This is a genomic window from Streptomyces sp. NPDC044002 (assembly GCF_056434525.1).
In genome coordinates this window covers 200047-257717 of record NZ_JBWKEZ010000004.1, presented here as the reverse complement: position 1 = coordinate 257717, position 57671 = coordinate 200047, and the positions used below count along the sequence as shown (strand labels likewise).

36 protein-coding genes, 1 tRNA gene and 1 pseudogene (2 of these 38 only partly in view) are annotated in these 57671 nt (G+C 73.8%); 16 read left to right on the top strand and 22 right to left on the bottom strand.

Going from position 1 to position 57671, the window contains the following annotated elements:
- Positions 1-163, top strand: partial view of a DUF3027 domain-containing protein gene (locus AC07A6_RS04955; protein WP_478776100.1) — the 3' portion only. It extends 122 nt beyond the left edge of the window; the window shows 163 of its 285 coding nt (coding positions 123-285); its start codon lies beyond the left edge, outside the window; the stop codon is at positions 161-163.
- Between the two features lie 184 nt (positions 164-347).
- On the opposite strand, the gene AC07A6_RS04950 is transcribed toward AC07A6_RS04955, so the two are convergent.
- Entirely contained in the window at positions 348-881 is a 534-nt protein-coding gene (locus AC07A6_RS04950; protein ID WP_478776099.1) for a hypothetical protein, read from the bottom strand.
- 190 nt (positions 882-1071) lie between these two features.
- Between AC07A6_RS04950 and AC07A6_RS04945 the strand changes: the two genes are divergently transcribed.
- Positions 1072-1503: a DUF5958 family protein gene (locus tag AC07A6_RS04945; protein WP_478776098.1), complete on the top strand. Its 432-nt coding sequence runs from the start codon at positions 1072-1074 to the stop codon at positions 1501-1503.
- 323 nt (positions 1504-1826) lie between these two features.
- Here the strand turns inward: AC07A6_RS04945 and AC07A6_RS04940 are convergent, their stop codons facing one another.
- Positions 1827-2759: a lysostaphin resistance A-like protein gene (locus AC07A6_RS04940; protein WP_478776097.1), complete on the bottom strand. Its 933-nt coding sequence runs from the start codon at positions 2757-2759 to the stop codon at positions 1827-1829.
- 283 nt (positions 2760-3042) lie between these two features.
- The gene (locus AC07A6_RS04935; protein ID WP_478776117.1) at positions 3043-3555 is read right to left on the bottom strand and encodes a transposase; all 513 of its coding nucleotides are present in this window, start codon (positions 3553-3555) and stop codon (positions 3043-3045) included.
- Positions 3556-3801: 246 nt separating this feature from the next.
- Between AC07A6_RS04935 and AC07A6_RS04930 the strand changes: the two genes are divergently transcribed.
- Positions 3802-3875, top strand: a tRNA-Asp gene (locus tag AC07A6_RS04930).
- 466 nt (positions 3876-4341) lie between these two features.
- Here AC07A6_RS04930 and AC07A6_RS04925 read toward each other — a convergent pair.
- Complete coding sequence (locus AC07A6_RS04925; RefSeq protein ID WP_478776096.1) at positions 4342-5217, bottom strand: hypothetical protein; 876 nt, start codon at positions 5215-5217, stop codon at positions 4342-4344.
- Positions 5218-5777: 560 nt separating this feature from the next.
- Entirely contained in the window at positions 5778-6134 is a 357-nt protein-coding gene (locus AC07A6_RS04920) for a DIP1984 family protein (RefSeq protein WP_478776095.1), read from the bottom strand.
- Position 6135: 1 nt separating this feature from the next.
- Here AC07A6_RS04920 and AC07A6_RS04915 point away from each other — a divergent pair, with 1 nt between their 5' ends.
- The gene (locus AC07A6_RS04915; RefSeq protein WP_478776094.1) at positions 6136-6576 is read left to right on the top strand and encodes an SDR family NAD(P)-dependent oxidoreductase; all 441 of its coding nucleotides are present in this window, start codon (positions 6136-6138) and stop codon (positions 6574-6576) included.
- Between the two features lies 1 nt (position 6577).
- Here AC07A6_RS04915 and AC07A6_RS04910 read toward each other — a convergent pair whose 3' ends face one another.
- Together AC07A6_RS04910 and AC07A6_RS04905 are read right to left on the bottom strand one after the other, a co-directional pair.
- The gene (locus tag AC07A6_RS04910; RefSeq protein WP_478776093.1) at positions 6578-7843 is read right to left on the bottom strand and encodes a transglycosylase family protein; all 1266 of its coding nucleotides are present in this window, start codon (positions 7841-7843) and stop codon (positions 6578-6580) included.
- 352 nt (positions 7844-8195) lie between these two features.
- Complete coding sequence (locus AC07A6_RS04905) at positions 8196-8501, bottom strand: hypothetical protein (protein ID WP_362472794.1); 306 nt, start codon at positions 8499-8501, stop codon at positions 8196-8198.
- A 276-nt stretch (positions 8502-8777) separates the two neighbouring features.
- Between AC07A6_RS04905 and AC07A6_RS04900 the strand changes: the two genes are divergently transcribed.
- The 3 genes from AC07A6_RS04900 to AC07A6_RS04890 all read left to right on the top strand — a co-directional run bounded on the left by AC07A6_RS04900 (position 8778) and on the right by AC07A6_RS04890 (position 13171).
- Complete coding sequence (locus AC07A6_RS04900; RefSeq protein ID WP_478776092.1) at positions 8778-9776, top strand: LuxR C-terminal-related transcriptional regulator; 999 nt, start codon at positions 8778-8780, stop codon at positions 9774-9776.
- A 192-nt stretch (positions 9777-9968) separates the two neighbouring features.
- The gene (locus tag AC07A6_RS04895) at positions 9969-11450 is read left to right on the top strand and encodes a CHAP domain-containing protein (protein WP_478776091.1); all 1482 of its coding nucleotides are present in this window, start codon (positions 9969-9971) and stop codon (positions 11448-11450) included.
- 77 nt (positions 11451-11527) lie between these two features.
- Positions 11528-13171, top strand: a complete 1644-nt coding sequence (locus tag AC07A6_RS04890; protein WP_478776090.1) for a GDSL-type esterase/lipase family protein — start codon at positions 11528-11530, stop codon at positions 13169-13171.
- A 102-nt stretch (positions 13172-13273) separates the two neighbouring features.
- Here AC07A6_RS04890 and AC07A6_RS04885 read toward each other — a convergent pair whose 3' ends face one another.
- The 3 genes from AC07A6_RS04885 to AC07A6_RS04875 are packed head-to-tail and all read right to left on the bottom strand — an operon-like array spanning position 13274 to position 14798.
- Entirely contained in the window at positions 13274-13687 is a 414-nt protein-coding gene (locus AC07A6_RS04885; protein ID WP_007269182.1) for a VOC family protein, read from the bottom strand.
- 57 nt (positions 13688-13744) lie between these two features.
- The gene (locus tag AC07A6_RS04880; RefSeq protein ID WP_478776089.1) at positions 13745-14386 is read right to left on the bottom strand and encodes a glyoxalase; all 642 of its coding nucleotides are present in this window, start codon (positions 14384-14386) and stop codon (positions 13745-13747) included.
- Positions 14387-14441: 55 nt separating this feature from the next.
- The gene (locus tag AC07A6_RS04875; protein WP_478776116.1) at positions 14442-14798 is read right to left on the bottom strand and encodes a VOC family protein; all 357 of its coding nucleotides are present in this window, start codon (positions 14796-14798) and stop codon (positions 14442-14444) included.
- Positions 14799-15285: 487 nt separating this feature from the next.
- Here AC07A6_RS04875 and AC07A6_RS04870 point away from each other — a divergent pair, with 487 nt between their 5' ends.
- Complete coding sequence (locus tag AC07A6_RS04870; protein WP_478776088.1) at positions 15286-15918, top strand: class I SAM-dependent methyltransferase; 633 nt, start codon at positions 15286-15288, stop codon at positions 15916-15918.
- Here AC07A6_RS04870 and AC07A6_RS04865 read toward each other — a convergent pair.
- A complete protein-coding gene (locus AC07A6_RS04865; protein WP_478776087.1) occupies positions 15911-16807 on the bottom strand; it encodes a Vgb family protein in 897 nt (298 codons plus the stop codon). The genes AC07A6_RS04870 and AC07A6_RS04865 overlap by 8 nt on opposite strands.
- A gap of 32 nt (positions 16808-16839) precedes the next feature.
- Positions 16840-18474, bottom strand: a complete 1635-nt coding sequence (gene abc-f, locus AC07A6_RS04860) for a ribosomal protection-like ABC-F family protein (protein WP_478776086.1) — start codon at positions 18472-18474, stop codon at positions 16840-16842.
- Between the two features lie 170 nt (positions 18475-18644).
- Between abc-f and AC07A6_RS04855 the strand changes: the two genes are divergently transcribed.
- Positions 18645-19244 (top strand): TetR/AcrR family transcriptional regulator, encoded by a 600-nt coding sequence (locus AC07A6_RS04855; protein WP_478776085.1) that lies wholly within the window; start codon positions 18645-18647, stop codon positions 19242-19244.
- Positions 19245-19259: 15 nt separating this feature from the next.
- Here the strand turns inward: AC07A6_RS04855 and AC07A6_RS04850 are convergent, their stop codons facing one another.
- Positions 19260-20525: an alpha/beta fold hydrolase gene (locus AC07A6_RS04850; RefSeq protein WP_478776084.1), complete on the bottom strand. Its 1266-nt coding sequence runs from the start codon at positions 20523-20525 to the stop codon at positions 19260-19262.
- 161 nt (positions 20526-20686) lie between these two features.
- Here AC07A6_RS04850 and AC07A6_RS04845 point away from each other — a divergent pair, with 161 nt between their 5' ends.
- Positions 20687-21277, top strand: coding sequence for a TetR/AcrR family transcriptional regulator (locus AC07A6_RS04845; RefSeq protein ID WP_362472826.1), 591 nt, complete (start codon positions 20687-20689; stop codon positions 21275-21277).
- A gap of 139 nt (positions 21278-21416) precedes the next feature.
- Here AC07A6_RS04845 and AC07A6_RS04840 read toward each other — a convergent pair whose 3' ends face one another.
- The gene (locus tag AC07A6_RS04840; protein WP_478776083.1) at positions 21417-22712 is read right to left on the bottom strand and encodes an LCP family protein; all 1296 of its coding nucleotides are present in this window, start codon (positions 22710-22712) and stop codon (positions 21417-21419) included.
- Between the two features lie 233 nt (positions 22713-22945).
- On the opposite strand from AC07A6_RS04840, the gene AC07A6_RS04835 reads away from it, so the two are divergent.
- From AC07A6_RS04835 to AC07A6_RS04820, 4 genes are all read left to right on the top strand, one after another.
- On the top strand, positions 22946-23452 hold the full coding sequence (locus tag AC07A6_RS04835; RefSeq protein ID WP_128637686.1) for a RidA family protein: 507 nt from the start codon (positions 22946-22948) through the stop codon (positions 23450-23452).
- Positions 23453-23626: 174 nt separating this feature from the next.
- Positions 23627-24064 carry an apotyrosinase chaperone MelC1 gene (melC1, locus tag AC07A6_RS04830; RefSeq protein ID WP_386274775.1) on the top strand — a complete coding sequence of 146 codons (438 nt, stop codon included), beginning with the start codon at positions 23627-23629 and terminating at the stop codon, positions 24062-24064.
- Entirely contained in the window at positions 24061-24885 is an 825-nt protein-coding gene (gene melC2, locus AC07A6_RS04825) for a tyrosinase MelC2 (RefSeq protein ID WP_478776082.1), read from the top strand. The genes melC1 and melC2 overlap by 4 nt, the downstream gene beginning before the upstream one ends.
- On the top strand, positions 24882-25109 hold the full coding sequence (locus AC07A6_RS04820) for a hypothetical protein (protein ID WP_362474973.1): 228 nt from the start codon (positions 24882-24884) through the stop codon (positions 25107-25109). Before melC2 ends, AC07A6_RS04820 begins: the two co-directional genes overlap by 4 nt.
- A gap of 30 nt (positions 25110-25139) precedes the next feature.
- On the opposite strand, the gene AC07A6_RS04815 is transcribed toward AC07A6_RS04820, so the two are convergent.
- Entirely contained in the window at positions 25140-26396 is a 1257-nt protein-coding gene (locus tag AC07A6_RS04815; RefSeq protein WP_478776081.1) for a helix-turn-helix domain-containing protein, read from the bottom strand.
- Between the two features lie 166 nt (positions 26397-26562).
- Here AC07A6_RS04815 and AC07A6_RS04810 point away from each other — a divergent pair, with 166 nt between their 5' ends.
- Complete coding sequence (locus tag AC07A6_RS04810; RefSeq protein ID WP_478776080.1) at positions 26563-27459, top strand: aminoglycoside phosphotransferase family protein; 897 nt, start codon at positions 26563-26565, stop codon at positions 27457-27459.
- Positions 27460-27814: 355 nt separating this feature from the next.
- Here the strand turns inward: AC07A6_RS04810 and AC07A6_RS04805 are convergent, their stop codons facing one another.
- A complete protein-coding gene (locus AC07A6_RS04805) occupies positions 27815-29314 on the bottom strand; it encodes an MFS transporter (protein WP_478776079.1) in 1500 nt (499 codons plus the stop codon).
- A 141-nt stretch (positions 29315-29455) separates the two neighbouring features.
- Between AC07A6_RS04805 and AC07A6_RS04800 the strand changes: the two genes are divergently transcribed.
- Entirely contained in the window at positions 29456-30238 is a 783-nt protein-coding gene (locus tag AC07A6_RS04800; protein WP_478776078.1) for an aminotransferase class IV, read from the top strand.
- Here AC07A6_RS04800 and AC07A6_RS04795 read toward each other — a convergent pair.
- The 6 genes and pseudogenes from AC07A6_RS04795 to AC07A6_RS04770 all read right to left on the bottom strand — a co-directional run.
- Positions 30187-30516, bottom strand: coding sequence for a chorismate mutase (locus tag AC07A6_RS04795; protein WP_478776077.1), 330 nt, complete (start codon positions 30514-30516; stop codon positions 30187-30189). The genes AC07A6_RS04800 and AC07A6_RS04795 overlap by 52 nt on opposite strands.
- An 11-nt stretch (positions 30517-30527) precedes the next feature.
- A complete protein-coding gene (locus tag AC07A6_RS04790; protein WP_478776076.1) occupies positions 30528-31952 on the bottom strand; it encodes a DHA2 family efflux MFS transporter permease subunit in 1425 nt (474 codons plus the stop codon).
- 44 nt (positions 31953-31996) lie between these two features.
- Positions 31997-43018, bottom strand: a pseudogene (locus tag AC07A6_RS04785) (SDR family NAD(P)-dependent oxidoreductase); the annotation flags it as partial.
- Positions 43019-43022: 4 nt separating this feature from the next.
- A complete protein-coding gene (locus tag AC07A6_RS04780) occupies positions 43023-47750 on the bottom strand; it encodes a type I polyketide synthase (RefSeq protein WP_478776115.1) in 4728 nt (1575 codons plus the stop codon).
- A gap of 68 nt (positions 47751-47818) precedes the next feature.
- Positions 47819-52558 (bottom strand): type I polyketide synthase, encoded by a 4740-nt coding sequence (locus tag AC07A6_RS04775; protein WP_478776114.1) that lies wholly within the window; start codon positions 52556-52558, stop codon positions 47819-47821.
- Between the two features lie 89 nt (positions 52559-52647).
- Positions 52648-57671, bottom strand: partial view of an SDR family NAD(P)-dependent oxidoreductase gene (locus AC07A6_RS04770; RefSeq protein WP_478776075.1) — the 3' end only. 7555 nt of this gene lie beyond the right edge of the window; the window shows 5024 of its 12579 coding nt (coding positions 7556-12579); the start codon falls outside the window, past its right edge; its stop codon occupies positions 52648-52650.

The following is a 57671-nucleotide window of genomic DNA, read 5'->3' as shown; positions in this document are numbered from 1 at the left end:
GGAGCAATGCGGTGGGTGCCGTTTCTGGATCGCGCTCAATGGAGAGCTCGGTCAGGACTGGGGCGCATGCACCAACGCCAGGTCAGCCTTCGACGGGCGGCTACGTTTCGAACACGACGGTTGTAAGTCCTTCACCGCCCGCGAGGACGGAACGTTCGGCTGACCACTGCTTCTGAGGCAATGGTCCCGGTCGCGTGAGACCACCCGTCGCAAGGTAACGCTGCACCTCACAAGCCCTGCACTATGGACGTGCACGTCGCAACCTCCGCCCTCAAACGACAGTGACGGCCCAGCAAGCCAAGCAAAGACAGGCCCTCCCCCAAGCCCACACACACAACAGCAAACCTTCAGCAGAAAAACGACACCCCACAACCCACCCACCAGGCAAAACCACCCTGAAAGGCATGTCGCCAACCACTCCAACTCACACATCGCGCATCAGCTGGGACTCCCGGATCAGCGTCCACCACCGGCAGGCCCTCACCCGGCCGCTCCAGCTTCAGCTCGGCCAGCACCCGGTCATAGCGGCTGGCTTCGACCCGGCCTCGCCCCACCGAGGCGACCTCCAAGACCCGGCCCTCCTGCACGTCCCGCTTCACCGCACGCTGCACCGTCGCCAGCGACGGCACAGGAAAGTCCGCCTTCTCCTCGCCCTCGGTCATCCGCCAGTACACCGCCGAGACGTTCCCGCCCTCTTCCGCCAGCCGTGTCCACCACACATCCGGCAACGAGAACGACGACTTCGGCACCCGCTCCAACCGGCCCGCACGCGCCGCGGCAAGCCCATTCCACACCGTCCGCGGCGATACCCCCGCCGCCTCAGCCACCGTCAACAACCAACGCACCACCACGCCCCGCGCCAGCCGCAACTCCTCACCCATACCCACCAGCACACCCGGCGACCAAAGCCACGAACACAGGAATGGGCAACCCCATGACAGCCACCCACCCAGCTGCGATGCAGCCCATGGCAGCAGCCTGGTCACCACATGGCAGCCACTGCGAATCAGGACATCGCGGTGTACCAGGGACCGCCCTTGTCCTGAACCGACAACATGGAATGATCACCAGATGACCACAACGAGCCGTGCGGACGTCCGCTCCCAAACCGAGCTGGTCGTCAACCAGATCGCCCAGGAGCGCCGAACCCTGGACGACGGAGTGGCCTGGTTCTCTCGTCTCCCTCTGGAGAGCCGGCGGGAGGTACTGCAGCAAGTCGGCGGCTACGCGATGCAGGCGCACATCACAGCCGCGGACGGCCGCGCGGGCGTGGCACGGTCCGGGGTGAAACCCACCGCCAACCCCTCAGTCATGATCTGCATGGACCCACCCCGCTACGGGTTCTACGGTCTCCCCGCCGACGAACACGTGAAAGCGTTCCGAGTCCTCGTCTCCGTGTTCGCCGTCGCCGACACCCGCCGCCGACAGACGTACTGCAAGGGCACCTGCGGACACCCATGGCACAACCTGCCCACAACCCCAGCGGGAGCCCAGCAGCCGTAATCCGCTGTACGCGAGCGCGGTCACCCGCTGACAACCAACCGTTGCCACCACACTGCCCATTCATACGACGCACCGGGCAGCCGGTTCGCGCGGTGCGCTACGCCGAACGCTGGGAGCGGGTCTGCGGGCAACACGGCCGCTGATTGCTGAACGTCAACGCCGACGAGCAGTTGGAGAACCTCGACCTGCGGACGGTCCCGGAAGTCGTCAGGGCACAGCGGCGATGATGTGGGATGTCCTGCTGGACCGGCTTCCGAAGAACTGGCGTGGACCGACAGCGGTAGGGCGGGGCTGCCCCCCTAAGGAAAGGGGGTCGGCGGTGATCAGAGCGTGGGCTGTGGTGTGCGGACGGCGATCGCGTGGCGGTCGGCGAGCCGGGCGGTCAGCAGGCAGAACACGGGTGTGAAGACCAGCTCGACCACGAGGGCCTCCCACGGGGCGTCGGCGGCCGTGCTCTGTTCGGAGAGGTCCCCGAACACGGCCGCCAAGGAGAAGGCGATCAGGTTGTTGACCGTGTGCCCGGCGATGACGGCCTCCAGACCGCCCGTCCGGATGGTGAGCCAGCCCCACCAGATCGCCGAGTAGCACAGCAGCAGGAACCCGGAGAGTTGTCCGTAGCCGTGCGCGAGGGAGAACAGGAGCGAGGCCACCACGACGCCGGGCCAGGGCGACCGTGCGAACCCGCCGAAGAACTGGGTCAGCCAGCCGCGGAAAACGAACTCCTCGGCCCCCGCCTGGAAGGGCACCAGAACCCACAGGACGACCAGGCTCAACCCGAGCGAGGACCAGCCGGGGAACTCGCCGGCCACCGCTGCGGACCCCTCCTGCCACAGACTCCACACGAACAGCACGAGGTTCTGGAGGACCAGTACGGCCCCGGCCAGGACGAAGCACCGCCCCAGCCACCCCCACCTCAGCCGGCCGGTGACGGATGCCAGGGTCCCGGCGGGCCGTCCGCCACACGCACGAACGGCGATCAGCACGGCCGGCGTCCACAGCGCGATGGCCCCGAGCATGACGGCATTGTCGAGCAGCGGGTCAGCGAAGACCCCTGCGCTCCCCTCCGCCGCGGACTCCAGCCCGAACGCGGCACCCACGACGGCGCACCCGGCGAACACGAGGAGCAGCCCGACGACCACCAGCGCGAGCGCGAGGAAGAACTCCCCCACCCGCGCCCCACCGCGCTGCCGCCCGTTGCGCCCCTGCTCGTGGTACGCGGCCCCTGGCGGCGCGGGCACCGGCCCGGGCGCGGGCACCGGCGCCTCCGGCCGCCACCCGTGCCGGGCGCCACCGTACGCGCCATGGTGGGGGACGTCGTACCGGCCGGGCCTCGGATCGAGATCGTGCCCCGACTCCTGGGGCTCAGGCTCCCCTCGAACGTGTGCCTGCTGCCGGGGATGGCCCGGTATCGGGTCGTACATCATCTGCTGCTTTCTCAAGTCGGCCGGAATCACGGGATGGTCTGTCCACTGAGTCGACCTTCGTTGACCAGAGTATGGTCCACCGGGCGGACATCGGCGGGACACCCTCCAGTCGACCTCAATGCGCCCCGCCGGCCGACGGGGTCTCAAGGAACGTCACGGTGTGCTCGCCCCCCGACGACGACTCCGTGCAGCTGACTGCCGTGACCGCCGTGGAGTTACCACGGCCGGGACTGCCGACCTCGACGTCACCAGAGCGGGGATGGTGGCGCTGAGGTGGCCCGGGAACTTGCTCTCCTCGCTCCCATATGTGGATAGCCACGAGGTGGAAGGCCGCCCGGTAGCGGTCGCCGTTTTGACGGGCCCCGGCGGCGTGCTGGTGGGCACGGACGATCGTGGAGTCGACCGCGACGACACGGTCGAGGTGGCCCTCGGTGTCGGCCTCGGCGAGCAGGCCGGCGAAGACGCGTTCCCACGTGCCGTCGATCGCCCAGAATCGCAGCCTGCTGCAGGCGCCCGTCCACGAGCCGAAGTGTTCGGGCAAGTCCATCCACGGCGTTCCGGTGCGGTACCTGAACGCGATCGCGTCGATCACCTGCCGGTGATCCCGCCACCGCCCACCCCGCCGCAGTGTCCGGTCCGGCTACAACGGCTCAATCCACGACCACTGCACGTCAGTCAACTACGCACATCAACCAACGATCCGATAATCCGAGATAAGTAGCCTGGATGAGCCCGTATCACGGGGTCCGGGCCTACGGCCCGTTGCGGTGTCCGCTCTACTCCCCCACACAGGGCTTTCCGGCGCCGCTTCCAAGACCGGAACCCACTGTGCGGGCACTGGCCATGGCGCATAGGGTGTGCGCACCGCGGCGGGGGGACTGTAGCGCAGAGGTAGACGCGCCCTCTTGTCAGGAGGGGATGACGCCGGTTCGAATCCGGTCTGTTCCTCCGCCGTGCGTATTCCAGAGTGTCAGGCTCCTGAGTAGGGGCTGCACACAGCCGCCAGTAACCGCGACAGACGCGAGGGGGGCACCGTGAGTCGGGTCAAACGATGGACGTTCATAAGCGGGATGCTGTGCCTGGCCGCCTGGATATTCGTCGCGGTAATCGCGCTGGTACCAGCTGCGCAGGACGTTCAGGAAGCCTTCGGTAAATGGCTTAAAGCCCTCGCTGTTGCCCCCGCGATTGTCGCGGTCATCGGCTTCTGGGTCCTCGGCGCAAGCGGCGGACCACCAGACGGCACATGGGGCAGCAGACCAGGCAGCGATTGCCCAGGTCCCCGTCGCCGAGCCGGTGCGGCCTCACGGAGGGGATTTCGGGTTGGCTCCGACGGGTTTCGTCACCACGCAGGCGAGGCCATCCGCCCGCTCATGGAGTGCAGTCTCCGGGCCAGGCCAGGACCGGCCCGAGCGAGTCAGCGGGAATCCGTTGCTTCGTCCTTGGACGGGCTGGGGGCTGCCGTGCTGTCAGCGGCCTGGGCGGCGGCTCGTTCCGCGCGGAGTTCTTCGGCGACCTCGTAGGCCCGGCCCGGGTCGTAGACGGTGACCGAAGTGCCAGGGCTGTACATCGCGGCGGCCCGGGGCGTGTACCCGTAGGTTTTTACGCCGCGCCGGGCGGCTATGCCGTCGACCTCGCCGACGGATACCCCCCACAGCTCGGCGGTGTGGGACGGGGTCCACCACTCGTCCGGACGCAGGAAGTCGCGCTTGATTTCCCTCTGGTGCTCCACCGCCACCTGGAACGGGCCGAGTTGCTCGGTCAACCAGCTGGTCAGCGCCTGTGCGTCGACCTGAGAGAGTGGTGCGGACGTCGCCGGTTCGCACTCCACCGTCTGGCTGCGGGTATGCAGCACCACCTTGATCGACTGTCGCTGCCCCAGGCTGAGTCGCTCGATGACGACGACTCGCTGCAGATCGGCCATCGCCATGGTCGATGAACGCAGAAAGTGGGCGATCACGACCTGGGCCGGAGATCCCAGGGGGCGGAGCTCGACCCACCGCACCGTCATGGTGGCCGTGAGGTACATCCCGGCCACGGTGAGCACGATCACTGCGACGGCCGTGAGCGCCAGTAGGATCCAGAAACCGCCCCAGACGAGTGAGCTCCCCGTGATCGCGGCGACCGCCAGAGCGGGCAGCAGAAGTGGGGCTGCGATCACCGGCGGGACCATGACGCTCGCGCCGAGCCCGGCAGCCAGCTCGCGGGCCCGGCTGGGCACGAACAGCAGCCGCCATCCCGTTGTCACGGGTGTCACAACTCCCGCCAGCGGGCCGGGCTGCTGAGTCGCCATGTCTCAAAGGTAGGACCTTGCAGAGGAGTTCGTAAGGCCACAGCGAGCCGTGCCTTCTCGAGGACGGGAACCGCAGCCAACCTGCACAACCCCGGGTCAAAAGCATGACGACTACTCAGTTTTACTGGTCCGCCCCCGAACCCGGCCGGCCGGCGCGCTGGTGCCCTGCTCCGCTCGACAGACCCGTGCCAAACCGGCGCAGGAGTGTGTGCGGTTCAGGGCTCGGGGAGTGCAGTCGTGGCCCGGCGGCGGGTGCTTCCGGTCGGGTAATTCAGCCACACCCGGCACGACACGACACGGCGCCTGGTCCGGGAGTATGGGCTCCCGGACCAGGCGCCGTCCTGCGATGCGGATGCCCCGAGCCCGCCCTCGTCACGACCGGATCTGCACGTGGTGATGAAATGTGCGCGATGCGCTGTGACTCGTCACGCTGCTGAGCTGCACCGTCGTCTCGGGAGTCGAACCCGATGCGCTGCTCTCCGCGCGCCAGCCGGGCCGGTAACCGCCGGCCCTCGGTTGTGCACGCCTCCGGAGCGACTACCTGCTCCACATCGCGGGTCTCAGTCCAGGAGGTCGGCCTCCCAGTTGGTGCGCTGGATGCGTACGTCGATCTCGTGGATCTCGCGGGCGGCGTCGTCGGGGCGGGCGCGCAGCTCCGCGACGGGCAGCGCGGGGAGCACCATCAGCTGAGCAAGGTCTGGTTCGTCACCGGTTCCTCCCGCGGATTCGGCCGTCAGTTCGTCGAAGCCGCCCTGTCCCGCGGAGACAAGGTGGCCGCGACCGCCCGCAACGCCGGCTACGGCCTGTTCGGTGCCGTCGGGGAACTGACCGAACAGGCTCTGCGCGACCAGCTGGAGACCAACCTGTTCGGTGCCCTGTGGGTGACCCAGGCCGCCCTGCGGTACCTGCGACCACATCGTGCAGATCTCCTCCACCGGCGGTGTCGCCTCCTGGCCGCTGGTGGGCGGCTACCACGCCTCGAAGTGGGCGTTGGAGGGCCTGAGCGAGTCGCTGGCCCAGGAGGTGTCCGGCCTCGGGATCACGGTCACCCTGGTCGAGCCCGGCGCTTACGCCACCGACTGGGGCGGTTCCTCCGCCGTCTCGGCCGACCCGATCCCGGTCTACGACGGAGTGCGCGAAGCACTCGGCGCGTTCATGCAGACCCTCGGCTTCGGCAGCCCCGCCGCCGCGGGCGCCGCGCTGCTCAAGGTCGTCGACTCCGACAACCCCCCGCTGCGCGTCTTCTTCGGCGCCCAGGGCAACGACATGCTCCCGCAGGTCTACGCCGAGCGCCTCAAGACCTGGGCCGACTGGCAGGACCTCGCCGTCGAGGCGCAGAGCAGCACCCCTGCGGCCTGACTCAGGCGCCGGGGGTGGCGCTGATGTGCTTGAAGCCGGCGGTGTCGCCGACGAGGGCGAAGGGGCTCCACGAGCCGGTGGAGTAGTTGCCGTTCGCGTTGTAGACCCGGTCGTCGGAGCCGATCGCGTACAGGTGGACGGTGGTGCCCGCGGGGGTGACCGCGAGCTGCTTGAACCCGGCCGTGCCGCTGATCACGTTGTAGCCGCTCCACGTACCGGCGGAGTAGTCGCCGTTGTTGTTGTAGATCCGGTCGTCGGAGCCGATCGCGTACAGGCGGACCGTGCCCTCGCTCGTCGTCGTGGCAGCGACCTGCTTGAAGCCGGGGGTGTCGCCGACGAGGCTGTAGCCGCTCCACGAGCCGGTGGAGTAGTTGCCGTTGTTGTTGTAGATCCGGTCGTCGGAGCCGATCGCGTACAGCCGGACGGTGTTGCCGGTCGCGGCGGCGGTGATCTTCTTGAACCCCGCGGTGCCGTCCACCAGCTGCAGGGTGGTCCAGCTGCCCTGGGCGTAGTCGGCGCTCTTCCCGTATACGCGGCCGTCGGCGCCGAGGGCGAAGAGGCGGACCGTGTTCCCGGTCGCCACGACCGAGATCTGCTGGAAGCCCTGCGTGTTGTCGACGAGCTGGAAGCCGGTCCAGGTACCGGTCTTGTAGTTGCCGCGGTCCTCGTAGATGCGGTCGTCCGCACCGATCGCGTACACGTGGACCTCGTCGCCCACCTGGATCGAGGTGGTCTGCTTGAAGCCCTGCGTGCCGTCGACGGTCTGGTACCCGTCCCACGTACCCGCCGAGTAGTTCGCGTTGTTGCCGTACACCCGGCTGTCCGAACCGATCCCGTACAGGTGCACCGTCGGGGAGACCGCGGGAGTGGCCGGGGTCTCGGGATCGGTGCCCGGGTAGGGGTCGGCGTGGTCCGCGGCGAGGCCCGCGGCCGCTCCGCAGCTGCCCCAGGCTCCGGCGCCCTGGCCGGCGAGTATCTTCTCGGCGGTGAGGATCTGCTGCTGCTTGGTGGCCTGGTGCGGGTAGGCCGCGTACTGGGTGCCGCCGTACGCGTCCCAGGTGCTCTTCAGTATCTGCAGGCCGCCGTAGTAGCCGTTGCCCGTGTTGATGCTCCAGTTGTCGGTGCTCTCGCAGTGGGCGACCTTGTCCCAGGTGGCGACGGAGGCGGCGCTCGCAGTACCGGCGGGAACCAGGGAGAGGGCGAGGCCGGCGAGGGTCAGCCCGGCCAGTGCGGCGAGCTTCGTGCGGGGGCGGGCGGTTGCAGACATGGGGATACCTCGGTTCGTTGGTTCGGTGTGGGTGCGGAGGGCCGGCAGGCGGGAGCTGCGGTCCTACGACCAGCCCATGGAGTCCGTGGAGGCTGCGGCGTTGACACCGAGGACGGTGAGGGCGGAGGAGGCGGTGACCGCGGCGGCCTGGGCGATACGGGTGCGGAGCATGGAGGTGTCCTCTTCTGACGGTTCGAGCGACGGATTCGTGTCCTCAACCGGCCTGCGTCCCGCGGTGGCGCTGTCCGGTCCTGGCCCGGCGGGAGCTGCTCCCTGCCGGCGAGAACTACTTTCGTCGCTGGTCAGATGGGGTGGAAGGGGTTCCGGGTGGCCCGAAGCGGCATTGGACCAATCAGTCCAGCGAAGGCTCGAACGCGGCGGCGATGAGCGGCACTTCCGCCCTCAGGGGCGTCCAGTCGGCGAGCTCGGGGCAGCGCGAGAGCAGCAGGCGCAGCAGGACGGCCGCATGTTCCTCCGCCTCCACGAGACTGCCCGCGCGCAGGTACATGCCGATCACGGGATCCGGCTGGGCGTCCGGATGGACACTGACGTGCTCGGCCCCGTCGTCCGGGCCGAGGCGGGAACGGATCAGTGAGCGCAGGTCTACGGCATCGGAGGCATCGCGCGGTGCGCGCAGGCCGGCGTGGACGAGATACATGGAATCAACCCTTCCAACGGTCGACTCCCTTGTCAGGCCTTGCGATGTGGCCCGTTCGGGCCCTGGCCTCTTGCGTCCACGCACGGAGCGTCGAGGACTTCGGCACTCCTTGCACACCGGTCCTGCGGCTGGGTGGGGTTCAATCAAGCGGTCGTGAACAGCGGGTGCTGCACGGCGCGTGGCGCCATCCGACTCCGTAACGGGGCCGTGGGCGTGGGCCTGGCCGCCTGAACCGGCATCAGGGGTGGGGATCATCAGCTTTCAGGGGGGATCAGGATGCTGACCGCATTGGGACTCGACACGGTGGCGGAGGCGGTCTACCGCGCGATGCCGGCCGATCCGGCGGGCGGCGTCGCCGAGCTCGTCGCGCGGGTGGGCAGGAGCGAGGAAGAGGTGCGGGACGCGCTCGGCACCTTGAGCGAACTTGCCCTCGTGCGGCCGTCGGCGGAACGGGAGGGGGGCCTGCGGGCCGTTTCCCCGGACGTCGGGATGGAGGCCCTGATGGCCCGCCAGCAGGCCGAGCTGGCGGAGCAGCAGCTGCGTCTGGATTCGTCGCGGAGTGCGGCCGCTCAGCTGATCGCCGAGTACGCCGACCTCCGGCCCGCGGCCGCCAGCCCCGGGATCGAACAACTCATCGGTGTAGATGCGATCCGCGACACGCTCGCCCGCCTGACGCGTGATGTCACCGGTGACGTCATGGCGTTCCTTCCGGGCGGCGCGCAGTCGCCAGCACAGCTCGACGCGTCGCGTCCGCTGGACGAGGAGCTGCTGGGCCGGGGGGTGCGGATGCGCAGTGTCTTTCTGAGCAGCGTCCGCAATGACCAGTACACGGTCGACTACGCGAACTGGCTCACCCGGCTCGGCGGCCGGGTACGGACGGTTGCGTCCCTGCCCACCCGGATGATCATCACCGACCGTGCGACCGCCGTCATCCCGGTCAACAGCGAGGATTCGGGGGCCGCTGCGGTCGTCCTGACCGGTCATGGCACCCTCACCGCGCTGTGCGCGCTCTTCGAGACGGTCTGGTCGGGGGCGCAGGACCTGGGTGAGGCAGTGGTGCGGGACGGGTATGACCTGAGCCCGCAGGAGGCGGCCACCGTCGGCCTCCTCGCCCAGGGACACACGGACGAGGCGATCGCCAAACGGCTCGGCATCTCCCAGCGCACGGCACGGCGGATCGCGACGGACCTGATGGGCCGGCTCAATGCGCGCAGCCGCTTCGAGGCGGGTGTCCGGGCGGTCCAGCAGGGCTGGCTGCCCTCGGACCTCGGCTGACAGCGGTCCACCCGGGACTTCCCGTAATCGTGTTTTCGGGAGGTCCCGGCAGGCCGCCCGGGCCCCTTTGGGCCAAGGCCGTTTACGTCCAGTGGATTGCACTTCCGCAGGTCAGGGACCCGGGACAGAGTTGATCCCGAAGCGCCGGACGGATGTTCGAGCGCCGCCGATCGATTCTGTGGGGGAACCGTCATGTCCAAGTCCGTCCGTGTCTCTGCCTCTTCCTCTGCGCTGCGCCGCTCCGTCTCCTTCGCGGTCACCTCCGCGATCTCGGTCGCCGCGCTGGGCGTACTCGGAGCGGCCCCGGCCAGCGCCGCCACGATCGGCGAGACCATCGCCTCCGCGGCCAGGGGCGAGACCGGGAACGGACCCTGTGGGCGCGGTGGATACGTCGGCGGCCCGAACCAGAACAGCAGCTGCAGCAACGGCCAGCGCACCCACGCCTGGTGCGCGGACTTCGCCGGCTGGGCGTGGGCCCAGGCCGGGGTGGCCGGCCGGGGCACGCTGACCGACATGGCCAACAGCTTCCTCGACTACGGGAACAAGTACGGCACCAAGTCGAGCACGCCGCACGTCGGCGACGCGGTCGTCTACAACATGAACGACGGCACCTACGTCAACGACCACGTCGCCATCGTGACCGCCGTTTCCGGCGACAGCGTCACCATCACGGGCGGCAACGAGCGCAACTCGGTCCGCACGAACACGACCACCAACTGGCGCGTGGGCCAGTCCCCGTTCGGCCAGGTCATCACCGCCTACATCTCCCCGCTGGGCAGCGGCGAGGAAGGCACCCCGCAGACCCCGGCCACTCCCGCGGTCTCCCCGACGGTGCACCTGTACGGGATCGGTTCGGACGACCGGGTGTACGGCAACAACGCGAACTACTCGGCGGGTACGTGGGACGGGTACCGGACCGTCGACGGGACGCAGGGCTTCAAGCAGACCACCTCGATCCAGGTGGGCGACGAGGTCCACGTGTACGCGATCGGTGCGGACGACCGCATCTACGAGGACCGCGGCAACTACAAGACCGGTACCTGGACCGGCTTCCAGCTCGTCGACGACACGCAGGGCTTCCAGCAGATCTCGGTCGTGGCGACCGGGAACACGGTCCGCCTCTTCGCCCTCGGCGCCGACGGCCGCGTGTACAGCAACGACGGGGACTACGGGCAGAGCGACTGGAGCGGCTTCCAGCTGGTGGACGGCACCGCGGGGTTCAAGAAGATCACCGCCGCCGCGACCGGCAACACCGTCCGGCTGTACGCGATCGGCTCCGACGACCGGATCTACAACAACAACGGCAACTACTCCACCGGCTCGTGGAGCGGCTACAGCCTCGTCGGCGACACCGCCGGCTTCAAGCAGATCGCCGCGGCACCGGAGGGGAACACGGTCCGGCTGTACGCGATCGGTTCGGACGACCGGATCTACAACAACAACGGCGACTACTCGGCCGGCTCGTGGAGCGGCTACAACGTGATCAGCGGCACGGCCGGGTTCAAGCAGCTCGCGGTCACCCCGGCGGGCAAGACCGTGCACCTGTACGCGATCGGCTCCGACGACCGGGTCTACAACGCGAACGGTGACTACGCGGCCGGGTCCTGGAGCCCCTTCGCCCTCGTCGGCAACGCCGCCGGCTTCAAGCACATCAGCGCCACCCCCGGCGCCTGACCACCGCTCCCGTGTCCCGTCGCGTCCTGCCCGGCACGACTCCGTGCCGGGCAGGACGGCTTTCCCAAGGAGGACCCGTGCACCGCCTCGCCATCCTGACCAGCGTCACCGCCCTCATGGTGGCGGCCACGGCCCCGGTACTGGGGGCGGCGGCCGCGTCCGCCGCGCCGACGGCACCCGTGGTCCGCGTCATGCCCCTGGGTGATTCGATCACCTACGGGCAGGGCAGTTCCAACGAATCGGGCTACCGCTCGCAGCTGGACGGACTCGCCGCCAAGCAGTCCCGCTACGCGCTCGACTTCGTCGGGTCCCTGGAGCACGGTCCGATGCCGGACTCCGCGCACGAGGGACACGCGGGCTACACGATCGAGCGCGTACGTGCCGGCGCGAACCGCTGGCTGGCGGCGGCCCAGCCCGACGTCGTACTGCTCCACATCGGGATCAACGATCTCAACCAGGGTGCGGACCCGGGGCAGGCCGCGGACCAGGCTTCCGCCCTCGTCGACCAGATCTTCGCGGCCCGTCCCGGAGTCACCGTCGTCATGGAAGGCCTCATCCCGACAACCCCCGGATGGAACCATCAGGACCTGTCCCAGCCCGTAGCTCGGTACAACCAGCGGCTGAAGCAGCTGGAACAGGTCAAGCAGCAGGCCGGAAAGCGCTTCCGATTCGTCGACGCACCCGCATTGACGCCGGACGACCGGGCGGACGCCACCCATCCCGCGCAGATGTCCGACGGCCTGCACCCCAACGACGCCGGATACGCCCGCATGGCCCAGGCCTTCTTCGCCCCTCTGGACGAGGCGTACTCGGCACGGTGGTTCACCGGTGGCCCCGCCCGGCCGGATCAGCCCCGGTTCGAGAACACCGTGCATTTGCAGCGGATCGCGCCGAACGGGGACCTGTTCAACACCGAGGGTGACTTCGCGGCAGGAAGGTGGGGCGGCTGGAGCGCCCAGGGCGCCTCTCAGCTGAAGGAGGTCACCAGTGCCGGCACGGGATCGGTGAACCGGGTCTTCGCGATCGGCAGCGACAACAAGATCTACGAGAACGACGGCGACTACGCGAGCGGAAAGTGGTCGGGCTGGTTCACACCCGACATCAACAACTCCACCACCTTCACCGCACTGTCCGCGTCCTCCTACGGCAACACCGTCCACCTCGTGGCCATCGGCTCGGACGGACGCCTCTACAACACCGACGGCGACTACGCGGCCGGGAAGTGGAACGGCTGGAGCGAGCAGGGCGGCACCGACCTCAAGCACGTCACCAGCGCCACCACCGCCGACCAGGTCAACCACATCTTCGCCACCGACACGACGGGCCAGGTCCTCGAACTCGACGCCGACTACGCCGCCGGTGCGTGGGGCAGCTGGCGTGTCGCCGGCCCCGCCGGGGGCTTCAAGGCCCTCGACGTCACCGCCTCCGCGAGTGGGAACACGGTCCACCTCGGAGCGGTCAGCCTGGCCGGCCAGTACTTCAACACCGACGGCGACTTCGACCGGGGTGGTGTCTGGAACGGCTGGAGCAACATGGGCGGCGACAATCTCAAGCGCGTCACCAGCGCCGCTGCGAACGGCGTCAACCACGTCTTCGCGACCACCGGCGACAACCGCCTCGTCGAACGCGACGGCAACTACAACACCGGCACCTGGAACGAGTGGGCCGACGCCGCAGGCGGCGCCGACGCCACCTCCGCGACCGCCGGCTTCACCAGCTGACCGCCGCGCCGACCCGGCCTGCATGCCCAGGTCCACGGCCGGCCTTCAGCCGGCGGCCTGGGCGGCCGTTCACGGTGGTCTCCGGGTCGTGGCGTCGCGTGGCTATTCCGCGTAGGGCTGGTCGGTTCCCTGGGCGCTGTAGCCGAGGCTCCAGATGTAGCCCTCGGGGTCGGCGAAGGTGCCGCCGTAGCCGCCCCAGGGGAGGGCGCCCGCGGGCTTGAGGACCTTGGCGCCGGCCTTCGCCGCCTCCGCCATGATCTCGTCGACCCGGGTCTCGCTGCGGACGACGTAGGTCAGGACCAGTCCGCTGAAGCCGCTGCCCTCCTGGTCCGTGCCCACCTGGCCGGCCAGGCCTTCGCGGCTGTAGAAGCCGACGGGCGAGGCGCCGTCGGATTCGAAGAACACCGAGATGCCGAAGTCGTTCTGGACCTTCCAGCCGAGGCCCTCGGTGTAGAAGCGCTTGGCCCGGTCCATGTCGCGGACGCCGAGGAGGATCGAGCTGACGTGTGCCTTCATGGTTTTTGCTCCTTGTGAGGGGGGTGGGTGGAGGTGGGCGGGTGGGGGTGGGTGGGCTTAGGCCGCTTCCCAGGTGAAGCCGTCCGGGTCGGTGAAGGCGGCGGTGGTGGTGCCGAGGACGACTCGGTGGGAGCCCGTGCCGTCGACGGGGACGCCGAGGTCCTTGGCCAGGGCGCGGCGCTTGTAGAGGGCCAGCTTGACGGGGGTGGAGGTGCCGGCGGCGAACTCGGTGTACTTGCCGCCGAAGCTCTTGGCGACGGTCAGGCCGCGCTCGACGTAGAACTGCCTGGTGGCCTTCACGGCCTCGACGCCGAGCAGCAGGACGATCTCGTCGACCTGGCGGGTGTCGGGGCCGGTGTCCTTCTTCGCCCCGGTCGCGATCTTCCAGATCGTCCCGTCCGGGGCCTGCACCACTCCGCTGTAGCCCCACAGCGACTTGGCGGTGGGCTTGAGGACCGTGGCGCCGGCGTCGACCGCCGCGGCGAAGAAGCCGTCGACGGTGGCGGGGCCGGAGACCGTGATGCCGAGCGTGAAGCCGCGGAAGCCGGTGGTGGGGGTGTCGGACGCCCGGAGGGTGACGTACGCGTCCACGCCGAAGGCGGTGTAGAAGCGGCGGGCGGCCTCGGTGTCGGCCACTTCGAGGGTGACGGAGGCGAGGGCGGTGGGGGCGGTGGTGGGAGCGGTGTTTGCCATGACCATCACGCTAGGGGGTGGGGGGCGGCCGGGGCTTCTCGAATCCTGACCGGTCCGGGCGTCAGGCTCTGACCAGGCAGAAGGGGTGGCCGGCCGGGTCGGTGAGGACCCTCCATCGGGTGGGGTTCGGCTGGTGGTCGGGTTTGGCCGCGCCCAGGGCCAGGAGCTGGGTCTCGGCTGCGTCCAGGTCGTCGACCGCGAAGTCGGGATGGGACTGCTGGGGGACGGTCCGGCCGGGCCAGTCGGGTGCCCGGTGGTCGTCTACCCGCTGGAAGCCGAGGAAGAGTCCGTGCTCGCCGGTGAGGCCGGCGAAGTCGGCGTCGGACGCGGGGTGGGGTTCGAGGCCGGTCGCCTGCTGGTAGAACGCGGCCAGGGCCTGCGGATCGGGGCAGTCGAGGGTTATCGCGCACAGTCTCATCCGCAGGGGCGGCACGGCAGCTCCGGGGTGGGGGCGGGTGGTGGGTGCGAGGGTTTTGGCCGCGGCCCTTTTGCGGGGGACGCCGTCGACCGTCAGGCAGATGCCGTAGACGCGGGCGTGGGTGGTCCAGCCGTTGACGCGGCCGCGGTTGTTGCTGATCTGGACCCGCTTGCGGGCGGCGTCCACGGACGACACCAGGTGCAGGTAGACCGTCCCGGCGACGCGGGCGAGGACGATGTCCCCGGCCTCCAGCTTCGACGGGTCGACCGGAGCGACGACCACCTGCTGCCGGCTGCGTATGAGCGGAACCATGGAAGTGCCGCTGGGCCGGAACGTCACGGTGGCCCCGGCGGCGACCTCGGCGGCCACTGCGTCCAATACACCCATGCGGTGATCGTGGCAGATCCGGCCGGGTCGCCCCACCGGTTTCCCCGCGTGGATCCCCGTGGAGCCCGAACGGCCCGTGGGGGCGTTGTAGGTTGCGGCAGTGGATGGACATGAGGATGTGACCCGGGCGGGCTACGACGGGGTCGTCGAGCTGTACGCCTCGCTGTTCGCCGACCGGCTGGAGACGCGGCCGTTCGCGCGGGCCATGGTGGAGGCCTTCGCCAGGCTGGTGCGGGAGGCGGGGAACCTGCGGGTGGCCGATGTCGGGTGCGGGCCCGGGCATCTGACCGGGTTGCTGGGCGAGTTGGGGCTGGACGCCTTCGGGGTCGACCTTTCGCCGGGGATGGTGGAGCACGCCCGGCGGGCGCAGCCGGGGCTGCGGTTCGAGGAGGCGCGGATGGAGGCCCTGCCGGTGGAGGACGGGGTGCTCGGCGGGGTGCTGGCGCATCACTCGGTGATCCACACCCCGCCCGGGGAGCTGCCCGGGCTGCTCGCCGAGCAGGTGCGGGTGCTGGCGCCGGGGGGTCTGCTGCTGGTGTCGTTCTCCGTGGCGGAGGGGACGGAGCCGGTCCGGTTCGACCACAAGGTGGCTCCCGCCTACAGCTGGCCGGTGGAGCGGTTCGCGGAGGTGCTGGCCGGGGCCGGGTTCGAGGTGGTGGCCCGGTTGGTGCACGGGCCGGCTTCCGAGCGGGGTTTTCTGGAGGGCCATCTGGTGGCCCGGGTCGTCAGGTGACGTCCCAGCGGGTGACCTCGCCGCTCTCCTGGGCGACGTAGAGGGTGCCGTCGGGGGCGAAGGCGAGGCCGTGGGGTTCGCAGGCGGGGGTGGGGAGGTCGTGCTCCGTGACGGTGCCGTCCGGGGTGACGCGGCCGATGCGGCCCGTGGCCCAGGCCGTGTACCAGCAGGAGCCGTCGGGGGCGACCGCCACGGCGTGCGGGCGGCACGCGGGGTCCGGCAGGGGGTGTTCGGTGATGCCCTCGGGGGTCAGGCGGCCGATGCGGCCGGTGCCGATCTCGGCGAACCAGAGGGTGCCGTCCGGGGCCGCGGCGAGGCCGACGGGGGCGGCGCCCGGGGTGGGCAGCGGGTGGAGGGTGGTCTCGCCGGTGGCGGTGATCCGGGCGAGGGAGTCGCCCTGGTTGAGGGTGCACCACAGGGCGCCGTCGGGGGCGGTGGTGACGAAGGACGGGAAGGAGCTCTCGGGGAGGGCGTGTTCGGTGAGTTCACCGGCCGGGGTGAGGCGGGTGACGGTCGCGGTGTGCAGGGTGGTGAACCAGACGGCGCCGTCCGGGCCGGTGGTGATGCCGTACGGGCCCGGGGCGGAGCCGGGTACGGGGTGGGAGCGGGCTTCGCCGGCGGGGGTGATGCGGCCGATGCGGTGGTCGCGGTTGCGGGTGAACCACAGGGCGCCGTCGGGGCCGGCGGTGATGAGGGTCGGGCCGCAGTCGGGGGAGTCGAGGGGGAACTCGTCGGTGCGGCCGTCGGGGGTGAGGCGGGCGATGCGGCCCGCGTGGACCAGGGTGCACCAGATGGCGCCGTCGGGGCCGGTGGTGAGGGCGTAGGGGCCGGCGCCGGGGGTGGGGAGGGCGTACGTGTGGATCAGGCGGGGCGGGTGGGTCAGGGTCAAGGGGTGGGCCTTTCGGTGGCGGGTGGGGAGGGTCAGGCCGCGGCCGCGGCGGGGGCGGCTGCGCGGAGGGGGAGGCGGTCGCCCTGCCAGCGGGCGCACAGGCGGCGGTCGTGGCTGACGACGACCACGGCGCCGGGGAAGGAGGCGAGGGCCTCGTCGAGTTCCTCGGCCAGGGCGGGCGAGAGGTGGTTGGTGGGCTCGTCCAGGAGCAGGACGTCGGCCGGCTCGGTGACCAGCCGGGCCAGGGCGAGCCGTTGGCGCTGGCCGGCGGAGAGGGTGCCGACCGGGGTGGTGAGCTGTCCGGGGGCGAACAGGCCGAGCGACAGCAGCTGTTCGGTGTGTTCCTCGGGCGTGCCGGGGCGGCCCGCGGCGAAGGCAGCGAGGAGCGGGAGGCGGGCCGGTCCCGGCTGGGTGTGCTGGGTCAGCAGTCCGGTCCGGGCACGGCGCAGGACGTGGCCCCGGTCGGGGGTGACGGTGCCGGCGAGGACGCCGAGCAGGGTGCTCTTGCCGGCGCCGTTCGGGCCGGTGATCAGGAGCCGGCCGCCGGGCGGGAGGGTGAGGTCCACCGGTGCCAGACGGTCCGTCACACCGACGCCTTCTGCCGTGAGGGCCGGGCCGCGCGAGGCCGGGGTGCCCGCGGTGCGCGGGACGGCGGTGAAGCGGAGCGGCTCGGGCGGGGCGGGGACGGGGCGGGCCAGCAGGCGGGCGAGGCGTTCCTCGGCGTTGCGGACCCTGCTCGCGAGGGACTGCTGAACCCGGCCGGCGGCGCGGTCGTAGGCCATCTTGTTGCCGTCCTTCATGGCCCGGCCGGGGGCGACCCTGCGGGCGGTGACGGCGGCGGACTCGCGCAGCCGGTCCGTCTCCTCGCGCCAGGCGGTGTGGGCCTGGGTGCGGCGCTGCCGTTCGGCGGCGCGGCCGGCGAGGTAGCCGGTGTAGCCGTTGCCGTAGCGGACCGTGCGGTGCAGGTCGCCGTCGACTTCCAGGAGGGCGGTGGTGACGCGTTCGAGGAACTGCCGGTCGTGGGAGACGGCGACGGTGATGCCGCGGCGGGCGCGGAGGTGGTCCTCCAGCCAGGTGAGGGCCGTGTGGTCGAGGTGGTTCGTGGGTTCGTCGAGGAGGAGGACCTCGGGGGCGGAGGCCAGCAGGGCGGCGAGGCGCAGGCGGACCTGTTCGCCGCCGGAGAGGTCGCCGGCGGTGCGGTCGCGGGGCAGTCCGAGCAGTCCGAGGCCGTGCAGGGCGCGTTCGGTGCGGGCGTCGGCGTCGTAGCCGCCGCGCAGTTCGAAGGCGGTGAGGAGGTCGGCGTAGGCGGTGAGGGTCTCGTCCGTGGTGTCGCCGTCGGCCATGCGGGCCTCCAGGCGGCGCATGCGGTCCTCCATGGCGTGGAGTTCGGCGAGGGAGCGGTCGATGACCTGCTGGACGGTGAGGTGGGCGGGGAGGTGTTCTTCCTGGGCGAGGTAGCCGGTGCCGCCGTCGGCGCGGACGGTGACGGTGCCGCTGTCGGGGCGTTCGGCTCCGGCGAGCAGCCGCAGGAGGGTCGACTTGCCGGATCCGTTCTCGCCGACGATGCCGAGACGGGTTCCGTCGGTGGCGGAGCAGTCGACGGAGTCGAGGACGGTGCGGCCGGCGTAGGACTTGGTGAGGTCAGTCGCGGTGAGCTGTGCGGTCATGGAGCGGCTCCGGGGGTCGGGGGGCGGTGGGGTGGGAGGGGGTGGTGTGGTTGCGGGTGAGGATCATTGAGGGCTCCTTATAGCGACGGATGTTGCTTTAAGATCGTTCCATGGATGCTGCTGAGCACGCAAGCGAGGGTTCCGGCCATGTCGATCATGTGGATTCGGCCATGCCGCGGCGTCGGACGGGCGGGCGGAGCGCCCGGGTCCGGGCCCAGGTGCTGGCGGCGGTGGGCGAGCTGCTGATGGCGGGCGGGTACGACGGGCTGACGGTCGACACGGTCGCCGAGCGGGCCGGCGTGCACCGCACGACCGTCTACCGGCGCTGGCGCGACGTCGGCGGGCTGCTGGCCGACGTACTCGACGCCGCGGCCGACGACACGTGGAGCCCGCCCGACACCGGGTCGCTGGAGGGCGACCTCACCGCGCTCAACCAGGAGGTCTACGAGGCCCTGGCGGGCGGCGGGCCCAGCCTGACCACGGCGCTGATCGCGGCGGGCTTCCGCTCGGCCGAGGCGGCCGGGGCCCTGGCCCGTTTCTGGGAGGACCGGTACGCGCGCTGCGCGGTGGTCGTCGACCGGGCCGCCGGGCGGGGCGAGCTGCCGGGCCCGGCCGACGCCCGCGCGCTGCTGGTCGCGGCGACCGCCCCGCTCTACCACGAGCTGCTGCTCCTGCGGGCGGCCCCGGACCCGGCCCTCCCCCGCCGGGCCGCCGCCGGTGCCGCGGTGGCGGGGCGGGCGGGGGTCTACGGGGTCCCGGGGGCGTCGTAGGGGGCGCCTTGCGGATCAGGCCGGGGCGAAGGCGTCGGGGTGTGCGGCGGCGAGGAGTCCGTGGCCTCGCTCCAGGAGACGGGCGAAGGCGGCGGGGTCGCTGATGGCCATGGTGTGCGGGCCGCGGACGTGGAACAGCCGGGCGGATCCGCCGCCGGCGCGGACGGCTGCGAGGAACTGCCGTTCCTGGGCCCGGAAGAGGGGGTCGCCGAGGCCGTTGACGAACAGGACGGGCAGCCGGCAGCGGCCGGCGACGTCGAGGCAGTCGCGCCGGGTGAGGTCTTCGACGACTTCGGCGAAGGCGTGCACGGCGAGTCCGCCGCCGGTGACGGCCTCGTAGCTCTCGGCGGGCAGCCGGAGCCTGAGCGCCCGGTCGCCGAGGCGGGCGGCGCGGGCCGGGCCGAGTGCCCCGAGGGCGCGGGCGGCCGCGCGGTAGATCCGGCCGGTGGGCCCGTCGGGCCGGGCGGTCGACCCCTGGACGAGGACGGCGGCCGCGGTGGCGGGGTGTGCCGCCGCGCCGTAGGCGAGGGCGACGTATCCGCCGAGGGAGGTGCCGGCCACCAGGGGGCGGCGGCCGGTGGCGAGGGCGGCTTCCTCCACGGCGAGGCCGACCCGCTCGACCGCCTCCTCCAGGCTGAAGGGGCGGTCGCGGAGGGTTCCGTGTCCGGGCAGGTCGGGTGCGGTGATCCGGAAGCGGGGGGCCAGCCGACGGGCGTGGGGGTCCCACATCCGGGCGGAGAGCCGGATCCCGTGGACGAGGACCAGCGGAGCGCCCTCGGGTGTTCCGGCGGTCCAGATGCCCGGACGGCCCGGGGCGGGGCCGAGTCCCGTGGCCGAGGCCGTGGCCGTGGCCGGGACCGAGGCCGAGGCCGAGACCAGGGCCGGGACCGAGGCCGAGACCAGGGCCGAAGCCGTGGCCGGAGCCGGAGCCGTGGCCGGAGCCGGAGCCGGAGCCGGGACCGTGGCCGGGGCCGAAGCCGGGGCCGGGGCCGGGGCCGGGGCCGAAGCCGAAGCCGAAGCCGGGGCCGAAGCCGGGGCCGGGGCCGGGGCCGAAGCCGGGGCCGGGGCCGGGGCCGAAGCCGAAGCCGAAGCCGAAGCCGAAGCCGGGGCCGAAGCCGGGGCCGGGGCCGGGGCCGAAGCCGGGGCCGGGGCCGGGGCCGGGGCCGGGGCCGAAGCCGAAGCCGAAGCCGGGGCCGGGGCCGGGGCCGAAGCCGAAGCCGAAGCCGAAGCCGGGGCCGGGGCCGGGGCCGGGGCCGGGGACGGTGGGTGGTTTGTGGTCATGTTTCCCCCTGGCGGGTGTGGCGCCGGCGGCGGGTGGGAGCGCCTTGGGGCGCGACGCAACGGTGCGTTGCGTTGCATGGTAGGGACGGGGATGCGGGGAATGCAACACCACGTTGCGTTGCGTTAGGCTGGCCGTCCCAGTCGTACGGAAGGGAGCAGCGGTGACGCGGAAGCAGGACGGGGCGGGCGGCGGCGGGCCGCGGCGGAAGGCCGAGATCTTCGCGGCGACGCTCGACATGCTGGGCGGTCTGGGCTTCGACTCCCTCACCATCGAGGGCGTGGCCCAGCGTTCCGGGGTCAACAAGACGACCATCTACCGGTGGTGGTCGTCCAAGTCGGAGCTGCTGCGCGACGCGCTGCTGCACTCGGACGTCTTCCGGTTCGAGCCGGCCGACACCGGCAGCCTGCGCGGGGACCTCACGGCGCTGGCCGAGGAGGTGCAGCGGCTGCTGGACGACGAGCACCGGCGGACGATCGTCGAGGCCGCGCTGGTCGGGGCGGTGCGCCACCAGGCGATGCGGGACCTCGTGGTCTCCTTCCTCGACGACCGCTTCGGCCGCCACCAGCCGGTGTTCGCGCGCGCGGTGGCCCGGGGCGAGCTGCCGCCCGACGCCGATGCGGCGCCGCTGGTGGACGCCATGGCGGGCGCGCTGTGGATGCGGATCCTGGTGCGGCGGGAAGCGGCCGGCGACACGTACACGCGCGACCTCGTCGGCATCCTGATGGACGGGGTCGCCGCGGCCGGCCGGTGACCCCGCCCCCCTCCCCGGTCGCGCGGAGGGCTTTCTCGCCGCCCCTCGGCGGGGACGTCCCCCCGCAGGGTCTCGCCGCCCACCGGGACGGGCAGGTGCGCGCGGTGCGGCGCGGCGCGGGAGGTGGTGCGGCGGCCCGTCAGGCGGGCGGGCAGCGGAGGGTGTTGGCCGTGACGGGGGCGCCGTCGGCCTTGTTGCGGTCCCAGGTCACCGTCCTGACCTCGACCGGGGTGGTGCCGACGGTGACCTCGAAGGTGTTGTCGTGGCCGGGGACCGGGTTCAGGCGGGCGCCGGGGAGGGCTGCCGCGAGGGTGGCCGCGTCCTCCCGCAGGGCGGGGGCGTACGTGATGACGGGCGGGCCCGCGGGGCGTTCGGCGGGTGCGGGCCCGGCGGTCGCCCGGAAGCCGCCGCGGGTGAGGGCCCCGGCGACGGCGGGGTCGTCCACGCGGAGGGCGATGCCGGCCGGGTTGGTGTCGACGGGGGTTTCGGGGACGGGCTGGATGCGGGGGTCGCCGGTGATGGGGCGGTCGTCGGCGAGGGCGTCCCAGAGGGCGGCGGCGCGGGCCTCGTGCCAGACCAGGGTGGAGCCGACGCCGGGGACGCGGTGGTCGAAGAGCCGGATGGGGACGGTGGCGAACTCGGTGCGGTCGGCGCGGAGCCGGCCGAGGGCCCAGCCGATGCGGACGAGGTCGTGCAGGTCCGTCGCGGCGTCGGTGCGTACGGTCTTCAGGAGGGTGCGGGCGGTGCGGACCGTGCGGACGGGGCCGGAGAGGGCTCCTTCTGCGGTGAGGCGGGCCAGCAGGTTGGTGACGGTGCGCTGCTGGCGGCGGACCCGGCCGAGGTCGCCGGGGCGGGTGTTGACGTGCCGGGCGCGGACGTAGCGCAGGGTCCGGTTGCCGTCGGTGTGGTGGACTCCGGCGGTGATGTCGAGGCCGGATCCCTCGTCGTGGAGGGGTTCGTCGGTGCAGACGGTGGCGCCGCCGAGGTTGTCGATCGTCTGCTCGAAGCCGGTGAACCCGGTTTCGAGGTAGTGGTCGACGTGGAGGCCGGTGGCCTGTTCGACGGTGCGCACGGTCAGCGGGCCGCCGCCGATCGCGTACGCCCCGTTGATCTTCCCGAAGCGGGGCGGGCCGGGGAGCGGGTACTGGACGTAGGAGTCGCGGGGGATGGAGACGACGCTGGCGCGGCGTCCGTCCGCGGAGAGGTGGAGGAGCATCATCACGTCGGTGCAGTTGCAGCCCTGGCCGCCGACGTGCAGGCGGCGCTTCTCGGCGGCGGAGAGGCCGGCGCGGCTGTCGACGCCGACGACGAGGACGTTCGTGCCGCGGCTGCCGCTCCCGGCCGTGCCGCGCTCGGCGGACAGGGCCGACGCGCCCGCGGGGGCGCCCGCGGCGAGGGTGGCAAGCAGCGTGAGGGCAACGGTGAGTCGACGCAACGCGCATCCCCTGACGTGGTGAGGTGAGGTGGTGGCGGAAGCCGCGGGAGGACCGTACTGCCGTCGCGGGGGGCGGGCGGGGTTACGCGCCGTGGCGGACGCCCGGATCGCCCAGCGGGCCGGTGCCGGACCGTTCCGGTGCCGGACCGTTCCAGTGCCGTTCGAGGCGTTCTCCTTCGCGTCCTGGGAGCTTCGTTGCGCGAGGCTCCACTGGGGACGAAAGGACGACAGGAATGACCAAGTCAAGGCGCAAGTTCGGCATCGCCACCGTGGTGGCCGCGACCGCGGCCGCGATGATCACCTTCGTGGGACCGCAGGCGAGTGCGCAGGACACGGCGCGCCGCGGCTGGGAGCACTTCGGGTTCGGCGTCTCGTGGGAAGAGGACTACGGCTACTCGCAGGCCATCAAGGCCGGGGACGAGATCTACATCTCGGGTCAGCTGTCGCACGACGCGGCCGGGAACCTGGTGGGCGTCGGTGACTTCGAGAAGCAGGTCCGCACGTCGTTCGAGAACATGGACAAGGTCCTCAAGCACTACAAGGTGTCCCGCAGCCAGATCATCAGCATGAAGATCTACACCAAGGACCTGCGCAAGAACTTCGACACGGCCGCCCGGCTGCACAAGGAGTACGTGGGCAACCACCGCACGACCGACACCATCGTCGGCGTCTCCGACCTGGCGTTCGCCGACCAGCTGGTCGAGATCGAGGCCATCGTGAAGGTCAAGCCGCGCTCCTGACCGAGTGCGCGGCGTGGTGACGTGACCGCCGCGCACCCCCCTGCAGCCCGCGTCCGGGGCCAGTCTCACTGGTCCCGGACGCGGGCTGTCGTCGTGGGCCCGCCGGAGCCGGTGGCATGTTCATGCAGGGGGCACTGATCAGCGGGTTTCGGCCGTCTGGTACTTCTTCAGGCCATGAAGAAGATCACTCGCCGACAGGCTCTGGGGATCGGCACCGGGGCGTCCATCGCCCTGGGGCTGAGCGCCTGCTCGTCCTCGTCGGCCCCGGCCCCGGCGGCCGGGGCCTCAGGCGCCTCCGGGAGCCCCGGTGCATCCGGTGCCTCCGGTGCGCCCCTGTCCATACCCAAAGGCGGCATCGACGAGGTGTACGAGGGGCGCCGCATCCAGATCACGCTGGACGCCTCGGGGCACCACGGCATGCCGGTGCCGAACATCAAGATCGACGGTAAAGAGCTGCACCTGATGGGCAACGCGGACGGCAGCTGGGTCACCGTCGTCAACCACTACGAGAGCTTCCCGGACCCGGTCGCGGCCGCCCGCGCCGCCATCCGGGACCTGCAGGGCGCCGAACTCGCGCCGTTCACGCTCCCGAAGGAGGCTCCGCAGCTGTGACCGTACGCAAGAGCGTGGCCGCGCTGACTCCCGACGAGAAGCGGGCCTTCGTCAACGCGGTGCTGGAGCTGAAGCGGACCGGCATCTACGACCGGTACGTCAACGCCCACAACTACTACCTGATGAGCGACTCGGACTTCGGGCCCCGGATCGGGCACCGCACGCCGTCGTTCCTGCCCTGGCACCGGCGGTTCCTGCTGGACTTCGAGGCCTCGCTCCAGCGGGTGGACCGCAACGTGGCGCTGCCGTACTGGGACTGGACCGTCGACCGGGCGGCCAACTCCCCGCTGTGGGCCTCCGACTTCATGGGCGGCAGCAGGCGGGGCCGGGACGGCCAGGTGCTCGACGGACCGTTCGCCGCCGGGGGCGGCAAGTGGCCGGTGACGGTGGGCGTGGACCGCCGCGACTACCTGCGGCGCGTCCTGGGGTCGGGGGTGCCGCAGCTGCCGACGAGGGCCGAGGTGGACTCGGTGCTCGCGATGCCGGTGTACGACACCGCGCCCTGGAACAGCTCGTCGAGCGGGTTCCGCAACCACCTGGAGGGCTGGCGCGGGGCCAACCTGCACAACCGGGTCCACGTGTGGGTGGGCGGGCACATGGCCACCGCGGCCTCCCCCAACGACCCGGTGTTCTGGCTGCACCACGCCTTCATCGACAAGCTGTGGGCGGACTGGCAGGCCCGCAACCCCAAGGCCGGCTACCTGCCGGCGGCCCGGACGCAGAACGTGATCGACCTGCGGGGCGTACTGCCGCCGTGGAACAACGTGACTCCGGCCGACATGCTCGACCACCGCCGCTTCTACACCTTCGACAAGCCGTGACGGGCCGTCCCGCGATGCCGCCGGCGGTGCGGCTCGCGGGCAACGTGCTGGGCGCGGTCGGCCAGGTCTTGTTCGTCGTCGGGCTCTTCACCCGTTACGAGGGGTTCTGGCGCTGGCCGGTGCTGGTGCTGTCGGTCGTCTGTCTCCTCGGCTTCTACCGGGGTGCCGGCCTGGCCGTGAAGGCGATGACCTCCGGTACGCCGGACCGGACCCCCTCGGGCTGAGGGGTCCGGGGGCCGAGGGCCGACAGGCCGTCAGGCCGGGCCGGGGGTTCCGGAGGCGTCGGGGGGCCCGGCGTTCTCCAGGGTCTCGGCCAGGAGGCGCCAGGTCTCGGCGGCCAGGTCGTGGCTGGAGGCCCGGCGGGCCTCCTCGCCCAGCCTCTTGAGCAGGGCGCGGCCCTCCTCCGGGCGGCCTTCGGCGATCAGGAGCAGGCCGTCGAGGGTCTCCAGCCGGATCCGGTCGCGGAAGGCCAGGACGAGCTGTCCGCGGTCCAGCCGGTCGTGGGCCGCGCGGGCGTCCTCGTACCGGCCCTCCTCGAACGCGAGGTGGGCCCGCAGCGCGAGCAGTTCCTGCTGCTGCACGGGTGTGCCGACGAGGGAGAGCGCCGCCCCGGCCTGCGCCAGGCATGCGCCGGCCCGCTCGGTGAGGGCGGGCCGGGACCGCAGGTACAGGGAGGCGGCGGCCAGCCGCAGCCGCGCCCACAGCACGGGGTCGACGCGGCTGTCCAGGGCCTCCAGGGCCTGGTCGAGGTAGGCGTGGGCGGCCTCGTCGTCGCCCTGGCGGGAGCTCACGGTGGCCGCCGACCAGAGCGCCTCGGCCCGCAGCGCGTCGGAGCGGCCGGCCACGAGCGCGACCAGTTCCTCCGCGTGCGCGCGGGCTTCGGGCAGCCGTCCGGCCTCGGCCTCGGCGGAGACCAGCGCCAGCAGGGCGGTCCCGGTGTCGGGGACGCCGAGTCCGGCCTCCCGGGCCGTCCGGTGGGCGCCGACGGCCAGTTCGAGGGCGCGGGCGACCTCGCCGCCGGCGCGCAGGCAGCGGGCGAGCCGGGTCCTGGAGCGGCATTGCAGTGCGGGGAGGCCGAGGGCGTCCGCGATCCCGGTCATCTCCTCCAGGTCCGCCCGTTCCCCGGCCCGGTCGCCGCTCCGGTGGCGGTGGCGGGCGATCAGCCACAGGGCCTGCCAGCGCAGCAGCGGTGCCTCGTCCGGGCAGGCGGCGAGGGCGGCGGTGAGGTCCGCGAGGGCCTCGTCCTCGTCGCCGTCGTCGCAGGAGGCGGCGATGGTCAGGCTCCGCGCCAGCGGGCTGCCGGCGGCCGGCGGGGCCTCGAAGGCCCGGCGGTCGACCCCGAGCTGCCGGGCGAGGTGGGCGATGACCCGCTCGGTGGGCTGCCGCGCGCCGGACTCCAGGCGCGACAGGTAGCCCGTGGAGATCTCCCCGCCGGCCAGGGCGGTCTGGGAGAGGCCCCGTTGCAGCCTCAGGGCCTTCAGGCGCGATCCGAAGGACGGCTCGTCTGTCATAGGGGTGGGTCCCGCAATCGGTTCTCGTAAGCGTTCCCCGGGGGGGTGGGGGAATTGGGCCGTCGGCGCGCCCGGCGCTGTGCGGGCAGCCTATCCGGCGGTGCCGACCGTTGGCAAATATTTGACAACTTGTGTTGCCAGGGGTCTGCTGTGCCCCATGGTCAAGATGCATGCTGACGAAGTCGATGTGGACGAGGACCTGGTACGCGCGCTGCTGCGCGCGCAGTTCCCGCGGTACGCCGGGCTGCCGGTGCGGCGCCTGGAGTCCGGCGGGACGGTGAACGCGATCTTCCGGGTGGGGGCCGGGGTGAGCGTGCGGCTCCCGCTGACCGCGGGCGGCACCGGGACGGTGGACCGGGAGGCCCACTGGCTGCCGAGGCTGGCCCCGCTGCTGCCCGCGCCCGTACCGGCGGTGGTGGGGACGGGCGAGCCGGGCGGGGGCTTCCCCTGGCGGTGGGCGGTCCACGAGTGGATCGAGGGCGAGGTGCCGGTCGAGGGGCGGGTGGGCGGCGCCACCGCCGAGGCGCTGGCCTGCGATCTCGCCGCGTTCGTCACGGCCCTGCGCGGGGTCGGCCTGGACGGCGGGCCGCCGGCACACCGGCGCGCCCCGCTGGCGGACGAGGACGCGGAGACCCGGGCGGCGATCGAGGCGCTGCGGCGCACGGACGAGCCCTTCGACGCGGACGCGGCCCTGGCCGCCTGGGAGGAGGCCCTGGCCGCCCCGGCGTGGGAGGGGCCGGCGTGCTGGTCGCATTCCGACCTGATGCCGAGCAACCTGCTGACGTCCGGGGGCCGGCTGGCGGCGGTGCTCGACTTCGGGACCGTGGGGCTCGGGGAGCCGGCCGTCGACCTGATCCCGGCGTGGAACCTGCTGCCGGCCCCGGCGCGGCGGGTGTTCCGCGAGCGGGTGGGCGCGGACGGGGCCTCCTGGGCGCGGGGCCGGGGGTGGGCGCTGTCGATGGCGGTGATCCAGCTGCCGTACTACCGGCGCACCAATGCGGTGATCTCCGCGAACGCCCGCCACGTGATCCGTGAGGTGCTGGCGGATGCGGCGCGTCGGTGACTGCCGCCTGCCCCGGCCTGCCCCTCCCGATGTTGCCAAGCTTGGCAAGTTTTGTGTCTGACGGTGCTGGCCGACCAGTGTGACGGCTGAGCCGTGCCGTGCCGCTGCGCGGGGCCGGGGTACGGGTACCGCTGCGCTGGGTGCGGGTGCCGCTGCGCGGGGCGAGGTCCCCTACCCGCCCTTCCACCGTTCCCCGGGCTGCGCCCGGACCCCTTCTGGGGGCTCCGCCCCCAGACCCCCGCGCCTCAAACGCCGGCGGGGCTGGAATGTGCCGGCCCGGGGTGTGAAGGGGCCCGCGCCCCCGGGCGGGGGTGCGGGCCTCTTCTCGGGTGACGGGCCTCGGGGGTGGGGTCCGTCAGGCTGCGGCGGGTTCGGTCGTGGTCGGTTCGGCCGGGGCGGGCTTCTTCTGGTCCCGCATGACCAGGACGGCGAGGACCGCGGCGGCGAGGATGGCGGCGGCGCTGATGGTGAAGGTCGTCGACATCGAGGTGGTGAAGGCCTCGCGGGCCGTGCGCACCAGGCCCTGGTCCCCGCCGGCGACGGCCAGGGCTCCGGCGATGGAGTGCTTGGCCTCCTCGGACGATCCGGCGGGCATCTCGGCGGCGAACCCGGAGGCGAGCAGGGAGCCGAGGATCGCGATGCCGAGGGCGCTGCCGGCCTGCCCGATGGTGTCGTTGAGGGCCGAGCCGACGCCCGCCTTCTCCTCGGGGATGGTGGCCATCAGGGCGCCGACGGCGGCCGGCATGGCCGCACCCGCGCCGAGGCCGAGCAGGCCCAGGGCGACCGCCGGGACGGTGAAGCCGCTGTCGGGAGTGGCGGTGGTGAGGAGGGCGAAGGAGGCGGCCATCACGATCATGCCGGTGACGATCAGGGGGCGGTTGCCGACCTTGGAGGCGAGGCCGGCGCCCACTCCGTTGCCGACGAGGGCGGCGACGGCGAGGGGGACGAAGGCCAGACCGGCCTTGAGGGGCGAGTAGCCGAGGACGAACTGCAGGTACTGGGTCAGGACCAGCAGCAGGCCGCCGTTGCCGATCTGGACGAGGGTCAGGGAGAGCGAACCGCCGCTGAAGTTGCGGTTCTTGAAGAGGACCAGCGGGACCATCGGGGAGGGGGTGACGTTCTCCCAGATCACGAAGCCGGCGAGGCAGGCCAGGGCGACGACCAGGGTGAGCGAGGAGCGGCCCTCGAAGGCGCCGTGCTTGGGGATCTCGATGATCCACCAGACCAGGGCGGTCATGCCGACGGCGGAGAGGACAGCGCCCAGCGGGTCGGGCTTCTGCCAGGGGCCCTTGGACTCGGGCATCAGGGTGAGGGCGGCGATCACGGCGAGGACGACGACCGGGACGTTGATGAAGAAGATCGACTGCCAGGAGAAGTGGTCGATCAGGACGCCGCCGAGGACCGGGCTGCCCACCAGGCCGAGCATGGAGACCGAGCCCCAGGCCGCCATCGCCTTGGGCCGCTCGTCCTCGTCGAAGACGGTGATGAGGATGGAGAGGGTGGACGGCATGATGAGCGCGCCGCCGACGCCCATCGCGACGCGTACGGCGATCACCTCGCCGGGGCTGGAGCAGTAGGTCGCGGCCAGGGAGGCCGCACCGAAGAGGACCAGGCCGATCAGCATGATCAGGCGGCGGCCGAAGCGGTCGCCGAGGCTGCCGGAGGTGAGCAGGAGTCCGGCGAAGACCAGGATGTAGGAGTCCAGGATCCACTGGGTGTCCTGCGCGCTCGCGCCGAGGTCCGTGGTCAGGGACGGCACCGCGACCGTCAGGGCCATGGAGTCGACGACCAGGACCAGTGAGCTCAGGCACAGCACGATCAGGATCCACCAGCGGCGGGGGTTCCTGCTTTCCATGGGTCTTTCCCTTTCGTTCTTCGTCGGTGCGTCCCGTTGATGAGGCCCACTCGGCGCGTACACCGTTCAGTGCTGCGCACACTGTACGCACAGTGGGTACGGTGTACGCAAGAGGGCGTGCGGCGCTCTATGCTCCAGGGCATGACAACGAGGTCGGCGGGTGCCGGTGAAGGCGGGGAGCGGGTCCTCCTGTACGGGCCGGAAGGGCTCGCGGAGGGCGAGGCGGCCGGGGAGTTGGCGGCGGCCGACTCCTGGCTCGTCGAGGAGGGATGCGTACGCGAACTGGCCGCGCACTGGCGGCGGTTCGGCGCGGCCGTGGCCGAGGCGGGCGGGCCTGCGCTTGAGGGCTTCCCCGAGGCCGTCGCCCGGGCGCTGCCCCGGCGGGGGTGCTGGTTCCCCCGGGTGGAGCTGGTGGGCGGCCGGCTGCAGCTGCGGGTGCGGCCCGCGCCCGCGCGGACGGAGGCGGTACGGCTGTGGGCCGGGGGCGGGGATCCGCGGCACACGCCCCGGCGCAAGGGGCCGGACCTGGGGGCACTGGGGGCGCTGCGGTCCCGGGCCGTCGCGGCGGGCGCGGACGACGCCCTGCTCGTCGGCGAGGACGGCTTCGTCCTGGAGACCGCCACGGCGAACCTGGTGTGGTGGGACGGGGACGTGCTGTGCGTGGTCGATCCCGGGCTGCCGATCCTGGCGGGGGTGACCGCGGCCTGGGTGGTGCGGCGCGCCGCCGGGCTGGGCATCACGGTGCGGCCGGGCCGGGTGCGGCCGGCGGAGCTGGGCGGGCGCGAGGTGTGGGTCACCAACGCGCTGCACGGGCTGCGGCCGGTCACCGGGTGGGTGGGGGCCGACGTCGCCGCCGGCCCCTCACCGCGGGTTCAGGAGTGGCGGGCGGCCTGGGCGGCGGCCGCCGAACCCCTGCCGCGGTAGCGGCACAGGTTCAGCAGGCGCAGGGCCAGCTCGACGCCGGGGCGGCCGAGGCTGTTGCCGTACCGGGCGATGACCTGCGTTTCCCGGGACAGGCGGGTGCCGGGGCCGCCGGCGGCGGTCCGGTCGCGCTGGATCTCGTTGACGAGGGCGACGCGGTCGGCGACCAGGGCGATGATCCGGTCGTCGATGGCGTCTACCTGGTGGAGCAGGACTTCTTCATTGAGCTGCGTGAGGAGGGCCGTGGTCTCCATGGGGGCGGGTTCTGTTCCTACGGGCATGCGATTTCCCCTCAGCGGGTGGGTTCGGGGGCGGCCGGGCGGCGCTGTGCCCGGGCCAGCAGGACGGCGGACAGCGCGGCCACGGCGGCGAGGGCCAGGGACCATCCGAAGGTGACGGCGAAGGCGGACGCCCGGTCGTGCGGGCGTCCGTCCGCACCATCGAGGCCGCTCTGCAGGACGGTGACGAGCACCGCCGTCGCGAGCGAGCCGCCCAGCCGTTGCAGGATGCTCAGCTGCGGTGAGGCGTCGCTGATCTTCTGCGGGTCGAGGCTGCGGAACGCGCTGGTCATGGCGGGCATGACGGACAGGCCGGCGCCGAATCCCGAGACGGTCATGGCCGTCCCGATCAGCACGTAGGACGTGTCGGTGCCGACGAACACGAACGGCACCGCCGCCGCCAGGCTGAGGCCCGCGCCGGCGAGGGCGGTCCGGCCGGTGCCGAGGCGTTCGGCGGCCCGGCCCGAGAGCCAGGTGGCCGCCGCCGCGCCGATGCTCGACGGCACCAGCAGCATGCCGGTGGCGACCGGGTCCTCGTGCCGGACGTCCTGGAAGTACAGCGGCATCAGCACCATGCCCGCGTACATGCCCATGGACAGGAAGAAGGTGGTGAGGGACGCGGCGCGGAAGACCCGGTCGCGGTAGAGGCGGATGTCGAAGAGCGGGTGGGCGGTGTTGAGGGTGCGGATGGCGAAGAGGACGAGGAGGGCGGTGCCGACGGCGACGCAGAGCAGGGGCACCGTGAGGGATCCGGTGTCGGTGCTGCCCAGGCCGTAGGTGAGGACGGCCATGCCGGTGGAGATCGCGGCCAGGCCCGGGACGTCCAGCGGCGGGGCCGCCTCCGGGCGGTCGGCCGGCAGCAGGCACACGGCGCATAAGACGGCGGCTGCCCCCACGGGCAGGTTGACCAGGAAGATCCACCTCCAGTCGGTCCAGTGCAGCAGGAGCCCGCCGATGAACGGGCCGAAGACCGGGGCCAGCACGATGGGCACGCCCACCGTCGCCATGACCCGGGACATGTTCTTCGGCCCGGCAGTGCGGGCCAGGATCATCTGCCCGACGGGCATGATCAGCCCGCCGCCGAGACCCTGGACCGCCCGGAAGGCGATGAGCTGTCCGGCGTCCTGGGCGGCCGCGCAGAGCGCGGAGCCCAGGGTGAACAGGACGACGGCGGCCACGTAGGTGCGGCGGGCGCCGAAGCGGCGGGCGGCCCAGCCGGAGACCGGGATGACCGCGGCGACGGCGAGGAGGTAGGCGGTGACCACCCACTGGACGGTGTTCAGCGGGGCCCGGAAGTCCGTACCGAGCGCGCTGAGCGCGACGTTGACGATCGTCGAGTCCAGGAACGACATCGTCGCTCCCACGATCACGACGGTGGCGGCCTTCCAGACGTCCCGGCCGAGGCCGGTGCGGGGTGCCGGAGCGGTGCTGGTCGTCATGCCGCGGCCTCCGTCAGCCAGTGGTCGACGGCGGCGGCCGCGGCCCGGGCGTCGTCCTCCATCATCGTGAAGTGGTCGCCCGGTACGTCCACCGCCGTGTGGGGCAGCGGCCAGGACGCCTGGTGGCCGCCGCCGTCGACCAGGGAGCGGCCCGCTCTGACGAGCAGCGTCGGTACGGCGGTGGCGGTGGGCCGCCAGGCCGGGAAGAGCCGGAAGTAGCCGCCCATGGCCGTGAGCCTGAGGTCCGTCATCCAGCCGAAGGCGTCCTCCCGTTCGAACATGGCGTCGGTCATCCGGGAGCGGAACGCGGGCTGGGCCGCATCGCCGGGCAGGAACGTGTCGAGCAGCACCAGGGCGGCGGGGGCGGCGCCCCCGCGTTCGAGGTGGGCGGTGACCTCCTGGGCGAGCCAGCCGCCCGAGGAGTAGCCCGCCAGGGCGAACGGGGCGCCGTCCGCGAGGCGCAGCACCTCGGCGGCCAGGTGCGCGACGAGGGCGTCGGCGGTGGCCGGCAGCGGCTCGCCCTCGCCGTAGCCGGGGAGCGGGAGGACGTGGACGTCCCGGTGCTCGCGGAAGGGCGCGGCGAAGCGGGCGAACTGGTGGGGGCTGGACAGTGCGGTGACCGAGGGCAGGCAGATCAGTGCCGGGCCGCCGGTGCCGCCGGTGCCGCCGGTGCCGCCGGTGCCGCCGGTGCCGCCGGACAGGGTGACCGGTGCCGGGGCGCCGTCCGTGCCCTCCGTGGTGAAGGAGGGGCGCAGCAGGGAGGCCGCGACGAGCAGGTCGGTGGCCTCCTTGACCTTGCCGTCCGCGCAGGCCTGCCGGTAGAGCGCGGCCAGGGGCTGCGCCTGGGCGGGCGGGCCCGCGGGTTCCGGCGCCTGCGGGGTCCGGGCTGCGGCGAGTTCACCGCGCATGTGGTCGGCGAGGTCGGCGGGGGTCGGGTGGTCGAAGACGGCCGTGGCGGACAGTCGCAGGCCGGTCGCGGTGTTGAGGCTGCCGCGCAGGCGCACCGAGGTCAGCGAGTCGAAGCCCATCTCCAGGAACTTGCGGTCCGGTTCGATCCGGTCGGCGGAGCTGTGGCCGAGGACGGTGGCGGTGTGTGCCCGTACGAGGGAGAGGAGGTCCTCCGGGTCGATGACGGGGGCGGCGGACGGGGTGCCCGCCGTCCGGCGGAGCGGGGCCGGCACCAGGCCGTGCAGCAGGGGCGGGAGCGGCTCGTGGCGGGCGCGGCCGCGCAGGGCGGGCAGGTCCAGGCGGATCGGCACCGCGAGGGCCCGGTCGAGGGCGGGGGCGGTGTCGAGGAGCGCGAGGGCCTCCTCGGTGGCGAGGGCGGCCACGCCGCCGCGGTTGATGCGGTCGACATCGCCGGCGTCGAGGGCGCCGGTCATGCCGCTGCGCTCGGCCCACAGGCCCCAGGCGAGGGAGATCCCGGGCAGGCCCAGGGAGCGGCGGTACTGGGCCAGGGCGTCGAGGTAGGCGTTGGCGGCGGCGTAGTTGCCCTGGCCGGGGGCGCCGAGCAGACCCGAGGCGGACGAGAACAGGACGAACGCCGACAGGTCCAGGCCCGCGGTGAGTTCGTGGAGGTTGCGGGCCGCGTCCACCTTCGGGCGCAGGACCGTCTCGAAGCGTTCCGGGGTGAGGGACTCGATCACGCCGTCGTCCAGGACGCCCGCGGTGTGGATCACGGCGGTCAGGGGGTGGGTGCCGGGGATCGTGGCCAGGAGGGCGGCCAGGGCCTCGCGGTCGGCGACGTCGCAGGCGGCGACCGTCACCGAGGCGCCCAGGTCCGACAGTTCCGCGACCAGGTCCTCGGCGCCGCCGGACCGGCTGGCCAGCAGCAGGTGGCGGACGCCGTGTGCGGTGACCAGGTGGCGGGCCACCGCCCGGCCCAGGGTTCCGGTGCCGCCCGTGACCAGGACCGTGCCGCCCTCGGTGAAGGACAGGCCCTCGGACTCCGGCGCGGCCGAGGCCCTGGCCAGGCGCGGGACGCGGACCGCTCCCCCGCGCACGGCGGCCTGCGGTTCGGCGGACGTCAGGTACGGGGCCGGGTCCACTGCCTCCTCCAGGTCCAGGAGGCTGAAACGGCCCGGGTGTTCCGACTGCGCCGAACGCACCAGACCCCACACCGCCGCACCCGCGAGGTCGCGCACCTCGTCGCCCACGGCACCGCGCGTCACGAACACCACGCGCTCGTCCGCCGGGCTCGCCAGGGAGCTCTGGAGCACTTCCAGGGCCTGGCCCAGGGCCGCGCGCACCCCGGCGGAGGTGTCCACCTCACACGCCACGCCCGCGGGCAGCGGCTCGCCCGCCGAGGCCGCCGAAGCAGCCGAAGCCGCCGCCCAGTCCAGCGCGAACAGGGTGTCCCGGTGCGCGAGGTGTTCGGTGGCGACGGGGCGCAGGGCCAGGGAGTCGACGGTCGCCACCGGCAGGCCGGTCGCGTCGGTGACGGCGAGGGAGACCGCGTCCCCGCCGGCGGGGCTCACCCTGACCCGCAGGTCGCGTGCGCCGGACGTGTGCAGGCGGACCCCGTTCCAGGAGAACGGGAGGCGGACGCCGGGCCCGTCGAGGAAGGAGCCGAGGCCCACGGCGTGCAGGGCGGCGTCGAGGAGGGCCGGGTGGAGGCCGAAACGGCCCGCGGCCTCCTGCCGGTCACGGTCGGGGCCGACCTCGGCGTACACCTCGTCGCCGAGCCGCCAGGCCGCGCGCAGCCCCTGGAACGCCGGACCGTAGCCGAGTCCGGAGTCGGCGAGTCCGTCGTAGAAGCCGGTCAGGTCCAGGGGTTCGGCGCCGGCCGGCGGCCAGTCGCCGCCGGTGGCGGCGGGGGCGTCGGCCGGGGCGGTGGTGAGGACGCCGGTGGCGTGGCGGGTCCAGGGTTCGCCGTTCTCCTGGGCGGAGCGGGCGTACGTGGTGACCGTGCGCCGGCCGTCCGGGCCGGCGGGGCCCACGGCGAGCTGGACCTGGACGGCGCCCCGCCCGGGCAGGACGAGGGGTGCTTCCAGGGTCAGTTCCTCCAGGTGGGCGTGGCCGGTCTGGAGGCCCGCGTGCAGGGCCAGTTCCACGAAAGCGGTGCCGGGCAGCAGGACCGTGCCGGCCACTGCGTGGTCGGCCAGCCAGGGCTGCGCGGCCAGTGACAGGCGGCCGGTGAAGAGGTGCTCGTCGGAGGCGGCGAGGGTCACCATCGCGCCGAGGAGGGGGTGCCCGGCGTCGTCCAGGCCCGCGGAGGCCATGTCGCCCGCGGCGTCGGTGCCCTCCAGCCAGAACCGCTCGCGCTGGAAGGCGTACGTGGGCAGGTCGACCCGGCGGGCGCCGGGGAAGACGGTGTCCCAGTCGACCGGCACTCCGTGGACGTGGGCCTCGGCGAGGGCGGCGGTGAAGCGGGCGGGCCCGCCGTCGCCGCGGCGCAGGGTGCCCAGGGCGGTGTCGGGCAGGCCGTGGACGAGGACGGGGTGCGGGCTGACCTCGATGAACACGCCGTGGCCCTCGTGGACGAGGGTTTCGGTGACGTCGGCGAGCAGGACGCTCTGGCGGAGGTTGCGGTACCAGTAGTGCTCGTCTAGTCCGGTGCCGTCGAGCCAGGCGGCGTCGACCGTGGACAGGAACGGGATGTCGGCCGGGCGGGGGGTGATCCCGGCGAGGGCGTCCAGGACGTCCGTGCGGATCTCCTCCACGTGGGCGGAGTGGGAGGCGTAGCCCACGGGGATCCGGCGGGCGCCCTCGACGGCGGCGAGCACCGCTTCGCAGGCCTCGGGGTCGCCGGAGACCACCACGGAGCGGGGGCCGTTGACGGCGGCGAGCGAGAGCCGGTCGCCCAGGTGTGCGGCGGCCTCCTCGCGGGACAGCGGCAGGGAGACCATGCCGCCGCGGCCGGAGAGGGCCAGGAGGGCCTTGCTGCGCAGGGCGACGACGCGGGCCGCGTCGTCGAGGGTGAGGGCTCCGGCGACGCAGGCGGCGGCGATCTCGCCCTGCGAGTGGCCGACCACGGCGGCCGGTTCGACACCGTGGGAGCGCCACAGCGCGGCGAGGGAGACCATCACCGCCCACAGGGCGGGCTGGACCACGTCGACCCGGGTCAGGGCGGCCTCGTCGGTGAGGGCTTCGCGCAGCGACCAGTCGACGTGGGGCGCCAGGGCCCGTTCGCAGGCGGCGATCCGGTCGGCGAACACCGGTGAGGAGTCGAGCAGTTCACGGGCCATGCCGGCCCACTGGGATCCCTGGCCGGGGAAGACGAACACGGCCTTGGCGGCGGTGCGCGACGATCCGCGCAGCACGTGCGGGGAGGGCTCGCCGGCGGCGAGGGCCGTCAGCCCTTCGGCGAAGGCGGCGGGGTCGTCGGCGACCACGGCGGCCCGGTGTTCCAGGGCGCCGCGGGAGGACGCGAGGGAGCCGCCGATGTCGGCGAGGGCGTGGCGGGGGTCCTCGGCGGGGGATGCCGGGGCGGTCAGGCCGTCCAGGGCGGCGAGGAGGTTGCGGGCCTGGTCGCGCAGGGCCGCGTCGGACTTGGCGGACAGCACCCACGGCAGTGCCGTGCCCGGTGCGGGGGCCGGCCGGGGGGCGGGCTCGGGCGCGGCATCGGCGGCGGCCTCGTCGAGGGGGGCCTGTTCCACGATGACGTGGGCGTTGGTGCCGCTGACGCCGAACGAGGACACGCCGGAGCGGCGGGCCCGTCCGGTCTCGGGCCACGGCACGGGTTCGGTCAGCAGGCGTACGGCGCCGGCCGTCCAGTCGACGTGCGGGGTGGGCTCGTCGACGTGGAGGGTTCGGGGCAGGAGGCCGTGGCGCATCGCCTCGACCATCTTGATGACGCCGCCGACGCCGGAGGCGGCCTGGGTGTGGCCGATGTTGGACTTGAGGGAGCCCAGCCACAGCGGCTGGTCCCCGGGCCGGTCCTGCCCGTACGTGGCGAGGACGGCCTGCGCCTCGATCGGGTCGCCGAGCTTGGTGCCGGTGCCGTGGGCCTCGACGGCGTCGACGTCCCGGACGCCGAGGCCGGCGTTGCCCAGGGCCTGGCGGATGACGCGCTGCTGGGAGGGGCCGTTGGGGGCGGTGAGGCCGTTGGAGGCGCCGTCCTGGTTGACGGCGGAGCCGCGGATGACGGCGAGGACCTCGTGGCCGTTGCGTCGGGCGTCGGAGAGCCGCTCCAGCAGCAGCATGCCCGCGCCCTCGCCCCAGCCGGTGCCGTCGGCGGCCGCGGCGAAGGACTTGCAGCGGCCGTCGAAGGACAGGCCGCGCTGCCGGGAGAACTCCACGAACGTGTTGGGGGTGGCCATCACGGTCGCGCCGCCGGCCAGGGCCATCGTGCACTCGCCGGACCGCAGGGCCTGGGCGGCCAGGTGCAGGGCGACGAGGGAGGAGGAGCAGGCGGTGTCGACGGTGACGGCCGGGCCCTCCAGGCCGAGGACGTAGGAGACGCGGCCGGACAGGACGCTGCCGGCGTTGCCGGTGCTGAGGTAGCCGTCGATGCCCTCGGGGACCTCGCCCAGGCGGGAGGCGTAGTCGTGGTACATGACGCCGGCGAACACGCCGGTGGCGGTGCCGCGCACGGACGTCGGGTCGATGCCGGCGCGTTCGAAGGCCTCCCAGGCGGTCTCCAGGAGGAGGCGCTGCTGGGGGTCCATGGCGAGGGCCTCGCGGGGCGAGATCCCGAAGAAGCCGGCGTCGAACTCGGCGGCGTCGTAGAGGAAGCCGCCTTCGCTGACGTACGAGCGGCCGGCCGCGTCGGGGTCGGCGTCGAAGAGGCCGTCCAGGTCCCAGCCGCGGTCGGTGGGGAACGCGGCGATGCCGTCGCCGCCCGCGGCCACCAGCCGCCACAGGTCCTCCGGCGAGCGCACTCCGCCGGGGTAGCGGCAGCTCATGCCGACGATCGCGATGGGGTCGTCGTCGGTGCCGGCGGCGGGGCCGGCGGCGGGGCCGGCGGCGGCCGGGGCGATGGTGGTGGCGGCTGCCGGGGCCTCGGTCAGGCCGGCGCGCAGGTGCTCCACGAGGGCGGCCGGGGTGGGGTAGTCGAAGATGAGGGTGGCCGAGAGCCGCAGGCCCGTCTCGGTGGTGAGCCGGTTGCGGAGCTCGACCGCGGTGAGGGAGTCGAAGCCCAGCTCGGTGAACGTCCGGCCGAGGTCGACGGCCTGCGCGTTCGCATGGCCGAGTACGGCGCTGACGTGGGTGCGGACCAGGTCGGCGAGCTGCCGTTCGGTCCACTGGGTGCGCGGGGTGGCCGGGCCGGACGCGGCCGTCCTGCGGGCCGGGCCGCGGACGAGGCCGCGCAGCAGTGCCGGGGGCGTGGTGTTCCGCGCGGCGCCCGCGGGCGGGTTGAGGTCCAGGCGGGCGGGGACGAGCAGGGGCTCGTCGAGGCCGCCCGCCAGGTCGAAGAGTTCCAGGCCGTCGGCGGCGGACAGCGCGGCGACGCCGGAGCCGGTGATGCGCCGGGTGTCGTGGTCGGCCAGGCGGCCGCCCATGCCGCCGCCCTCCGCCCACAGGCCCCAGGCCAGGGACACGGCGCTCAGGCCCTGGGCGGTGCGGTGCTGGGCGAGCGCGTCGAGGAAGGCGTTCGCGGCGGCGTAGCCGGCCTGGCCGGGGGCGCCGAAGACGCCGGCGGCCGAGGAGAACAGCACGAACGCGGCGAGGCCGGCGTCCCGGGTCAGCTCGTGCAGGTGCCAGGCCGCGTCGAGCTTGGGCCGCAGGACGGTGTCCAGCCGGTCGGGTGCCAGCGAGCCGATCACGCCGTCGTCGAGGACGCCGGCCGCGTGCACGACCGCCGTCAGCGGCCGTTCGGCGGTGATCCGGTCGAGCAGCCGTGCCAGGTCGGCGCGGTCGCCGACGTCGCAGGCCTCGATCCGTACGTGGGCGCCCGCGCCGGTGAGCGCGGCGGCGAGTTCGGCGGCGCCCTCGGCGGCCGGGCCGCGCCGGCCGGCCAGCACGAGGTGGCGTACGCCGCGCTCGGCCACCAGGTGGCGGGCCAGCAGGGCGCCGAGGCCGCCGGTGCCGCCGGTGATCAGGACGGTGCCGTCGGGGTTCCACTCCCGGGGCTCGGCGGGGGCGGGGACGCGGGCCAGCCGGGGGGCGTACGGGGTGCCGTCGCGGAGGGCGAGCTGCGGCTCGTCGAGGGCCAGGAGGGCGTGCAGGGCGGCGGCGGTGTCCGAGGCGTCTGCCGGGCCGGTGACGTCGACCAGGCGGAAGCTGCCCGGGTTCTCGGCCTGCGCCGACCGGACGAGGCCCCACAGCGGCGCCTGGCCCAGGTCCTGGACCGGCTCGCCCTGCCGGACGGCCAGGGCGCCGCGGGTCACCAGGACCAGCTGCGAGGAGCCGCAGCGGGGGTCGGCGAGCCACGCCTGGAGGAGTTCCAGGACGCGGTGCGCACCGGTGTGGGCCGCGGGGACGAGGTCGTCACCGGTGCGGGGGCAGCGGACGAACACGGCGTCGGGGACGGTGTCCAGCGCGGCCAGGTCGGCGGCGGAGGCGATCCAGCACGGCGGCGCGCCGGCCGGCTGCCCGGGGGCGGCGGGAGCGGGCTGGGGCAGGGCGGCCCAGTCGACGCGGAAGAGGGAGTCCCGGTGCCGGTGCGTGCGCTGCGCGGCGGCCGGGCGCAGGGCGAGCGCCTCGACGGTGGCCACCGGGGCGCCCCTCTGGTCGGCCGCGTCCAGGGACACGGTGTCCGGGCCGGCCGGCGACAACCGCACGCGCAGCGCCGGGGCGCCGGCCGCGTGGAGGGTCACGCCGCGCCAGGAGAACGGGAGGCTCGCGGCGCCGTCGGCGACGAAGTCACCGAGCCCGACGGCGTGCAGGGCGGCGTCCAGCAGGGCGGGGTGCAGGCCGAAGCGGGCGGCTTCGGTCTCCTGCGGCAGCCGTACCTCGGCGAACACGTCCTCGCCGAGGCGCCATGCGGCCCGCAGTCCCTGGAAGGCGGGTCCGTAGCCGAAGCCGACGTCGACGAGGTGGTCGTAGAGCCCCTCGACGGACACCGGCTCGGCGCCTGCGGGGGGCCATTCGCCCAGGTCGGGGCCGGCGGGCGGGGCGGCCGCCGGGGAGGGGGCGGCCGTGAGGGTGCCGGTGGCGTGCCGGGTCCACGGCTCGTCGGTGTGGCGGGAGTGGAAGGTCAGGGAGCGGCGGCCGTCCGCGTCGGCGGGTCCGACGCCGACCTGGAGCTGGACCGCGCCCCGTTCGGGGAGGACCAGCGGCGCCTCGATGGTGAGTTCATCGAGGCGGGCGCAGCCGACCTGGTCGCCGGCGCGGACGGCCAGCTCCACGAAGGCGGTACCGGGGACGAACACGGTGCCCAGGACGGCGTGGTCGGCGAGCCAGGGGTGGGTGCGCAGGGAGAGGCTGCCGGTGAACAGCACCTGGTCGGCCTCGGCCAGGGTCACCATGGCGCCGAGCAGGGGGTGGTCGGCCGCGCCCAGGCCGGCGGCGGCCACGTCGCCGAGGGCGGTCGTCTCGGGCCAGTAGCGCTGCCGCTGGAAGGGGTACGCGGGCAGGTCGACGCGGCGTCCGGCGGGGATCAGGGGCGTCCAGTCGACGGGAAGGCCGCGGGTCCAGGCCTCGGCGAGGGCGCCGAGGAACGCCTCCGGCTCGGGGCGGTCCTTGCGCAGGACGGGGGTGAGCAGCCCCGAGAAGTCGTCCGGGAGGGACTCCCCCGCCATGGCGGCGAGGACGCCCTGCGGGCCCAGCTCCAGGAAGTGGGCGACGCCCTGAGCGGCGAGGTGGGCGACGCCGTCGCCGAAGCGGACGGCGGCACGGACGTGCCGGACCCAGTAGTCGGCGGTGAACTCGGTGATCTGCTCGCCGGTGACGTTGGAGACGACCGGGATTTCGGGCGCCGAGTGGGTGAGGGATTCCGCGACCTCGCGGAACCCGTCGAGCATCGGCTCCATGAGGGGCGAGTGGAAGGCGTGCGAGACCGTCAGGCGCTTCGTCTTGCGGCCCTGGTCCGCGAGGGTGGCGGCGACGGCCAGGACGGCGTCCTCCGCGCCGGAAATCACCACGGACTCCGGGCCGTTGACCGCCGCGATGTCGACATCCGCCGACAGCAGCGGACGTATCTCCTCCTCGCCGGCACGGACCGACACCATCGCGCCGCCCTCCGGCAGGGCGCCCATGAGCGCGCCGCGGGCCGCGACCAGACGGGCCGCGTCGGCCAGCGAGAGGACGCCTGCCACGTGCGCGGCGGCGATCTCACCGATCGAATGCCCGGCCACGAAGTCCGGACGGATGCCGTAGGACTCGGCGAGCCGGTACAACGCCACCTCGACGGCGAACAGCGCCGGCTGGGTGAACTCCGTGCGGTGGACCTCCTCCCCGCCGCCGAACACCAGGTCCTTCAGCGGGAAGTCGAAGTGTCCGCACACCTCGTCGAAGGCGGCGGCGAACACCGGCTGGGCGTCGTACAGTTCCCGCCCCATCCCCGGGCGCTGCGCGCCCTGTCCCGAGAACAGGAACGCGGACTTCCCGCCGGAGGCGATGCCCTCGACGAGGGCGTCCCGGTCGGCGCCCGGCACCACGCCCCGGTGGGCGAAGGGCGTCGGCAGGGAGAGGGAGTGGGCCAGGTCGGCGGGGTCGAGCTCGGGGTGGTCCTGGGCGTACGAGCGGAGCTGGTCGGCCCGGGCGCGCAGTGCCTCGGGGGTGTGGGCCGACAGCAGCCACGGCGGCGCGGTGGTGGTGCGCGGCTCGGGCGTGCGGTCCTGGGGCCGGGCGTCCTCGGGGGCGGCCTGCTCGACGATCAGGTGGGCGTTGGTGCCGCTGACGCCGAAGGCGGACACGCCGGCGCGGCGCGGTTCGCCCGTCTCGGGCCAGGGCGTGGGCTCGGTCAGCAGGCGTACGCCGCCCGCGGACCAGTCCGCGTGCGGTGTCGGCTCGTCCACGTGCAGGGTCTGGGGCAGGGTGCCGTGCTGGATGGCGAGGACCATCTTCATCACGCCGGCGACGCCCGCCGCGGCCTGGGTGTGGCCCAGGTTCGACTTGACGGAGCCGAGCCACAGCGGCCGGTCGGCGGTGCGCTTGCGGCCGTACGTGGCGAGCAGGGCGTGCGCTTCGATGGGGTCGCCGAGCCTGGTGCCGGTGCCGTGGGCCTCGACCGCGTCGACCATGTCCGGGGAGAGCCGGGCGTTGGCCAGGGCCTGGCGGATGACGCGCTGCTGGGCGGTGCCGTTGGGGGCGGTGAGGCCGTTGGAGGCGCCGTCCTGGTTGACGGCCGAGCCGCGCAGGACCGCGAGGACGGGGCGGCCGTTGCGCCGGGCGTCGGAGAGCCGTTCGAGGACGAGGAGGCCCGCGCCCTCGCCCCATCCGGTGCCGTCGGCGGCGGCGGCGAAGGGCTTGCAGCGGCCGTCGGCGGCGAGCCCGCGCTGCCGGCTGAACTCGACGAAGACGCGGGGGGTGGCCATCACGGTGGCGCCGCCGGCGAGGGCCAGGGCGCATTCGCCGCGGCGCAGCGCCTCGGCGGCCAGGTGCAGGGACACCAGGGAGGAGGAGCAGGCCGTGTCGACGGTGACCGCGGGGCCTTCGAGTCCGAGGACGTAGGAGAGCCGGCCCGAGAGGACGCTCGCCGCGTTGCCGGTGCCGATGTAGCCTTCGAGGCCCTCTTCCGGGGTCGAGCCGAACAGGCTGCCGTAGTCCTGGCCGTTGGTGCCGACGAAGACGCCGGCGCGGCTGCCGCGCAGGGCGGCCGGGTCGAGGCCGGAGCGTTCCAGGGCTTCCCAGGCGACCTCCAGGAGCAGGCGCTGCTGGGGGTCCATGGCGCGGGCCTCGCGCGGGCTGATGCCGAAGAAGGCGGGGTCGAAGTCGGCGGCTCCGTCGAGGAAGCCGCCCTCGCGGACGTAGCTGGTGCCGGCCCGGTCGGGGTCGGGGTCGTAGAGCGCGGCGAGGTCCCAGCCGCGGTCGTCGGGGAAGGGGGCGAGGGCGTCGGTGCCGTCGGCGAGGAGGGTCCACAGCTGTTCGGCGGAGTGGACGCCGCCGGGGAAACGGCAGCCCATGCCGACGATCGCGATCGGCTCGTGGCTGAGGTCCTCGGCGTCCTTCAGGCGCCGGTTCGCCTCGTCCAGGTCGGCGGTGACCCGCTTGAGGTATTCCAGGAGCTTGGTCTCGTTCACCATGTCAGCGGGTCCCGTATTTCTGGTCGATGTAGGCGAAGAGGTCGTCCGCCGTGTCCAAGGTCGGTCGGGTGTCGGCACCCGTGTCGTCGTCCGGGCCGGAGCCGGGCCCGGGTGCGGTGCCGGCGCGGGCCAGCAGGGTCTGGAGCCGGGTCACGACCTCCGCCCGTACGTCGGGGGCGTCGAGGACGGCGAGGGCGTCCTCGACGCGGTCGAGGTCGGCGAGGAGGCGGGCGGCGGCGGTGCCGCCGAGTTCGGCGTCGAGGTGCTCGGCGAGGGCCTGGGGGCTGGGGTGGTCGAAGACGACGGTCGTGGCCAGGTTCAGCCCGGTGCGGGCGCCGAGGACGTTGCGCAGGTCGACGGCGGTGAGGGAGTCGAAGCCGAGTTCCCGGAAGGGCTGGGTGGGGGTGACCGCCTCGGGGCCGCCGTGTCCGAGGACGGCCGCGGCCTGGGTGCGTACGAGGTCCAGGAGGGCGGCGGCGCGTTCGGCGTCGGGGAGCCGGGTGATGTGCTCGCGCCAGTCGGGTTCGGCGGTGGTGCGGGGGCGGGCTTCCTCGACCCCGGTGAGCAGGGGGCTGGGCCGGACCGTGGTGAAGCCGGGTGCGAACAGGGCCCAGTCGATGTCGGCCACGGCCAGGGCGGCGTCGCCGTGGTCCAGGGCCTGCTGGAGTCCGGCGATGGCGTGCGGGGGCCGCATCGGGCGGATGCCGTGGCGGCGCAGGCGTTCGCCGACGGCCGCCTCGTCCTCGGCCATGCCGCCTTCGGCCCAGGCGCCCCAGGCGACGGCGGTGGCGGGCAGTCCGTCGGCGCGGCGCTGGTCGGCGAAGGAGTCCAGGAAGGCGTTGGCGGCGGCGTAGTTGGCCTGGCCGGCGCCGCCGACCGCGCCGGCGAAGGAGGAGAAGAGGACGAACGCCGACAGGTCCAGGTGGGCGGTGAGTTCGTGGAGGTTGCGGGCGGCGTCGGCCTTGGGGCGGCGGACCGCCGCGAACCGTTCGGGGGTGAGGGACTCGATGACGCCGTCGTCGAGGATGCCGGCGGTGTGGACGACCGCGGTCAGGGGGAGGTCGGCGGGGATCGCGTCGAGGACCGCGGCGAGGGCGTCCCGGTCGGCGGCGTCGCAGGCCTCGACGGTCACGCGGGTGCCCGTCGCGGTGAGTTCGGCGGCGAGTTCGCGTGCGCCGGGTGCCCGCTCGCCGCGGCGGCTGGTGAGGACGAGGTGTTCGGCGCCGGACGCGGCGAGCCAGCGGGCGATGTGGCCGCCGAGGGCGCCGGTGCCGCCGGTGACCAGGACGGTGCCGGAGGGGCGCCAGGGTTGGACGGCGGCGGAGGTCCTGCGTACGCGGACCAGCCGGCGGGCGAGGATGCCGGAGGGGCGGACGGCCAGCTGGTCCTCGGCGCCGGTACCGGCGGGGGCGGCGGCCAGCAGGAGGGCGCCGAGCCGGTCGAGGGCGGGGGCGTCGAGTTCCGCGGGGAGGTCGACGAGCCCTCCCCAGCGGGCGGGGGTTTCCAGGGCGGCGGCCCGGCCGAGGCCCCAGACCTGTGCCTGGCCGGGGTCGGCGGGCCGGTCGCCGGGGCCGGTGGAGACCGCGCCGCGGGTGGCGCACCACAGCGGTGCGGTGATTCCGGCGTCGCCGAGGGCCTGGTGCAGGCGGAGGGCCGCGTCCAGGCCGGGGTCGCCGGCTTCGGCGGGCAGGAGCAGGACGCCCGCGCAGCCGTCGGCGGCGGGCAGGGCCGTGAGCAGGCGCAGGGCCAGGGCGTCGCGGTCGTGTGCCGTGCCGGGGGTCAGGTCGAGGCGGGCGGGGGTGGCGCCGCGGGCGGCGAGCGCCCCGGTCACCAGGTCGAGTTCCCGCGGGCAGGGGCCGGCCACCAGCCAGGTCCCGTCGGGGACGGTGGTGGCGGGGGTGGCGAGCGGCTGCCATTCGATGCGGTACTGGAGGTCGGCGGCGGGGTCCTGGGCGGTGGCGGCGGGGCGGCCGGTGGTGTCGCCGGGGCGGGGCCAGTAGCGGGTGCGGCGGAACGCGGTGGTCGGCAGGGCGACCCGGTGTGCGGGCTGCCCGGCGAAGACCCCGGTCCAGTCGGGGGTGGTGCCGTGCACGAACAGCTCGCCCAGGGCAGCGGCGGCGGTCTCCGGCTCGGGCCGGTCGCGGCGCAGCGCCGGGACGAGGACGAGGCCGGGGCCGCTGACGCAGGCCCGTCCGGCGGCGGTCAGCACGCCGGAGGGGCCCAGCTCGACGAAGCGGCGTACGCCCTGGGCCTCCAGGTGGCGCATGCCGTCGTGGAAGCGGACGGCGGCGCGCACGTGCCGCACCCAGTATTCGGGCGTGGCGAGTTCGGCCGGGTCGGCGGTGCGTCCGGTGACGTTCGAGACGATCGGGAGGGACGGCTGCCGGAAGGTGAGCGTGCGTGCGATGCGGCCGAACTCGGCGACCATCGGCTCCATCAGCGCCGAGTGGAAGGCGTGGCTGACGTTGAGCCGCTTGGTGCGGTGTCCCGCGGCTTCCAGGAGGCCGGCGGTGCGGGTGACGGCGTCCTCGGGGCCGGAGACGACCACCGCGCGGGGGCCGTTCACGGCGGCGATGTCGACGCCAGCCGTCAGCAGGGCGCGGACCTCGTCCTCGGCCGCCTCGACGGAGACCATCGCCCCGCCCTCGGGCAGCGCGTCCATGAGCCGGCCGCGGGCGGCGACCAGGGCGGCGGCGTCGGGGAGGGTGAGCACGCCGGCGACGTGGGCGGCGGCCAGCTCGCCGACCGAGTGGCCGAGGAGGAAGTCGGGGCGTACGCCCCAGGACTCGAAGAGCCGGTACAGGGCCACTTCCAGGGCGAACAGCGCGGCCTGGGTGTAGCGGGTCCGGTCGAGTTCCGTCCCGCTGCCGCTCACCACCTGCCGCAGCGGGCGGTCCAGGTGTGCGTCCAGCGCGGTGCAGGCGGCGTCGAGGGCCTGCGCGAAGACCGGGTGAGCCGCGTACAGCTCGTCGCCCATGCCGGGGCGCTGGGCGCCCTGGCCGGTGAACAGGAACGCCAGCCCGCCGGGGGTGGCGCCGGCGTGCCGGACGGCGGGGTCCTGGGTGCCGTCGGCGAGCGCCGCCAGGCCCCGCAGGAGGGTGGCGCGGCCGTCGGCGACGACGGCGGCGCGGCGGTCGAGGGTGGCACGGGTGGTGGCGAGGGAGTGGGCGACGTCCCGGGGGGACAGGTGGGGGCGGGCCTCCAGGTGGGCGTGGAGGCGGGCGGCCTGTTCGCGCAGCGTCTCGTCCTCGCGGGCGGAGAGCACCGCGAGGACGGCCGCCGGCCGGGCGGCGGCCGGGTCTTCGGGGTCCAGGTCGTCGCGCGCGGCCGGCTCGGCGTCGGGCGTGTGCTCCTCCAGGAGGACGTGGGCGTTGGTGCCGCTGATGCCGAACGAGGACACGCCGGCGCGGCGCGGCTGCCCGTCGGGCGTGTGCCAGTCGTGGTTCTCCGTCAGCAGCCGCACGGAGCCGGCCGACCAGTCGACCTGGGGCGTGGGCTCGTCCACGTGCAGGGTGCGGGGCAGGACGCCGTTGCGGATCGCCTCGACCATCTTGATGACGCCGGCCACGCCGGCGGCGGCCTGCGTGTGGCCGATGTTCGACTTCACCGAGCCGAGGCGCAGCGGCCTGTCGGCCGGGCGGTTCTGCCCGTAGGCCGCGATCAGGGCCTGCGCTTCGATGGGGTCGCCGAGGGTGGTGCCGGTGCCGTGGGCCTCGACGGCGTCGACCTGCTCGGGCGTCAGGCGGGCGTTGGCGAGGGCCAGTTCGATGACGCGCTGCTGGGCGGGGCCGTTGGGGGCGGTCAGGCCATTGGAGGCGCCGTCCTGGTTGACGGCGCTGCCGCGGATCACGGCGAGGACCTGGTGGCCGTTGCGGCGGGCGTCGGAGAGCCGCTCCAGTACGAGCATGCCGGCGCCCTCGCCCCAGCCGGTGCCGTCGGCGGCCGCCGCGAAGGCCTTGCAGCGGCCGTCGCGGGCCAGGCCGCCCTGGCGGCTGAACTCGGCGAACAGGGTGGGTGTCGACATGACGGTGGCCCCGCCGGTGAGGGCCAGCTCGCACTCGCCGCGCCGCAGCGCCTGGGCCGCCAGGTGCAGGGCGACGAGGGAGGCGGAGCAGGCGGTGTCGACGGTGACGGCGGGTCCCTGGAGCCCGTACACGTAGGAGAGGCGGCCGGAGAGCACGCTGGCGGCGTTGCCTGTCATGATGTGCCCGGCGAGGTCGTCGGCGGAGTGGACGGCCACGGGGGTGTAGTCCTGCCCGTTGGTGCCGATGAACACGCCGGTCCGGCTGCCGCGCAGGGTGTCCGGGGCGATCCCGGCACGTTCGAAGGCCTCCCAGGAGGTCTCCAGCAGCAGCCGCTGCTGGGGGTCCATGGCGAGGGCCTCGCGGGGGGAGATCCCGAAGAAGGCGGCGTCGAAGTCGCCCGCGCCGTCGAGGAACCCGGCCTGGCGGGCGTGGGAGGCACCGGCCTGCCCGGGGTCGTCGGAGAGCAGGCCCGCCAGGTCCCAGCCGCGGTCGGTGGGGAAGCCGGACAGGGCGTCGCCGCCCGAGACGAGCAGCCGCCACAGGTCCTCGGGGCTCTGGACCCCGCCGGGGAAGCGGCAGCTCATGGCCACGACGGCGATGGGCTCGCCGTCCCGGTTCTCGCTCTCGCGCAGGCGTTCCTGGGTCTGCTCCAGCTCGGCCGAGACGCGCTTGAGGAAGTGGCGGAGTCTTTCTTCATTGGACACGTGAGGGTTCTCCCTGGCGGAGGGGCGGGCGGCGGCGGGGCGGGCGGCATCGGCGCGGGCGGCATCGGTCATGAGATGCCGAACTTCTCGCCGAGCAGGCCGAACAGTTCGTCGTCGGTCGCCGCTTCGTACTGGTCGGCGGCGGCTGCGCGATCCGGTTGGCCCGCGGCTTCCCGGCCTTGCGCCAGCAGCGCCTCCAGCCTCTGCATGATCTTGGTGTGGTCGCCGGTGCCGGGCTCGACCCGGGTCAGTGCGCGTTCGAAGCGGGCGAACTCCTCCAGCGCGGACGGGCCGTCCGCGGCGGTGTTCCCGCACAGCTCGGAGCGCAGGTGGCCGGCGAGCGCGGCCGGGTTGGGGTGGTCGAAGACCACGGTGGCGGGCAGGGCCAGGCCGGTGGCCGTGCTCAGCCGGTTGCGGAGCTCGACCGCCGTCAGGGAGTCGAACCCCGCCTCGCGGAAGGCCCGTCCGGGGGCGACCTCGTGCGGGGTGCCGTGCCCGAGGACGGCGGCCACGTGGGTACGGACCAGGTCGAGCAGGGCCCGTTCCTGCGCCTCGGCGGGGAGGCCGGGGAGGGTGTCCCGCAGGGAGGTGCCGGGGGTCCGGCCGTCCTCCAGGGCCGCGAGTACGGTCCGCGCCTCGGGCACGCCCGTCAGGAGCGGGCTGGGGCGGCCGGTGACGAAGGCCGCCGTGAAGCGCTCCCAGTCGACGCCGGCGACCACGAGGGTGGTCTCGTCGCGGTCCAGGGCCTGCTGGAGCGCGACGATGGCCAGGTCGGGGGCCATGGGGAGGAGACCGCCGCGGCGCATGCGGGCGGTGACGGCGTCGGAGCCGGTGGCGAGGCCGCTGTCCCCCCAGGCTCCCCAGGCGATGGAGGTGGCGGGCAGTCCGTCGGCCCGCCGCTGCTCGGCGAGGGCGTCGAGACAGGCGTTGGCCGCCGCGTAGTTGCCCTGACCAGCACCACCGACCGTGCCCGCGAACGACGAGAACAACACGAACGCCGACAGGTCCAAGCCCATCTCACGCGTCAGCTCGTGCAGATGAAGCGCCGCATCCGCCTTCGGGCCCAGCACCGTCGCCAGACGATCCGGGGTCAGACCGTCCAGCACACCGTCATCCAGCACACCCGCCGCATGGAACACCGCCGACACCGGGTGCTCCACCAGCAGCTTCGCCACCGCGTCCCGATCGGCCACGTCACAGGAAGCAACCGCGGCGCTGACACCTGCCTCGGCGAACTCGGCGACCAGCTCGGCAGCGCCCGGAGCCTCCAGGCCCCTGCGGCTGGTCAGTACGAGCTCCTTCGCGCCGGCCGAGGCCAGCCAGCGGGCCACCCGTGCGCCCAGCGCACCCGTACCACCGGTCACCAGCACCGGACCGTCCGGCCGCCAGCCGTCACCCACCACCGGGGCGAACGGCGCACGGATCAGACGACGCGCGAACACGCCCGAAGCACGCACCGCGACCTGGTCCTCACCCGTGGCGCCCGACAGGACAGCCAGCAGTTGGGCCGTGGTCCCTGCGTCCAGGACCTCCGGGACATCGACCAGACCGCCCCAGCGCTCGCCGAACTCCAGCGCCGCCACACGGCCCAGACCCCACACCTGCGCCGCAACCGGATCCGCCACACGGTCGGCGGCACCCGTCGACACAGCGCCACGGGTCACACACCACAACCGCGCCCCGATGCCCGCATCACCCAGCGCCTGCACCAGCGACAGCGAACCCGCCGCGTCCAGCAGCGACACCACACCATCGACCGCACCGACACCCGACAGCGCCTCGGCCAACTCGCCACGCGAACGACCACCGGCGGCCAGCTCCACCACCTCGGCACCCGGCAAAGACAGCGCACCCGCCTCCGCCGACACCACCAGCCACCGGCCGGAGAGGTGGCCGGGGGCGTCCGCGGTCGTGGGTTCCCAGACCGCCCGGTAGCGCCAGGAGTCGACGGTGGACCGCTGCCGGCGTCCCGCCCGCCAGGCGGTGAGGACGGGCAGGGTGGTCTCCAGGGCCTCCAGCGCGGGCCCTTCGGCACCGAGTTCGCCGGACAGGGCCGACAGGTCGGCGCGTTCGACGGCCTCCCAGAACGCCGACTCCGCCGGGTCGGAGCCGGCCGTGCGGCCGGTGCCGGGGCGCGGCCAGTACCGTCGGCGCTGGAAGGCGTAGGTCGGCAGGTCGACGTGGGCCGGGCCGGCGTCCGCGAAGGCGGGCGACCAGTCGACGGCGACGCCGCGCACGTGGGCCTCGGCCAGCGAGAGCAGGAACCGTGCCGGTCCGCCGTCCTGGCGGCGCAGCGATCCGACGGCGCACTCCCCGAGGCCCTGGATCAGCACCGGGTGCGGGCTGCTCTCGACGAACACCCCGAAGCCCTGCTCGCGCAGGGCGCGCGTGGACTCCTCGAAGCGCACGGTCCGGCGGGCGTTGCGGTACCAGTACTCGGCGTCCAGCTCGGCGGTGTCCTGCCAGTCCCCGGTGACCGTGGAGAAGAAGGGCACCTCCGACGGGCGCGGGGAGAGTCCGGCGAGGACGGTGAGGAGTTCGTCGCGGATCTCCTCCACGTGGGCGGAGTGGGAGGCGTAGTCGACGGCGATCCTGCGGGCGCCCTCCGTCGCGGCGAGCAGCGCGTCGAGTGCCTCGGGGTCGCCCGAGACGACGACCGAGCGGGGGCCGTTCTCGGCGGCGATGGACAGCCGCTCGTCGAGGCCGGCCGCGACCTCCTCGCGGGGCAGGGGAACGGACACCATGCCGCCGCGGCCGGAGAGGGCGAGGAGGGCCTTGCTGCGCAGGGCGACCACCCGTGCGCCGTCTTCGAGGGAGAGGCCGCCCGCGACACAGGCCGCGGCAATCTCGCCCTGGGAGTGTCCGAGGACGGCCGCCGGTTCCACTCCGTACGAACGCCACAGGGCGGCGAGGGACACCATCACGGCCCAGAGGGCGGGCTGCACCACGTCGACGCGGGCGAGGGCGGTCTCGTCGGTGAGCACCTCGCGCAGCGACCAGTCGACGAACGCGGACAGGGCCTGCTCGCACTGGTCCATGCGGTCGGCGAAGACGGGGCTGGTGGCGAGCAGTCCGGTGGCCATGCCGGTCCACTGGGAGCCCTGGCCGGGGAAGACGAAGACGACCTTGGTGCGGCCGTCGGGTGCCTGGCCCTCGACCAGGCCCGCGGCCGCCGTGCCGTCGGCCAGCGCCGACAGTGCGGCGTCGAAGGCGTCCGGGTGGTCTGCGACGAGCACGGCGCGGTGGTCGAAGGAGGTCCGTGAGAGGGCGAGCGAGCGGCCGATGTCCGCCGGTGCGTGGCCGGGCCGGGCCGTCAGGAACGTCCGCAGTTCCCGGGCCTGCGCGCGCAGTGCGTCGGCCGACTTGGCGGACAGCGTCCAGGGCAGGGCGGAAGGGGCGGAGGGGGCTGCGGAGGGGGCGGCCGGGGCGGGCTCGGTGGCCGGGGCGGGTTCCTCCAGGATGACGTGGGCGTTGGTGCCGCTCATGCCGAACGAGGACACGCCGGCGCGGCGCGGCTGCCCGTCGGGTGTGTGCCAGTCGAGGTTCTCCGTCAGCAGCCGCACGGAGCCGGCCGACCAGTCGACCTGGGGCGTGGGCTCGTCCACGTGCAGGGTCTTGGGGAGGACGCCGTTGCGGATCGCCCCGACCATCTTGATGACGCCGGCCACGCCCGCGGCGGCCTGGGTGTGGCCGATGTTCGACTTCACCGACCCCAGGTGGAGGGGCCGGTCCGCCGGGCGGTTCTGGCCGTACGTGGCCAGCAGCGCCTGCGCCTCGATCGGGTCGCCGAGGGTGGTGCCGGTGCCGTGGGCCTCGACGGCGTCGACCTGGTCGGCCGTCAGGCGGGCGTTGGCGAGGGCCTGGCGGAGCACGCGCCGCTGGGACGGGCCGTTGGGGGCGGTGAGGCCGTTGGAGGCGCCGTCCTGGTTGACGGCGCTACCGCGGATCACGGCGAGGACCTGGTGGCCGCCCCGGCGGGCGTCGGACAGCCGCTCCAGTACGAGCACTCCGGCGCCCTCGCCCCAGCCGGTGCCGTCCGCGGCCGCCGCGAACGGCTTGCAGCGGCCGTCCGGGGCCAGGCCCCGCTGGCGGCTGAACTCGGTGAAGGTGGTCGGGCTGGCCATGACGGTCACCCCGGCCGCGAGCGCCAGCGTGCACTCCTGCTGGCGCAGCGCCTGTGCGGCGAGGTGCAGGGCGACGAGGGAGGACGAGCAGGCGGTGTCGACGGTGACGGCGGGCCCCTCGAAGCCGAACTCGTACGAGATCCTGCCGGACAGCACGCTGGTGGCGTTCCCGGTCGCGAGGTAGCCGTCGACCTCCTCGGGGCCGCCGACGAGGACCGTGCCGTAGTCGCCGCCGTTGGTGCCGACGAACACGCCGGTCCGGCTGCCGCGCAGGGTGTCCGGGGCGATCGCGGCGCGTTCGAGGGCCTCCCAGGAGGTCTCCAGCAGCAGCCGCTGCTGGGGGTCCATGGCGAGGGCCTCGCGCGGGGAGATCCCGAAGAAGCCGGCGTCGAAGTCGGCCGCGTCGTGGACGAACGCGCCCTCGCGGACGTACGAGGAACCGGGCCGGTCCGGGTCCTCGTCGAACAGTTCCTCCAGGTCCCAGCCCCGGTCGGTGGGGAACGGCGACACCGCGTCACGGCCGGTGGCGACCAGGTCCCACAGTCCCTCGGGCGAACGGACGCCACCAGGGAACCGGCAGCTCATCGCGACGATCGCGATGGGCTCCCGGGCGGCCTCGGTGAGGCGCCGGTTCTGTTCGCGCAGCCGCTCGGCCTCCTTGAGGGAGGTCCGGAGCGCGGCCACGAGCTTCGCTTCGGGTGTCTGGGGCGTCGCCGCGCCGGTTGTCACTGCTTCGGGCGTAACCATGTGTCAGCTCCACACTTCCCGGACCGTCAGGAGTCCGTGTTGTCCATGGCGAGACGGATCAGGGCGTCGGCGTCCATCGCGTCGATGTCCTCCGGGGCCGTGTCGTCCGGGTCGGCCGCCGCTTCCTGCGTGCCGCCGCCCGCTTCGAGTCCGGCGAGGTCCAGCAGCACTTCCAGCAGGCCGGCCTCTCTGATCCGGGAGAGCGGCATCGAGGCGAGCGCCCGGCGGATCCGGTCCTCCTCCGGGTCGGTGTCGCCGAGGTCCCCGCACAGCTCGGTGAGGAGGTACGCGGCGAGCGCGGCCGGGTTGGGGTGGTCGAAGACGGCGGTGGCGGGCAGGGCCAGGCCGGTGGCCCTGCCGAGCCGGTTGCGGAGCTCGATCGCCGTCAGGGAGTCGAACCCGATGCCCTTGAACGGCTGGTCGGCGCCCACGCGCTGCGGCGACCCGTGGCCGAGTACGCCGGCCACGTGGGTGCGGACCAGGTCGAGCAGTACCTCGGTCCGCTCGGCGGCGGTCGCAAGCGCCGCCAGACGTGCGGCGAGGCCGGCGTCGGCGGTGTCCGGTTCGGCGGGGCGGGCGGCTTCCGGGATGCCGGAGAGGAGCGGGCTCGGCCGGGCGGAGGTGAAGCCCGGGGCGAAGCGCTGCCAGTCAACGTCGATGACCGTCAGGGTGTCGTCGCCGTGGGCGAGGGCCCGGGCGAGTGCGGCGAAGGCCGTTGCGGTGGGCAGTCCGGTCATGCCGGCCAGGCGCATCCGTTCGGCGACGGTCTCGTCCGCCGCCATGCCGTTGTCGGCCCACGGGCCCCAGGCGATGGAGGTGGCGGGCAGTCCGTCGGCCCGCCGCTGCTCGGCGAGGGCGTCGAGACAGGCGTTCGCCGCCGCGTAGTTGCCCTGACCCGCACCACCGACCGTGCCCGCGAACGACGAGAACAACACGAACGCCGACAGGTCCAAGCCCATCTCACGCGTCAGCTCGTGCAGATGAAGCGCCGCATCCGCCTTCGGGCCGAGGACCGTCGCCAGACGATCCGGGGTCAGACCGTCCAGCACACCGTCGTCCAGCACACCCGCCGCGTGGAACACGGCCGACACCGGGTGCTCGACCAGCAGCTTCGCCACCGCGTCCCGATCGGACACATCACACGCGGCGACAGACGCCGTCACGCCCGACTCGGCGAGCTCGGCGACCAGCTCGGCAGCACCCGGAGCCTCCAAGCCCCTGCGGCTGGTCAGCACGAGCTCCTTCGCGCCCACCGAAGCCAGCCAGCGGGCCACCCGGGAGCCCAGCGCACCCGTACCACCGGTCACCAGCACCGGACCGTCGGGCCGCCACTCCTCCCCCACCACGGGAGCGAAGGGCGCACGGACCAGACGACGCGCGAACACGCCCTCGGCACGCACCGCGAGCTGGTCTTCGCCGGTACCGCCCGACAGGACGGCCCACAGCCTGGCCGTGGTCTCCTCGTCCAGGACCGGCGGGACGTCCACCAGACCGCCCCAGCGCTCGCCGAACTCCAGCGCCGCCACACGGCCCAGACCCCACACCTGCGCCGCAACCGGATCCGCCACACGGTCGGCGGCGCTGGTCGACACCGCACCACGGGTCACACACCACAACCGGGCCCCGATGCCCGCATCACCCAGCGCCTGCACCAACGACAGCGATCCCGCCGCGTCCAGCAGCGACACCACACCGTCGACCGCACCGACACCCGACAGCGCCTCGGCCAGCTCGCCACGCGAACGACCACCGGCGACCAGCTCGACCACACCCGGCGCCGACAGCGCACCCGCCTCCGCCGACACCACCAGCCACCGGCCGGGCACGGCGGGCTGCGCCGCGTCCACCGGCTGCCAGGTGACCTGGTAGAGGAGGTCGTCGAGGGCGTCCGTACCGCGTCGCGGTACGAGCCAGCTGGGGGCCGCGGGCTGTTCCGCGATGCGCGGCCAGTACCGCTCGTGCTGGAAGGCGTACGTCGGCAGGTCGGCGGGGGCCGCCGGTGCGCCCCCGAAGAGGGCGGGCAGGTCGAGAACGACCCCGCGCGCGTGGGCGCGGCCGAGGGCTGCGAGCAGGGTGCGCGTCTCGGGGCGGTCGCGGCGCATGAGGGGCAGGAGGGCGGCGGGCTCGTCGAGGCAGGCCTGGCCCATGGCGGCCAGGACGGCGTCCGGGCCGAGTTCGAGGTAGGTGTCGACCCCGGCGGCTTCCAGCTGCCGCATGGCGTCGTGGAAACGGACCGCCTCGCGGACGTGGCGCACCCAGTAGTCCGGAGAGGTCATGTCACCGGTCGTCAGGGCGGAGACCACCGGGATCGCGGGCTCGGAGTAGGCCAGGGTCTCGGCGACCGCGCGGAACGCCTCCAGCATCGGTTCCATGAGGGGCGAGTGGAAGGCGTGCGAGACCGTCAGGCGCTTGGTCTTGCGGCCCAGGTCGGCCAGCTGCGCGGCCACCGCCAGAACGGCGTCCTCCGCACCCGAAATCACCACGGACTGCGGGCCGTTGACCGCGGCAATGTCGACATCGGCCGACAGCAGCGGACGGACCTCCTCCTCGGCCGCCTGGACGGACACCATCGCCCCGCCCTCCGGCAGGGCACCCATCAGCGCACCACGGGCCCGGACCAGAGCCGAAGCGTCGGCCAGGGAGAGGACCCCGGCCACGTGCGCGGCCGCGATCTCACCGATGGAGTGGCCCGCGACGAAGTCCGGGCGGATGCCGTAGGCCTCCAGCAGCCGGTACAAGGCCACCTCGACGGCGAACAGCGCCGGCTGGGTGAACTCCGTACGGTGGACCTCCTCCCCACCGCCGAACACCAGGTCCTTCAGCGGGAAGTCGAAGTGACCGCACACCTCGTCGAACGCCGCCGCGAACACCGGCTGCGCCTCGTACAGCTCACGGCCCATGGCCGGACGCTGCGCACCCTGCCCCGAGAACAGGAACGCGGACGTGGCTGGTGCCTGGACGGTGTCGGTGTCCGCCTCGCCGCGTGCCACGGCGTCGAGCGCGCTCAGGTACTCGGCGCGGTCGGCTCCGGTGACGACGGCCCGGTGCGGGAACAGGGCGCGGGTCGTGGCCAGGCCGTGGCCGACCGCGGCCGGGTCGAAGGCCGGCCGGTCCGCGACGTGGTCGCGCAGGCGGCGGGCCTGCCCGCGCAGTGCCTCCGCCGACGCGGCGGACAGCAGCCACGGCGCCGGGGAGGCGGGGGTCTGCGCGGCCTCGTCCGGGGTGTCGAGCGGGCCCTGTTCGAGCACCAGGTGGGCGTTGGTGCCGCTCATGCCGAACGAGGACACGGCCGCGCGGCGCGGGCGGCCGGTCTCCGGCCAGGCCGTGCTCTCGGTGAGGAGGGCGACCGCGCCGGCCTCCCAGTCCACGTGCGGAGTGGGCTCGTCCACGTGCAGGGTGCGGGGCAGGACGCCGTGGCGCATCGCCATGACCATCTTGATGACGCCACCGACGCCGGCCGCGGCCTGGGTGTGGCCGATGTTGGACTTCAGGGAGCCCAGGTGCAGCGGCTGGTCCGCCGGGCGGTCCTGGCCGTAGGTGGCCAGCAGCGCCTGCGCCTCGATCGGGTCGCCGAGCGGGGTGCCCGTGCCGTGCGCCTCGACGGCGTCGACCTGGTCGGCGGTCAGGCCGGCGTTGGCGAGGGCCTGGCGGATGACGCGCTGCTGGGAGGGGCCGTTGGGGGCGGTCAGGCCGTTGGAGGCACCGTCCTGGTTGACGGCGCTGCCGCGGATCACCGCGAGGACCTGGTGGCCGTTGCGGCGCGCGTCGGACAGCCGCTCCACCAGGAGCATGCCGACGCCCTCGGACCAGCCCGTGCCGTCGGCGGCGGCCGCGAACGGCTTGCAGCGGCCGTCGGGCGAGAGGCCGCGCTGGCGGCTGAAGTCGATGAACGACTGCGGGGTCGACATGACGGTCACGCCGCCCGCCAGGGCCAGTTCGCATTCGCCGCGCCGCAGGGCTTCCGTCGCCAGGTGCAGGGCCACCAGCGACGAGGAGCACGCGGTGTCGACGGTCAGCGCCGGGCCTTCGAGGCCCAGGGCGTAGGCGATGCGACCGGAGGCGACGCTGCCGGCGCCGCCCGTGCCGAGGTAGCCCTCCAGGCTCTCGGCGGACTGCGACACCAGGGCCGTGTAGTCCTGGCCGTTGGTGCCGACGAACACGCCGGTGCCGCTGCCGCGCGCCGCGGCGGGAGTCACTCCGGCACGCTCGAACGCCTCCCACGCCACCTCCAGCAGCAGGCGCTGCTGGGGGTCCATGGCGAGGGCCTCGCGCGGGGAGATCCCGAAGAAGCCGGCGTCGAAGTCGGCCGCGTCGTGGAGGAACCCGCCGTGCTGGGTGTAGGTGGTGCCCTGGTGCTCGGGGTCCGGGTCGTAGAGCGCCCCGATGTTCCAGCCCCTGTCGCGCGGGAAGGGCGAGATCGCGTCGGCCCCGGACTCCACGAGGCGCCACAGGTCCTCGGGGGAGCCGACGTCGCCGGGGAAGCGGCAGCTCATGCCGACGATGGCGATGGGCTCGTCGCTGCCGACCACGCGGCGCACCCGGGCCGCTCCGGTTCCGGTTCCGCCGAGGAGCTCGGCGTGGAGGTGGGACACGAGCGCGGCCGGGGTCGGGTGGTCGTAGACCAGGGTCGCGGGCAGCGGCAGCCCGGTCGCGGTGCCGAGCCGGGTGCGGAATTCCACGGCGGTCATCGAGTCGAAGCCGAAGTCGCGGAAGGCCCGCTCGGGGTCGGCCGTCTCCTGCGCGGCGTGTCCGAGGACGGTGGCGATGGTGTCGCGGACCAGGTCGAGCAGGACCCGCGCCGGGTCGTCCGCCGCCTCCAGGCGCTTCGCCAGCGGCGACGCCGGTTCCGCCTGTGCGGCGGGGGCGTAGCCGGTGCCGGGCCAGTAGCGCTGGCGCTGGAAGGCGTACGTGGGCAGGTCGACGCGGCGGCCGGGGAGGTACGGCAGCCAGTCGACGGGGAGGCCGCGGGTCCAGGCCTCGGCGAGGGCGCCTAGGAAGGCCTCCGGCTCGGGGCGGTCCTTGCGCAGGACGGGGGTGAGCAGTCCCGAGA

What these genes read in the sequence shown, in the direction of transcription:
- AC07A6_RS04900 (WP_478776092.1), top strand. Translation starts at nt 8,778, where the DNA reads ATGCTGACCGCATTGGGACTCGACACGGTGGCGGAGGCGGTCTACCGC.
- AC07A6_RS04885 (WP_007269182.1), bottom strand. Translation starts at nt 13,687, where the DNA reads ATGAAGGCACACGTCAGCTCGATCCTCCTCGGCGTCCGCGACATGGAC.
- AC07A6_RS04920 (WP_478776095.1), bottom strand. Translation starts at nt 6,134, where the DNA reads ATGTGGTCGCAGGTACCGCAGGGCGGCCTGGGTCACCCACAGGGCACC.
- AC07A6_RS04910 (WP_478776093.1), bottom strand. Translation starts at nt 7,843, where the DNA reads ATGTCTGCAACCGCCCGCCCCCGCACGAAGCTCGCCGCACTGGCCGGG.
- melC1 (WP_386274775.1), top strand. Translation starts at nt 23,627, where the DNA reads ATGAAGAAGATCACTCGCCGACAGGCTCTGGGGATCGGCACCGGGGCG.
- AC07A6_RS04835 (WP_128637686.1), top strand. Translation starts at nt 22,946, where the DNA reads ATGACCAAGTCAAGGCGCAAGTTCGGCATCGCCACCGTGGTGGCCGCG.
- AC07A6_RS04795 (WP_478776077.1), bottom strand. Translation starts at nt 30,516, where the DNA reads ATGCCCGTAGGAACAGAACCCGCCCCCATGGAGACCACGGCCCTCCTC.
- AC07A6_RS04875 (WP_478776116.1), bottom strand. Translation starts at nt 14,798, where the DNA reads ATGAGACTGTGCGCGATAACCCTCGACTGCCCCGATCCGCAGGCCCTG.
- AC07A6_RS04850 (WP_478776084.1), bottom strand. Translation starts at nt 20,525, where the DNA reads ATGACCACAAACCACCCACCGTCCCCGGCCCCGGCCCCGGCCCCGGCC.
- AC07A6_RS04945 (WP_478776098.1), top strand. Translation starts at nt 1,072, where the DNA reads ATGACCACAACGAGCCGTGCGGACGTCCGCTCCCAAACCGAGCTGGTC.
- AC07A6_RS04800 (WP_478776078.1), top strand. Translation starts at nt 29,456, where the DNA reads ATGACAACGAGGTCGGCGGGTGCCGGTGAAGGCGGGGAGCGGGTCCTC.
- AC07A6_RS04950 (WP_478776099.1), bottom strand. Translation starts at nt 881, where the DNA reads ATGGGTGAGGAGTTGCGGCTGGCGCGGGGCGTGGTGGTGCGTTGGTTG.
- AC07A6_RS04925 (WP_478776096.1), bottom strand. Translation starts at nt 5,217, where the DNA reads ATGGCGACTCAGCAGCCCGGCCCGCTGGCGGGAGTTGTGACACCCGTG.
- AC07A6_RS04805 (WP_478776079.1), bottom strand. Translation starts at nt 29,314, where the DNA reads ATGGAAAGCAGGAACCCCCGCCGCTGGTGGATCCTGATCGTGCTGTGC.
- AC07A6_RS04855 (WP_478776085.1), top strand. Translation starts at nt 18,645, where the DNA reads ATGCCGCGGCGTCGGACGGGCGGGCGGAGCGCCCGGGTCCGGGCCCAG.
- AC07A6_RS04815 (WP_478776081.1), bottom strand. Translation starts at nt 26,396, where the DNA reads ATGACAGACGAGCCGTCCTTCGGATCGCGCCTGAAGGCCCTGAGGCTG.
- abc-f (WP_478776086.1), bottom strand. Translation starts at nt 18,474, where the DNA reads ATGACCGCACAGCTCACCGCGACTGACCTCACCAAGTCCTACGCCGGC.
- AC07A6_RS04880 (WP_478776089.1), bottom strand. Translation starts at nt 14,386, where the DNA reads ATGGTCATGGCAAACACCGCTCCCACCACCGCCCCCACCGCCCTCGCC.
- AC07A6_RS04905 (WP_362472794.1), bottom strand. Translation starts at nt 8,501, where the DNA reads ATGTATCTCGTCCACGCCGGCCTGCGCGCACCGCGCGATGCCTCCGAT.
- AC07A6_RS04790 (WP_478776076.1), bottom strand. Translation starts at nt 31,952, where the DNA reads ATGACGACCAGCACCGCTCCGGCACCCCGCACCGGCCTCGGCCGGGAC.
- AC07A6_RS04895 (WP_478776091.1), top strand. Translation starts at nt 9,969, where the DNA reads ATGTCCAAGTCCGTCCGTGTCTCTGCCTCTTCCTCTGCGCTGCGCCGC.
- AC07A6_RS04810 (WP_478776080.1), top strand. Translation starts at nt 26,563, where the DNA reads ATGCATGCTGACGAAGTCGATGTGGACGAGGACCTGGTACGCGCGCTG.